Here is a 56056-nt window from a genome sequence, read left to right on the forward strand (position 1 = left end):
CTCGACCTCGGCCAGTGCGTCGCGGCGATGCGCCGGCGGCTGCCCGCCGATTCAGTCCTGTGCAACGGCGCGGGCAATTTCTCCGGCTGGTGGCATCGCTACTGGCGCTACAAGCCGGGCGCGACGCAGCTGGCGCCGACGGCGGGCGCGATGGGCTATGGCCTACCCGCAGGCGTGGCGGCGGCACTGCGCCGGCCCGATCGCCAGACGGTGGTGCTGGCGGGCGACGGCGACTTCCTGATGAACGGGCAGGAACTGGCGACCGCGATGCGCCAGCAGGCCGACATGCTGGTGATCGTCGTCGACAATGGCGGCTATGGCACGATCCGCATGCATCAGGAGAAGCGCTATCCGCGGCGCATCTCGGCAACTGAACTGGTCAATCCCGATTTCGCGGCCTTCGCGCGGGCGTTCGGCGCCTGGGCCGAGACGGTGGAGCGCACCGGGGATTTCGCGCCCGCGCTCGAGCGCGCCATGGCGGAACGGGGGGTGCGCCTGCTGCACCTGCGGACCGACATGGAGATCATTTCGGCGGGCGCGACGATCAGCGCACTGCGGGGGTAATTCTCCGTCTTGCGAGCGTCGAGGAGCGATCCCGGGCGATGTTCGGCATTCTGGATTGCTTCGCTGCGCTCGCAATGACGATATGAGGCAACGAGAAAGGGCCGCTCCGGTCGCCCGGAACGGCCCAGTTGCTCTCGGCTCTCTCCGTAAACCCGAAGGGCGGACGCCCTAGATGTCGTCGCCGAGCGCGCCCTTGACCTTGCCGATGGTCTGCTGCGCCTTGCCTCGGATTTCCTGACCCTTGCCCTCGGCCTTCAACCGCTCATTGTCAGTCGCCTTGCCGATGGCCTGCTTGGCCTTGCCGACGGCTTCGTTGGCATTGCCTTTGATCTTGTCGACCAGCTCTCCCATTCGCCTTACTCCCAACCACTTGAACTGTGAGGGAAGAACGGGTGAGCTAGGGTTCGGTTCCCTAGATCAGACCGGCAAGCGGGCTCGACGGATCGGCGTAGCGGCGCTTGCCCATGCGGCCCGCGCGATAGGCGAGACGCCCTGCCTCGACCGCCGATCGCATCGCCGACGCCATGAGGATCGGGTCCTTCGCCTCGGCGATCGCGGTGTTCATCAGCACGCCGTCGCAGCCCAGCTCCATCGCCAGCGCGGAGTCCGACGCCGTGCCCACGCCGGCATCGACGATCACCGGCACTTTCGCGCCTTCGACGATCAGGCGGATCGTCACCTGGTTCTGGATGCCGAGGCCCGAGCCGATCGGCGCGCCCAGCGGCATCACCGCGACCGCGCCCGCATCCTCCAGCCGCTTGGCGGCGATCGGATCGTCGACGCAGTAGACCATCGGCAGGAAACCCTCCTTCGCGAGGATTTCCGTAGCGCGCAGCGTTTCGACCATGTCGGGGTAAAGCGTCTTCGCTTCGCCCAGCACTTCCAGCTTGACCAGATCCCAGCCGCCCGCCTCGCGCGCCAGCCGCAGCGTGCGGATCGCATCCTCGGCATTGAAGCAGCCGGCGGTGTTGGGGAGATAGGTGATCTTCTTCGGATCGATATAGTCGGTGAGCATCGGCGCCTTGGGATCGGCGATGTTCACGCGGCGCACCGCGACCGTCACGATCTCCGCGCCCGACGCCTCGACGGCCGCCGCGTTCTGCGCGAAATCCTTATATTTGCCGGTGCCGACGATCAGGCGCGACCGGAAGGTGCGGCCGGCGACCGTCCAGCTATCCTCGTCGACCTTCGCGCCGTGATCGCCGCCGCCGACGAAATGGACAATCTCCAGCGAATCGCCGTCATCGACCGTCACATCGCCCAGCGTCGAGCGCGGAACGATCTCCAGATTGCGTTCGACGGCGACCTTTTCGGGCGCGAGACCCAGCTCCGCAGCAAGGCCCGCGATCGTCAAACCGGCCGAAACCCGGCGATGCTCGCCATTGACCGTGATGCTGATCGTGCCGTCGCTATGCATGAGATTGGCCCGCGCCTTTGCGTGTTGGAGAGAGGGGCCATATAGGAAGCAGCTTCGCACCGCCGCAACCGAAAGGCACGAAAATCGATGGCGACCCTGTTCGTGCTCAACGGACCCAATCTCAACCTGCTGGGACTGCGCGAGCCGGAGATCTATGGATCGGATACGCTCGACGACATTGCCGGCATGGTCGAGGACCGGGCCCGGGAGCTGGGATTCGAGATCGAGTTTCGCCAATCCAACCATGAAGGCCATCTGGTCGACTGGCTGCACGAGGCGAATGCCGACAAGGCCAAGGCGGTCATCCTCAACGCCGCCGCGTTCACGCACACCTCGATCGCGCTTCACGACGCGATCAAGGCGATCAGCGTGCCGGTGATCGAGATTCATCTCTCCAACCCGCACAAGCGCGAGGAATTCAGGCATCCGAGCTATGTAGGCCGGGCAGCCAAAGGCACGATCGCAGGCTTCGGCGCTTTCTCCTATCTTCTCGCGCTGGACGCGGCCGCGCGTCTCTGACAGGGAGCGCCGCAACAATGAACAAGAGGGTCGCATGACCGATAAAACTGAAAACGGGGGCCCGATGCACGTTGATACCGACCTGGTCCGCCAGCTCGCCGAACTGCTCGACGCAACCAACCTGACCGAAATCGAAGTCGAGGACGGAGACCGCAAGATCCGCGTGGCGCGCAAGATCAGCGCCGCCGCCGCGCCCGTCTATGCGCCTGCCCCCGTCGCCGCCCCAGTGGCGGCAGCCGCGCCCGCCACCCCTGCCGAAGCTGCGCCGGCCGCCGGGCCGGACCTGAGCAACGCCGTCAAATCGCCGATGGTCGGCACCGTCTATCTTTCCGCCGAGCCGGGCGCGAAGCCCTTCGTCTCGGTCGGCGACACGGTGAGCGCGGGCCAGACGCTGCTGATCGTCGAGGCGATGAAGGTGATGAACCCGATCACCGCCCCCGCCGGCGGCACGGTCAAGGCGCTGCTGGTCGACAACGGCCAGCCGGTCGAGTTCGACCAGCCGCTCGTCATCGTCGGCTGAGCGCCATGGCGATTTCAAAGATCCTGATCGCCAATCGCGGCGAGATCGCGCTGCGCATCCACCGCGCCGCGCACGAGATGGGGATCAAGACGGTCGCGGTCCATTCCACCGCCGATGCCGACGCGATGCATGTGCGCCTCGCCGATCAGGCGGTGTGCATCGGGCCGCCGCCCGCCGGCGAATCCTATCTCAACATCCCCAACATCATCTCGGCCGCCGAGATTTCGGGCGCGGACGCCATCCACCCCGGCTACGGTTTCCTGTCCGAGAATGCGCGCTTCGCCGAGATCGTCGAGCTGCACAACCTCGTCTGGATCGGGCCGAAGCCCGAGCATATCCGCACGATGGGCGACAAGGTGGAAGCCAAGCGCACCGCCGGCAAGCTGGGCCTGCCGCTCGTCCCCGGATCGGACGGACCGATCGCAGGAATCGAGAGCGCCAAGGAGCTGGCCGCGCAGATCGGCTATCCGGTGATCATCAAGGCCGCATCGGGCGGCGGCGGACGCGGCATGAAGGTGTGCCACGATCCGAGCGAGTTCGAGAGCCTGATCGGGCAGGCGCGATCCGAAGCCAAGGCGGCATTCGGCGACGCGACCGTCTATCTCGAAAAATATCTCGGCAACCCGCGTCACATCGAGTTCCAGATCTTCGGCGACGGCAATGGTAATGCCATCCATCTCGGCGAGCGCGACTGCTCGCTCCAGCGCCGTCACCAGAAGGTGCTTGAGGAAGCGCCCTCGCCCGTCATCTCCGCCGAGGAGCGCGCGCGCATGGGCGGGATCGTCGCCAAGGCGATGGCCGACATGGGCTATCGCGGCGCAGGCACGATCGAGTTCCTGTGGGAAAATGGCGAATTCTACTTCATCGAGATGAACACCCGCCTGCAGGTGGAGCATCCGGTGACCGAGGCGATCACCGGCCTCGACCTCGTCCGCGAGCAGATCCGCATCGCCGACGGGCACGGGCTGACGCTGCGGCAGGAAGACGTGCAGTTCCGCGGCCATGCGATCGAATGCCGGATCAATGCCGAGGATCCGCGCACCTTCGCGCCCTCGCCCGGCCTCGTTAAGAGCTTCCACCAGCCCGGCGGCATGCATGTGCGCGTCGATAGCGGACTCTATGCCGGCTATCGCATCCCGCCTTATTACGACAGCATGATCGCCAAGCTGATCGTCTATGGCACGACGCGGCAGGGCGCGCTCCGCCGCCTGCGCCGGGCGCTCGAGGAATTCGCGATCGAGGGGATCAAGACGACGATCCCGCTGCATCAGGCGCTGCTCGACGACCCCGAGTTCCAGGCCGGCGACTATACGATCAAGTGGCTGGAGGAATGGCTGGCCAAGCAGGACCCCGCCGCGTGAAGGCGACGATCCTCCACAATCCGCGCTGCTCCAAATCGCGCGAGGCGCTCGCCATATTGGAAGCGACGCCGGGCGTGGATGTGGAGATCGTCGACTATCTGAAGACCCCGCCCTCGCGCGCCGAACTGGCCGCGCTCTATGCGCGGGCGGGTATCACGCCGCGCCAGGGATTGCGGGCGGGCGAGCCGCTGGCGAAGGAACTGGGGCTGAAGGATGCCTCGGACGACGCGATCCTCGACGCGATGGCGGCCAACCCGATCCTGATCGAACGGCCGCTCGTCGAAACCGAAAAGGGGGTCCGCCTCGGGCGCCCGCCCGAGGCGATCCGCGAGATAGTGTAAGCGTTGGGGCGTGGATCGCCCGCCACCGCCCGTGCCGTCATTGCGAGCGTAGCGACGCAATCCAGCCGCTCGATGCCCGGCTTCCTCTGGATTGCTTCGCTATGCTCGCAATGACGAGGAGCTTCAGATCGGCTTTGCGCCCGGCGTGCCGCACTTGGCGAACTTGCCCTTGGCGTCCTTGCACTTCTGAGCCGGCTTGGGCTTTTGCGGGCACTTGATGAACTTGCCCTTCGCGTCCTTGCACGGCGCGGCGTTGACGGCGGCCGGCATCGCGCTCAGCGAAAGCAGCGAAATGGCCAGAACAGCAGCTTTAAGCATCGGTCCCTCCTACATCGTGGGTGACGCGGACGAGCTTATGCAAGAATGACCGGTGCGCCAGTGAAGTTTCGGTCATTTGTAAAATGCGCTGCGCTGCAAAAAAGATTAAGAGGCGCGCATGAAGAGCGAGTCGAGCAGCCTTGAAGAACGCCGCCGCGCCGCGATCGCGCCTGCAGTCGCGGCGGGGATCGACGAGGCTTTGATCAAACAGGTCGTCTACAGCTTCTATGACGATGTCCGGCACGACGCGCTGATCGGTCCCGTCTTCGCCGAACGGATCGAGGATTGGGACGAGCATCTTTCGACGATGTGCGATTTCTGGTCAGGCGTGCTGCTGATGTCGGCGCGCTACAAGGGCAAGCCGATGCAGAAGCATTTCGCGCTCCCCGTGGGCGGCGCGCATTTCGCGCGCTGGATCGCGCTGTTCACCGCGACCGTGAAGCGGCTGTGCACGCCCGAGGCGGCGGCGATGTTCGTCGATCGCGCCGGCCGCATCGCGGAGAGCTTCCAGCTCGGCATGGCGCATGCCCGCGGCGAATTTCCGATGCATATCGGCCTGACCGCCACGCGCTGAGGCGGCGCTTTTTCGCACGGCATTGTCCCGAAGCCGTCATCGGGCTTATCCATAGCCGGGCCATGGCGACGATCGCGGTCTATAATCTCAAAGGGGGCGTCGGGAAGACGACGCTGGCGGTCAATCTCGCCTGGGCTTCGGCTGTGCTTTCGGCGCGGCGGACGCTGTTGTGGGATCTCGATGCGCAGGGCGGCGCCAGCTTCATCCTCGGCGCCGAGAGCGAGGCGCGCGATGCGGCGCAGGCCGTCTTCTCCAAGGATGTCGATGCAGCGAAGCTGATCCGCGCGACGCGCTGGCCGGGCCTCGACCTGCTCGCCGCCGATTTCTCGCTGCGCGGGCTCGATCGCTTCTTCGCCGATCTCGGCAAGCGCAAGCGGCTGACCAAGCTGATCGAGCAGATCGACAAGAGCTATGACCGGATCATCCTCGACTGCCCGCCGGGGCTGACCGCGACCAGCGAGCAGGTGATGACCGCCGCCGACGTCATCCTCGTCCCCGTCATCCCCTCCCCGCTTTCGCGGCGTGCGCTCGATATGGTGGTGCGCTTCATCGATCGACAGCCGGGGCGGCATGCGCCGATCCTGCCGATTCACATGATGGTCGACCGCAGGCGCGCCCTCCACCGCGCGGGCATCGAGGCCGAGCCCGACTGGCCGGCGATCCCGATGGCAAGCGCGGTCGAGCAGATGGCGGTGCTGCGCGCGCCGCTAGGCGATTTCGCGCCACGGTCACCGGCGGCAGACGCGTTCACGACTCTATGGCGCGGGATCGAACGGCGGCTGGCGAAGGCGTGAGTTGGATCTCGTCGACCAAACACCGTTCAGGCTGAGTCACTCAACCGACGTCCATCACGCCCATTGCGCAGCGCCGCCGCACAAGTCATTCTGCAGGCCGTGAAGCCGATCGATCCCAACATGCTTCTCCGCGCCTATGCGATCGGCGTGTTTCCGATGGCCGATGCGCGCGACGCCGACGACGTCTATTGGGTCGAGCCCAAGATGCGCGGCGTGATGCCGCTGGACGGCTTCCACCTCTCGCGATCGCTGGCCAAGACGTTGCGGTCTGGGCGCTTCACCGTCACCGCCGATCGCGCCTTCGGGCGGGTCGTCGCGGCCTGCGCCGAGGCGACGGCGCACCGGCCGGGGACGTGGATCAATCACCAGATCGAGACGGCCTGCGCGCAGCTTCACCTCAGCGGCCACGCCCATTCGGTCGAATGCTGGAACGGCGACCGGCTGGTCGGCGGGCTATACGGGATCAGCCTGGGCGGCGCCTTTTTCGGCGAAAGCATGTTCAGCCGCGAGACCGATGCGTCGAAAGTCGCGCTCGCCCATCTCGTCGCGCGCTTGAAGATCGGCGGATTCCGCCTGCTCGACTGCCAGTTCATCACCGATCATCTCGCATCGCTGGGCGCGATCGAGATCACGCGCGATGCCTATGTGGCCTTGCTCGACGAGGCGCTGGGGGTAGGCGAAGGCTTGGTGGCCGGGGCACCCTCGGTCGATTTCGGCGCGCTCGACTCGCGCTTCGCACCGCCCGACGACAGCGATCCGACGCTGACCGTGCCGGGGCCGATATCCGGGTGCGTCATCGCGCAGCTTTTGGGCCAGACATCGTAGATCTGGTGCTCGACGACGTTGAGCGACGGCGATTCCTTGTAGAGCCAGCCCGAGAAGACGCGGCGCCACTTGCTGTCGCTGCCCTCGACATCAAGCTGAACGAACGCCCCGGTCAGCTTCTGCTGCTCCCACGGCGCCGTCGTTTCGCAGGCCCGCAGGCGGACGATGGCGTCTCCGACGCGGATCGCCTGGCCGGGCTTCATCGTCAGATCGCGCCACAGGCCGTTGCGCTTGTTGAGCAGGCCGATGACCGCGACACGCTGGTTCATCGGCGTGGTGCCGCGCGACAATTCAGGCTGAGCGCTGCGGCCGGGCGCGGCGCGCGCGGCGGGGGCATCGTCGCCGACCTCGGTCACTTCGGCGGGCGTTGGCTGGGCTTCGGGCGCGACCGGCTGATCGGCGGCAGGCGCGGCGCTGTTGCCGGACTGGAGCGCGCTTGCCCCTTGCCAGCCCGCCAGCCCGACCAGCAGAGCGACGCCGCCGGCGGCGAGCGCTCGTTTCATGCCGCGTCGGGGCTCCACGCCTCATAATCCCCGGTCGCGGCGGCGCGGTGGCCGCCCCGTTCGAGCGCGCCGGCCGGGCGATAGGCCTGCACCGTACCCGTCAGATTCTGCTCGGGTTCCTTTTCCCACGGCCGGATCGGCGGCAGCGTGGCATCGGGGAGACCCTCGATCGTATTGTGGAGCCAACCATGCCATTCGGGCGGCACGCGGCTGGCGTCGTTCGAGCCCTTGTAGATCACCCAGCGGCGCTTGAAGCCGTTCTGGGCCTTGCGCGCCTCATAATAGACGTTGCCGAGCGAATCCTCGCCCACGCGCTCGCCCTTGCGCCACGTGAACAGCGAGGTGCCGAAGGTGGCGCCGTCCCACCAGGTGAAGATGGTTTTCAAGATGCCCATGCGTGGCCGTTTAGCGCCGCAAAACGGCGCTGTCACCCGCGATCAGCAGCGACATGAAAAACGCAGCCCCGCTTTCAGGCGGGGCGTTCGACACTGACGGCGAGCGGGCCTTTCTTTCCCTCGGCTATACGGGCAACCAGCGGCTGATCGGGCTCGACCTCGATGATCCCGGCCCGGCGCAGCGTTTCCATATGGACGAAGATATCCGTCGCCCCTCCAACGCGAACGAGGAAGCCATAGCCCTTGAGCCGGTTGAACCATTTCACCGTCACGGGTTCAGGCGGTCCCGCCGAATCGAGCAGCGCGATCGGGTCTATACGGTCGCGCGGCTGGGTGAGAAGATCGTGGTCCGGCCCGGTGGCGGTGGACAGATCGAAGCTGATGATCCGGCGTGCCTGCAGCCCGCGGTCGCGCTTGGCAGCGAGGCATTCGACCTTGACGCCTTCGGGCAGACTGCGACGCGCATGATCGCGCAGCACCGAGAAATGGATCAATATGTCGCCCGATCCGTCATCGGCCACCATGAAGCCGAATCCGCGCGTGGCATCGAACCATTTGACCGTGCCGGCATAAAGTTCGAGCACTTCGCTTTCATCGAGCGAAACGCGCGATTCATGTCGCGCGGTGTCATCGACACCCGCATCGAGCAGAAAAGACGCAACTGGTCGATCGTGACTCACGCTGGCCCCCCAACGCCATAATTGTGCCAGCATAGCACGGCTTTTTGCTCAATTTGAAACATTGATTTCGGCCCCGTCCCGATCGTCCTGTTCGGGGACACAACCGGGTTCCGAATCAACAATTTGGCGGGCGATGTCGAAGCCATGCCCGGCGCGGATCATGGCCGCGAGCGCGCGTTCGCGCGCCGGGCGATCGGCCGTCTCGCGCGCAAAGGGGCCGATACGGCGGCGGCGGGCGAAATCGAGCGCCGCGCGCAGCGCGCCGGGCGCCGCCGCCGCGCGCGCCTCGGCGATGTCTGATTCGGCGAGTCCCGCCGCGCGCAGCGACGGTGCGATCCGCCGGTCGCCATAGCCGCGACGCTGGAGCGATGCGGCTCGCGCAAGCGCGAATCCGCGATCGTCGACATAGCCGAGCTCGGCGAAGCGCAGGGCGATCGCGGCGGGATCCGGCTCCCCTTCCCCCGCCCAGCCGCGCTCCGCGAGCTTGCGATCGAGATAGGCGCGCAGCCGCGCCTGCGTGGTCGCATAACGGCCGACATAGTGAAGCGCGAGGCGTTGCAACGCCTCCGTATCAAGCGCCGGCCGGGGCTTTCGGGGAGAGGTTCCGCGCACGCGCCACGATTGTGCCACAGTCGCGTCGTTATTTGAACGTCTCGTTCGCGTTAGTTTAAACTTCTGGACAAACGTCGGCGCACGTCGCACCGGTAAATCCAAGGTGCCGCGCAACGAGCAAAGAAGGGCAAGCGGTGCTGGACGCGCTTGAAGCCAAATCGACACTGGGGTCGTACCAAAAAGATATGACGATCATGTTGCCCACGCCGTCTGATGACGGCCTGCCGCGGCGTTACGCGGATTTCGACACGCTTGGCGACGCGCTTGACTATGCGGCACGGGGTGAACGCGGGTTCAACTTCCACGACGCGCGTGGGACGCTGACGCGGCCCTATCCGTTCGCCGAGCTGCGCGCCGACGCGATCCTCGACGCGCAGCGCCTTATCGCGCGTGGAATCAAGCCCGGCGACCGCATCGCGCTGATCGCCGAGACGGGCGCCGATTTCGCGGCGCTGTTCTTCGGCGCGGTCTATGCCGGCGCATGGCCGGTGCCATTGCCCCTGCCCACCTCGTTCGGCGGCGCCGCAGCCTATGTCGACCAGCTCAAGGTACAGCTCGCGAGCTGCGATCCGGTGATGCTGCTCTATCCGGCGGAGCTGGCGCAGATGGCGAGCGACGCGGCCATGCAGGCCGGGGTCGACGGCGTGTCCTACGAGGATTTCGGCGCGCTCGACGCGCCCGAGGCGGCGCTGCCCGCGCAGAATCCCGACGACATCGCCTATCTGCAATATTCGAGCGGATCGACGCGCTTCCCGCACGGCGTGGCCGTGACGCACCGCGCGCTGCTCAACAATCTCGCCGCGCATTCGCACGGCATGGCGGTGGCCGACGGCGACCGCTGCGTCTCCTGGCTGCCCTGGTATCACGATATGGGGCTGGTGGGCTGCATGCTCTCCCCCGTCGCCAATCAGGTGTCGACCGACTATCTGAAGACCGAGGATTTCGCGCGGCGCCCGCTCGCCTGGCTCGACATGATCAGTCGCAATCCGGGCACCACCCTCTCCTATTCGCCGACCTTCGGTTACGACATCTGCGCGCGGCGCATGTCGAGCCAGACGCGCGCGTCGGATCGCTTCGACCTGTCGCGCTGGCGCGTGGCGGGCAATGGCGCGGACATGATCCGCCCCGACGTGATGCAGGCCTTCGTCGATGCCTTTGCCGACGCCGGCTTCAAGGCAACTGCCTTCCTGCCGAGCTACGGGCTGGCCGAGGCGACGCTGGCCGTCTCGATCATGCCGCCGGGCGAAGGCATCGTCGTTGAGCTGGTCGAGGAAACACTGCTTTCGGGCGCCGGCGCCGACACCGATCGCCCGCAGCGCTATCGTTCGATCGTCAATTGCGGCGTCCCCGTGCGCGACATGCTCGTCGAGATCCGCGAGGAAGACGGCACGCCGCTCCCCGAAAAGGCGATCGGCAAGGTCTGGTGCAAGGGCCCGTCGGTCATGGTCGGCTATTTCCGCGACCAGGAGGCGACCGACGCCTGCCTCGTCGACGGTTGGCTCGATACCGGCGACATGGGCTATATGTCGGGCGGCTACATGTACATCGTCGGCCGCGCCAAGGACATGATCATCATCAACGGCCGCAACCACTGGCCGCAGGATATCGAATGGGCGGTCGAGCAGCTACCCGGCTTCAAGGCCGGCGACATCGCCGCCTTCGCGATCACCACGCCGGGCGGCGAGGAAACGCCGGCCGTGCTCGTCCAGTGCCGCACCTCGGACCCCGAGGAGCGCGCGCGGCTGCGCGACCAGATCCGCGACAAGGTGCGTTCGATCACCGGCATGAACTGCGTCGTCGAGCTAGTGCCGCCGCGCACGCTGCCCCGCACCAGCTCAGGCAAGCTCAGCCGGGCCAAGGCGCGCAACCTGTATCTGTCGGGCGAGATCCAGCCTTACGATCTCGCGGCCTGAGCCGCCCCGGGGCCGCCGCCGTTTGTAAACAGGCATTGAGCGCGCCGCTTACGGATCGCTAACCTCCTTCGGATAGAAGGGAGGCGTGAGTAAGCGTCCCTCAGCCAGTTCGAGCGCCCAAGGCATTGGGTGGCGGCCGATTTTCGGTTTCCCCGACCGTGGTGGAACCGACTACAGCCATGTCCGTGCGGCGCAGCTTGCCGCCGTCCAGCAATATGGCCGGACAAGATTGTTCGGCGAGATGCTGGCCGCGACTGTCCTCATCCTCGTGCTTGCCAAGCATGTGCCGCTGCCGACGCTCGGCGCCTGGTTCGCCGTGGCGACGATCGTCTCGCTGCTCGGCGCCGTAACGCGGCTGCGGCGCGACGAACTCAGCGCAAGCACCGCGACGCCGCGCGAGTTGCACGGCGAAACGCTCCACGCCCTCGCGCTCGGTGCGGTCTGGGCGGCCCCGCCCCTGCTTTTCGCAGGCCTTGGCGGGATCGAGGCGCAGCTCGGCCTGTGGACCATCGCCTTCGCGCTGATGGCGGGCACCGCGCTGCTGCTGTCACCATTGCCGCTCGGCACGATCATCTTCCTGTCGCTCGTCGGCGGGTCAAGCGCCTGGACAATGTTCAGCATGGGGATGCCGAGCATGGGCATTGCCGGGCTGGCGCTGACCTTCATGCTGATCGCCGCAACGATCGCCAATGGCCGCGCCTTCATCGCGCACCGATCGGCCGAGCGTGCGCTGGCCGAAAAGGATGAGGTCGTCAGCCTGCTGCTCCGCGAGTTCGAGGATGGCGACGCCGACTGGCTGTGGCAGATCGATGCATCAAAGAGCCTGACGCATGTCTCCCCGCGTCTCGCCTTCGCGCTGGGTGAGGAAGCGATGGCGCTCGAAGGCCGGCCGTTCCTCCAGATGCTCGCCGGCGACAGCTGGGAAACGGGCAATTTCTCCGCCCCGCTCCGCAGTTTCGCCGAGAAGCTGAAGAAGCGCGAGGCGTTCAGCGACATCATCCTGCCGGTGACGATCGGCGGCGAGACGCGCTGGTGGGAAATGTCGGCAAGCCCGCGCTACGACGATCGCGGCAGCTTCCTCGGCTTCCGCGGCGTCGGATCGGACGTGACCGCCGAGCGCCACTCGGCCGACAAGATCAACCGCATGGCGCGTTTCGATACGCTGACCGGCCTGCCCAACCGCCTGCAGGTGACCGAGGCGCTGGGATCGGCGATGGCCGACGCCGATAAATGGCGCACGCGCTGCGCCTTCATGATGATCGACCTCGATCGCTTCAAGGCGGTGAACGATACGCTTGGCCACCCCGTGGGCGACCGGCTGCTGAGCCGGGTGTCCGAACGCCTGCGCTCGCTGATGTCGGACAATGAGCTGTGCGGACGGCTGGGCGGCGACGAATTCGGCGTGGTGGTGCGCGATGCGTCTGACAGCGGCCGGCTCGAAAGGCTGGCACGGCGGATCATCGAGGAATTGTCGCGCCCCTATGAGGTCGACACGCACACGCTTTATATCGGCGCCAGCGTCGGCACCGCGATCGGCCCGCGCGACGGACGCTCGGTCGAGACGCTGATCCGCTCCGCCGACCTCGCACTCTATCGCTCGAAGGACGCCGGCGGCGGCACCTACCATGCCTATGAGCCGCAGCTTCATGTCCATGCCGAGGAACGGCGCGTGCTCGAAATCGCGCTGCGCAAGGCGCTCGAGCGCGGCGAGCTCTATCTCAACTACCAGCCCGTCGTCTCGGCCGAGGGCGGTTCTGTCGAGAGCTTCGAGGCGCTGCTGCGCTGGCACAATCCCGAACTGGGCAATGTCTCGCCCGCCAAGTTCGTGCCGGTGGCGGAGGAAGCGCGGTTGATCGCGCCGATTGGCGAATGGGTGCTGCGCACCGCCTGCCAGGAAGCGATGAGCTGGCCCTCGCAGGTGCGGATCGCGGTCAACGTCTCGGCAGACCAGCTTGCGGACCCCAATTTCGTATCCTGCGTGATTTCAGCGCTGTCGCACAGCGGCCTCCCTGCTCACCGGCTGGAGATCGAGGTGACCGAAAGCGTGTTCATGCGTGAAGGCACGGTGGCGGTTCAGGTACTCCAGCAGCTGATCGACCTTGGCGTCAGGCTGTCGCTCGACGATTTCGGCACCGGCTATTCGTCGCTCGGCTATCTGAGCCGCACCAAATTCTCGACGATCAAGGTCGATCGCAGCTTCGTGCAGGGCGCGTCGCGCAACGTGCCGGAAAATATCGCGATCATCCGCGCAGTGGTGGCGCTGGCCGACAGCCTGGGGATGGCGACGACGGCCGAGGGCGTGGAGACCGAGGAAGAGCTGACTATGATCCGCCGCCTGGGCTGCCGCAAGGTGCAGGGCTATCTGTTCGGCCGCCCGATGCCTGCCGAGGACGCGCGCGCGTTATTCAACCCCGGACGATCGGCGGTCGCCTGATTTTCGGTTAAGCGCAGAGGACGGGCCTTGCGCCTTCGCTTCGCTGCCGCTAAGTCGCCGGCTCTCCGCACCGGAGGAGTGTAGCTCAGTTGGTAGAGCATCGGTCTCCAAAACCGAGGGCCGTGGGTTCGAGTCCCTCCACTCCTGCCATGCTTCAAGCAAGATTGCGGAAAGCGACATAGGCGAAAACAGCAGCGGCCGGCTTATATCCGGCCCTTGCGCGCCTATATCTAAAGTCATATAGGGCGCGGATTCGGAAAATCGGTCTTCGTCGCACCGGTCCCAAGGAACGGACAGGGCGGCTTTGACCCCGATTTCCGGCGTTTGACGAGCAAGGACGACTGTCGTGGCTAAGGCGAACTTCATCAGCAACATCCCGCAATTCATCAATCAGGTGAAGGCGGAGACCGCGAAGGTCGTGTGGCCCACCGGCCGCGAGACGATGATGACCACCCTGATGGTGATCATCATGACGACCGTGCTGGGGCTGTTCTTCTTCGGCGTCGATCACTTCTACAGCATGATCGTGCGCTCGCTGCTGTCGCTCGCCGCCTGATCGATCGAAAGGTAGAACCGGACCCAATGTCCCGCTGGTACATCATCCACGCCTATTCGGGCTTCGAGAACAAGGTCCGCGATTCGATCGTGACCGAGGCCACGCGCCTTGGCCTCGACGCGCTGGTCGATTCGGTCGAAGTGCCCACTGAGACCGTGACCGAAGTCCGCCGCGGCAAGAAGGTGCAGTCGGAGCGGAAGTTCTTCCCCGGCTACGTCCTCGCCAAGCTCGAGATGAACGACGACGTCTATCACCTGGTGAAGAACACGCCGAAGGTGACGGGCTTCCTCGGTTCGTCGGGCAAGCCCCAGCCGATCACCGAGGCCGAGGCCGCGCGCATCCTGAACACCAAGGAAGAAGCCGCCGCCGCGCCGAAGCACAAGATCAAGGTCGATTACGAGATCGGCGATTCGGTCAAGGTGCTGGACGGCCCGTTCGCCAGTTTCAACGGCGTGGTCGAGGAACTGGATTTCGACCGCAGCCGCGTGAAGGTGTCGGTGTCGATCTTCGGTCGTGCCACCCCGGTCGAGCTGGAGTTCGAGCAGGTCGAACGTTCCAAGTAATTCCGGTTCGCAACCGGATGTCCCGCGGGAGGCAGCTTGCTGCCGTCAGAACCGCTAAACTTGAAAGAGAGTGAGTAGATGGCCAAGAAAATTACCGGCTATATCAAGCTGCAGGTGCCGGCCGGCGCCGCCAACCCGTCGCCCCCGATCGGCCCTGCCCTGGGTCAGCGCGGCGTCAACATCATGGAATTCTGCAAGGCGTTCAACGCCGCGACCGGCGACCTTGAAAAGGGTGCGCCGATCCCGACCGTGATCACCGTCTATGCGGACCGCAGCTTCTCGTTCGAGACGAAGACCCCGCCTGCCACCTTCCTCATCAAGAAGGCGATCAACCTGAAGTCGGGCTCGAAGGAGCCAGGCAAGACGGTTGCCGGCAAGATCAAGCGCTCGCAGCTCGCCGAGATCGCCCAGGTCAAGATGAAGGACCTGAACGCGAACGACATCGACGCCGCGACGAAGATCATCGAAGGCAGCGCCCGCGCGATGGGCCTCGAAGTGGTGGAGGGCTGAACCAATGGCATTCGTGAGCAAGAAGGCGAAGAAGCTCGCCACGACCATCGACCGTGAGAAGCTGCACGGCGTCGACGAGGCGATCGCGCTGGTGAAGGCCAATGCCACGTCGAAGTTCGACGAGACCGTCGAGGTCGCGCTGAACCTGGGCGTCGATCCCCGCCACGCCGACCAGATGGTCCGCGGCGTCGTCACCCTGCCCAAGGGCACCGGCAAGACCGTTCGCGTCGGCGTGTTCGCCCGCGGCGCGAAGGCCGAGGAAGCGACTGCGGCGGGCGCCGACGTCGTGGGTGCCGAGGATCTCCTGGAGATCGTCCAGGGCGGCAAGATCGAGTTCGATCGCTGCATCGCGACCCCGGACATGATGGGCCTCGTCGGCCGCCTCGGCAAGGTGCTGGGCCCCAAGGGCCTGATGCCGAACCCGAAGCTGGGCACTGTGACGATGAACGTCGCCGAGGCCGTCAAGGCCGCCAAGGGCGGTCAGGTCGAATACCGCGTCGAGAAGGCCGGCATCATCCATTCGGGCATCGGCAAGGCGTCGTTCCCGGCGGAAGACCTGCGCGCCAACTTCGACGCGCTGGTCGATGCCGTGATCAAGGCGAAGCCGACGGGCGCCAAGGGCAAATATGTCCGCAAGGTCGCCCTGAGCTCGTCGATGGGCCCGGGCATCAAGGTCGACACGGCCGAGGTCGCTGGCGCCTGATCGGCACTACGACCGCAAGGAAATGAGGGGTCGGAGCGCAAGCTCCGGCCCCTTTTTCTTGCCCCGCCAAGCCTGCATATCAATTGTATGCAATATCATTGATTGCATACATATCTTGTGCAATGGTCCGCGCCGACGTCGCTGCCGTCACGCGGGGAGTCGGAAAACAGGACGCCAAGACGCGCCAGCAAGGCCAGCCAAAGCACGGGAGAGAGAAGCCATGAAGGGGATCGTCAGTCTATGCGCCGTCGCGGCGGCGCTCAGCGCCGCCTGCCCGGCATCCGCGCAGTTTCTTGGCAAGGAAGACATGCCGGTGACCGCGCCCAAGGTCGCCGAAGAATATTGGTCGGCCAAGCCCGCCAAGCCGACGCCCTATGTCGCGCCCAACAAGGTCCACTGGAAGCTGTCCGAGATACTGGCCGCGCACCGCGGACAGAGCGACTGGGTGCAGCCGATCATCCGCAATCGCGAGCAGGACGCCGACTATATCTCGCTCGGCACCGGTAAGAAGACCAAGCCGAAATTCTACGCCGACGACCGCGTCGTATGGATCGTGCAGGACGGTGTGATGAAAGTGACGATCGAGGGCGTCGAGCCCTTCGTCGCCACCAAGGGCTTCATGGTCAGCGTTCCCTTCCGTCATGTCTATTCGATCGAGACGGTAGGCGACAAACCCTCGCTGCGCTTCGAGGTCCGCCAGGCGGGATCACCGCCACTCTTTCCTTCGACAGTGGCGCCCGATCCCTTCCCTGGCCGCACCTATGTGAAGGTCACCGGGTCGCCCGGGCCGGCCAAGGACCGCGACAGCAACCCCACCTATGTCGACTTCTTCAAGGAAGTGGCGAAGGGCGACCAGACCTATAGCGGCAAGTTCGTGTGGGACGATCATTTCACGTCCAACATCCTGCGCGGCAAGGGCGCGGCGGTGCCCCCGGCAACCAACAAGGGCCATTTCCACGTCGACTGGACCGAGTTCTGGTTCATCATGGAAGGCAAGATCGGCTACCAGATCGAGGGCTTCCCCTATTTCGTCGCCGACGCGGGCGATATCGTGACCGCGGCACAGGGCCGCTGGCACCGCGCAGGCAACGACCCAAGCGCACCGATGTCGACCCGCATCCCCTTCAACCCGCGCCCGGTGATCCTCCACAATTTCGAGCCGGCGCACTGAGTTCCCCCCGAGGAGCGGATCCAGATCCGGTTCCGCTCCTCCTCGCCCCCGAAAACTTGACTTCCCCGCGCATCCCGCTATGAGCGCCCGCTTGCCGGATGGGCTTTGTCCGCCCGGCATTCCGTCCGAGACAGCGGGTGGAGGGAATATGCCCTCCTTAATCTCCCGCCTAGACGGGGAAAGTTTCCTGAGGCGGCGGCATGACCGTGCGCCTCCTGACAGGCTGACAAGCCTCCGATCATCGGGGCCGTCGGTCGAGCCTTCCCCACGGACATAAAGTACCCCTCGGCGGATGTCCCGCCGGGGCAACGTGGAGAATGGCATGGATCGAGCTCAAAAGTCCGAGCTGGTTTCCGAGCTGAACAGCACCTTCTCCGAGGTCGGCGTGGTGGTCGTCACCCGCAACCTCGGTCTCACCGTCGCGCAGTCGACGGCACTGAGGACGAAGATGCGCGAGGCCGGTGCCAGCTACAAGGTGGCCAAGAATCGACTCGCCAAGATCGCGATTGAGGGCACGCCCTATGCCGGGATCGGTGACATGCTCACCGGCCCGACTGCCATCGCCGCGTCCACCGATCCGGTGGCCGCTGCAAAGGTGGTCGTCGAGTTCGCCAAATCGAACGACAAGTTCGAGATCGTCGGCGGCTCGATGGGGGATACCGTCCTCGACGTGAACGGCGTGAAGGCGCTCGCCTCGCTGCCGTCGCTCGACGAACTGCGCGCCAAGATTGTGGGCCTCGTTCAGGCGCCCGCAACCAAGGTCGTCCAGGTCGTGCAGGCGCCGGCTGGCCAGCTTGCACGCATCTTTGGCGCTTATGCCGCCAAGGACGCTGCCTGATTTTTATCTGACAACCCCGATTTGATCTGGAGAATTTACAATGGCTGATCTCAACAAGCTCGTCGACGAACTGTCGTCGCTGACCGTCATCGAAGCCGCCGACCTCGCCAAGCTGCTCGAAGAGAAGTGGGGCGTTTCGGCTGCTGCTGCCGTCGCCGTCGCCGCTCCGGCCGGTGGCGCGGGCGCCGGTGCCCCGGCTGCCGAAGAGAAGACCGACTTCGACGTGATCCTCACCGGCGACGGTGGCAAGAAGATCAACGTCATCAAGGAAGTCCGCGCGATCACCGGCCTGGGCCTGACCGAGGCGAAGGCCCTGGTCGAGTCGGCTCCGAAGGCGATCAAGGAAGGCGTCAACAAGGACGAGGCCGAGAAGCTCAAGAAGCAGCTCGAGGAAGCCGGCGCGACCGTCGAACTCAAGTAAGCCTCCGCTGCTTGGCCCTGCCCCGGCCTCGCCGGGACGGGACGAAAGAAAGGGCGGCTCCCGCTATGGGGGCCGCCCTTTTCCGTTTCAGGCCTCTCCCTTTCTGGCGGAGCGAGCGCCCCTGCCCGGCTCAGGCATCCTCGAGGACGCGCGGCTTCCTTGCAGGCCGACTGCGCTTAAGGTGCGCGAACAGCGGATCGTCGCTGATCGCCGGCCCTTCTCGCTTTTCGCTGAACAGCGGATCGACGGGCTTGGAAGCAACCGTGCGACGCTCGTGGAACAGCGGATCGACCGGGCGCTCGATGCTATCGGCGCGGCGGCGCTTGAACAGCGGGTCGGCCGCGCATGCCGTCGGGGCGACAATCATCGGCGGTTCGACATTTTCAGCCGTATCGCGGCGGCGACGCGCGAACAGGAAGGCGACCAGCCCCGCAAGGACAACCAGCACGGCACCCATCGCGATCGCGGTCATGCCCTGCGCATTGTTCGCGACCGGCGCGGGCGACTGAGCCGCGACAGGCGGCGCCAGCGGTTCCGCGGCCACGGCCGGCGCCGGCGCCGGCGCAACGACAGGCGGCGGCTCGAGGGCGACCGGGGCAGCCGCCGGCACGGCAGGGGCGACAGGCGCCGCCGCGCGGCGGATCGGCGTGCTGCGCGCCGTCGGCTTCGACGCGGGCCTGACATCCGTGAAGGCGATCGGCGGCGGCGCGACGCGCTCGACGCTTTCCGTCGGCGGCGCAGGCGGGGTGGCCTGCATCACCGGTTCGGCGGGCGTGGCCACTGGTGGCGCTACGACCATGGGGGCCGTGGGCGCCGCCATGACAGGCGCCGTTGCCGGCGCAGGAATATCCTGCGCAAACAAAGCGGTGGAAGGAAGCGCGGTGGCCGCAAGCAACACGGCGACGACGCGGTGGGCGGGTTTCTTGTGCTTCGTCATAACGAGACAAGAATGGCCGCCCGGCTATTTCGGGCGCAGCGAAGGCCGGATTCTGCGTCCGGCCGTTCGCCTTCATCGGCCAGTTGACGAAATCGGGGTGCCGATCAGGCCGGAACCCAGTTGCCGTGGAAGCCCGGCGGCACGCGGTGGGGGATATGGATGACTGCCTGCGGATCGCCTTCGAAATCGTCGGCATTGAGGATCTGCAGCTCGGTCGTCTCGCGGTTCATGTCGATGACGAGGCCGATCAGCCAGCCGTCATCTTCTGCCTCGCCGCCCGGGCGTTCGACGAAGACGAACTCGCCGGGATGACGGCCAGGACCGAAATCGTGGATCGCGACCTCGCCGCTTTCCACGTCGGTGCGGAGCAGCCTCGTATCGTTGATCGACAGTTCGCCGGCCACGCCATTGGGAAGCGCCATGCTGTAGAGCCAGCGATAGGGCTTGCCCGTGCGGCGCTCGTCATAGCGCGGGAATTCCTGCGGGTGATCGTGCAGCACCTTGCGATCGACGCGGCGTGCGACGGGATCGATCGTCCAGCGCTCGAGCCGCGAAGCCGGCGAGTCAGGGCCGTTGTAGCTTTCGGCGAACATCGTCTCGTGCGCGACGACGTCCATCACCACGCGGCCGTCGGGCAGATCGAAGGCATTGCCCGGGTGGAAGACATAGCAGGGATCGACATCGCACCAGACGACGTCCTCGCCACTGTCGCCGCGCCCGAGCAGGCCGACGCGCGCCCGATGCGCCTTGTTCCAGACATAGGGGAAGCGATGCCCCGCGATCACCGACTTCATCGAGAAGGTCACGGGCAGATCGAGGATGACGACACGGCTGGCGGTGAGCGCGCAGTCATGGATGCTTGGCCCGTCGGATACCGCGATCGGCTCCTGCCGGATCACGCGCGCTTCGCTGTCGACGACGACATGCCAGACGCGATCGTGCGTCATTGCGTCATAGGTTATCGCGTGCATCTCACCGGTCAGCGGGCAATGATGCGGGTGCGCCGAGAAAGGCACGTTAAGCGTGCCGTCGAAAGGATTATGCGCGACCGTATCCAGCCCGTCGGAAAGCTCGACGGGATTGCCTCCCGCCTCGACGATCGCCCAGGTGCGGCCGGCGATGCCGACGATATTGGTATTGGCATTGTCCGAGAGCTGGCTGCGCTTGCCCGGTGCGCGCGGCTCGCCCAGCGCGTCGCTGACCGCGTTCGAGCGGATCCAGCGATTGCGATACCAGAGCGCCTTGCCGCCCTGGACGCGCACGCCATGCGCCATGCCGTCGCCGGTGAACCAGTGATAGGCAGCCGGATTGGGCGGCGTCACGGGGTTGGGCCCGATGCGGAGATAGCGGCCGTCGAGCGATGCGGGGATGCTGCCCTCGACGCGGAGATCGGCGATCGTCTCCTCACTGGTCATCGGCGTATGGATGCCGGTCAGGAAGATGTTGGGCCCGTCGTCGCGCATCCGCGAGCGATTATAGTCGGCGACTTTCTCGATACCCTTGCCGACGACCGAACGGATCGCGGTTTCGATAGTGCTTGCCATCTTCCATCTCCACTTGCGCCATGACGCGACTCGATGTTTACAGTGACAACATGAGCGAAGATGATAACAGTGTCAACATTGGGCGCAGGGCCACCTATCACCACGGCGATCTGCGCGCCGCGCTGGTCGACGCCGGGCTGGCGATGCTGGATGAAAAGCCGGTCGAGGAGATCAGCCTGCGCGAGATTGCGCGCCGCGTCGGCGTGAGCGCGACGGCGGTCTACCGGCATTTCCCCGACAAGCAGGCGCTGCTTTCCGCCATGGCGCATGAGGGTATGGAGGCGCTCGGCCGCGCGCAGCGGGTGGCGCACGAGGCGGCCGGCGGCGGCGGTACGGGTTTCGCCGCGAGCGGCGCGACCTATGTCCGCTTCGCGGTCGAGAACCCGGCATTGTTCCGCCTCGTCTTCACCTCTGCCCCCACGGTATCGCTGGTCGACCTGACGCCCGACAAGATGGGTACGGCAATGCGTGGCCTGCGCGACGATATCGCCCGCCTTCTCCCCCCCGACCTTCCCGAAGCCGAACGGCGCGCCGCCGCGCTTCACGCATGGTCGCTGGTTCACGGACTAGCTATGCTGATCCTCGACGGACAGATCGCCTATGATGCAGCCGAGGTCGAACGGATCATCCATGCATTTCCGAGCTGACGAAATTTAGTGTCCCTCCCCCATTTGACACTTCACGACCCCAATCCTATATCCGGCCCATCACCACAGCCTCTCGGGACATGGGACGCCGTCGCGCAGCGGCCCGCAAGAATGGATTGGCTGGGGTTTCGAGACGCCAGGAGCTGCAGTTTTCCTTGATCGCCTGATCGGAAAGCCTGCGGCTTTTTGCGTCTTTCTGCGTGCCCGATATTCGAACCACGAGGCGAATCACACCCATGGCGACCAAGGCAGTTTCCGCCCCCCAGAGCAGCGGCACCGCGAAGCGGCGCATCCGCAAGGTCTTCGGCAACATCCACGAAGTGGTGCAGATGCCGAACCTGATCGAGGTCCAGCGCGAGAGCTATGAGCAGTTCCTGCGTTCCGACCCTGCCGTCGGCTATGTCTCCGGGCTGGAAAAGACCCTGCGTTCGGTCTTCCCGATCCGCGACTTCGCCGGCACCGCCGAGCTGGACTTCGTCCATTACGAGCTGGAATCGCCCAAGTTCGACGTCGAGGAATGCCGTCAGCGCGGCATCACCTATGCCGCCCCGATGCGCGTCACGCTGCGCCTGATCGTGTTCGAGGTGGATCCCGATACGGAAACCCGTTCGGTCCTCGATATCAAGGAGCAGGACGTCTACATGGGCGACATGCCGCTCATGACCGAGAACGGCACCTTCTTCATCAACGGCACCGAGCGCGTCATCGTCTCGCAGATGCACCGTTCGCCGGGCGTGCTGTTCGATCACGACCGCGGCAAGACCCATGCGTCGGGCAAATATCTCTTCGCCGCGCGCGTCATCCCCTATCGCGGTTCGTGGCTGGACTTCGAGTTCGACGCCAAGGACATCGTCAACGTCCGCATCGACCGCAAGCGCAAGCTGCCGGTCACGGCGCTGCTCTATGCCCTCGGCCTGAACAGCGAGGAAATCCTCAACCACTTCTACAAGACGGTCACCTGGATCCGCGGCGAAGGCGGCTGGCAGGTGCCTTACATCGCCGAGAACTGGCGCGGCCAGAAGCCGCTGTTCGACGTGGTCGACGGCAAGTCGGGCGAAGTGATCTTCCCCGCGGGCCAGAAGGTCAGCCCGCGCGCCGCCAACAAGGCGGCCAAGGACGGCCTCGAGACGCTGCTGATCCCGACCGAGGAAATCTTCGGCCGCTATTCGGCGCTCGACCTGATCAACGAGGCAACGGGCGAGATCTATATCGAGGCGGGTGACGAGGTTTCGGCCGACAATCTCGAGGCGCTCGACAAGGCGGGCATCGACCGTCTGGAGCTGCTCGACATCGACCATGTCAACACCGGCCCGTGGATCCGCAACACGCTGAAGGCCGACAAGGCCGAGGACCGCGACCATGCGCTGTCCGACATCTACCGCGTCATGCGCCCCGGCGAGCCGCCGACGCGCGAGACGGCGGAAGCGCTGTTTGCCGGCCTGTTCTTCGATCCCGAGCGCTATGACCTTTCGGCCGTCGGCCGCGTGAAGCTCAACATGCGCCTCGACCTCGACGCGCCGGATACGGTCACGACGCTGCGCACCGAGGATATCCTCGCCGTGGTCAAGACCCTCGTCGACCTGAAGGACGGCAAGGGCGAGATCGACGACATCGACAATCTCGGCAACCGCCGTGTGCGCTCGGTGGGCGAGCTGCTCGAGAACCAGTATCGCGTCGGCCTGCTCCGCATGGAACGCGCGGTGAAGGAGCGCATGAGCTCGGTCGACGTGTCGACCGTCATGCCCAACGACCTGATCAACGCGAAGCCCGCGGTCGCCGCGGTGCGCGAGTTCTTCGGCTCGTCGCAGCTATCGCAGTTCATGGACCAGACCAACCCGCTCTCCGAAGTGACGCACAAGCGTCGCGTCTCGGCGCTCGGGCCGGGCGGCCTCACCCGCGAGCGCGCGGGCTTCGAGGTCCGCGACGTCCATCCGACCCACTATGGCCGCATCTGCCCGATCGAAACGCCGGAAGGCCCGAACATCGGCCTGATCAACTCGCTGTCGACCTTCGCGCGCGTCAACAAGTACGGCTTCATCGAGACGCCGTATCGCAAGGTCATCGACGGCAAGGTGACCAACGAGGTCGTCTATCTGTCGGCGATGGAAGAGCAGAAGCATACCGTCGCGCAGGCTTCGGCCGAGACGGACGCCGAAGGCCGCTTCACCGAGGAACTGGTCTCGGCGCGTCAGGCGGGCGAGTTCCTGATGGCGCTGCCCGACCAGATCACGCTGATGGACGTCAGCCCCAAGCAGCTGGTGTCGGTCGCGGCCTCGCTCATTCCCTTCCTGGAGAATGACGACGCCAACCGCGCGCTCATGGGCTCGAACATGCAGCGCCAGGCGGTGCCGCTGGTCAAGGCCGAGGCGCCGTTCGTCGGCACCGGCATGGAAGAGACGGTTGCGCGCGATTCGGGCGCCGCCATCTCGGCCCGCCGCGCCGGCATCGTCGACCAGGTCGATGCGTCGCGCATCGTCATCCGCGCGACCGGCGAAGTCGATGCCGGCAAGTCGGGCGTCGACATCTACACGCTGATGAAGTTCCAGCGTTCCAACCAGTCGACGTGCATCAACCAGCGTCCGCTGGTGAAGGTGGGCGACGTGGTCAATGTCGGCGACGTCATCGCCGACGGCCCGTCGACCGAGCTGGGCGAACTGGCGCTGGGCCGCAACAGCCTCGTCGCGTTCATGCCCTGGAACGGCTACAACTATGAGGACTCGATCCTCATTTCCGAGCGCATCGTGAAGGACGACGTATTCACGTCGATCCATATCGACGAGTTCGAGGTGATGGCCCGCGACACCAAGCTGGGGCCGGAGGACATCACCCGCGACATCCCGAACGTCGGCGAGGAAGCGCTGCGCAACCTCGACGAGGCGGGCATCGTCTATATCGGTGCCGAGGTGGAGCCGGGCGACATCCTGGTCGGCAAGATCACCCCCAAGGGTGAATCGCCGATGACCCCGGAAGAAAAGCTGCTTCGCGCGATCTTCGGCGAAAAGGCGAGCGACGTGCGCGACACCTCGCTGCGTCTGCCCCCGGGCGTCGCCGGCACGATCGTCGACGTGCGCGTGTTCAACCGCCACGGCATCGACAAGGACGAGCGCGCGATGGCGATCGAGCGCGAGGAGATCGACCGCCTTGCCAAGGACCGCGAGGACGAGCGCGGCATCCTCAACCGCGCCACCTGGTCGCGGCTGAAGGACATGCTGATCGGCCAGGTCGCGGCATCGGCGCCGAAGGGCATCAAGAAGGGCAGTGACATCACCGAGGAGCTTCTCGGCGAAGTCGAGCGCCACGAGTGGTGGAAGTTCGCCGTCGCCGACGACGCGCGTCAGGCCGACCTTGAGGCGGTGAAGGCGCAGTATGACGAGGCGGTGAAGCTGATCAACGAGAAGTTCGAGGATCGGCGCGAGAAGCTGGAGCGCGGCGACGAGCTGCCCCCCGGCGTGCTCAAGATGGTCAAGGTATTCGTCGCGGTGAAGCGTAAGCTGCAACCGGGCGACAAGATGGCCGGCCGCCACGGCAACAAGGGCGTCATCAGCCGCATCCTGCCGGTCGAGGACATGCCTTTCCTTGAGGACGGCACCCCCGTCGACCTCGTGCTCAACCCGCTGGGCGTGCCTTCACGCATGAACGTCGGGCAGATCTTCGAGACCCATCTCGGCTGGGCCGCGCGCGGCCTGGGCAAGCAGGTCTCCGAGGCGCTCGACCAGTGGCGCGAAGCCAATCCGAACCCGACCGCGGGCGCGATGCCCGAGGCGGTGAAGGACCGGCTCAAGACGATCTACGGCGATCATTATGTCGCCGAGATCGAGGCGCGCGACGGCGAGCAGATCGTCGAGCTGGCCGAAAATCTGCGCTCGGGCATTCCGATGGGCACTCCGGTGTTCGACGGCGCGCGCGAAGCCGACGTTTCGGACATGCTGGAGCTAGCGGGTCTCGCAACCTCGGGCCAGTCGGACCTGTTCGACGGGCGCACGGGCGACAAGTTCGACCGCAAGGTGACCGTCGGCATCATCTACATGCTGAAGCTGCACCACCTGGTCGACGACAAGATCCACGCGCGTTCGATCGGCCCCTACTCGCTCGTCACCCAGCAGCCGCTGGGCGGCAAGGCGCAGTTCGGCGGCCAGCGCTTCGGCGAAATGGAGGTGTGGGCGCTCCAGGCCTATGGCGCCGCCTACACGCTGCAGGAGATGCTGACGGTGAAGTCCGACGACGTCGTCGGCCGCACCAAGGTCTACGAAGCGATCGTCAAGGGCGACGACACGTTCGAGGCGGGCATTCCGGAGAGCTTCAACGTTCTCGTCAAGGAAATGCGCTCGCTGGGCCTCAACGTCGAGCTGAAGAGCCTCGACGAGGAGGACGACGGTCTGGCCGAGGCGGCGGAATAAGGGTTCGGGCGCCGTCCTGACGGGCGGCGCTCCCCTTCCCTTCCGCGCAGAGATTTACCCTCCAGAGGGATAAAGAAATGAACGAACTGACCAACTTCGCCAATCCGGTGGCCAAGCCGGAGACCTTCGACCAGATCCAGATCGGCATCGCTTCCCCCGAGCGCATCCGGTCGTGGAGCTTCGGCGAGATCAAGAAGCCCGAGACGATCAACTACCGCACGTTCAAGCCCGAGCGTGACGGCCTGTTCTGCGCGCGCATCTTCGGTCCGATCAAGGACTATGAGTGCCTGTGCGGCAAGTATAAGCGCATGAAATACAAGGGCATCGTGTGCGAGAAGTGCGGCGTCGAGGTCACCGTCTCGAAGGTCCGCCGCGAGCGCATGGGCCATATCGAGCTGGCCGCGCCGGTCGCGCACATCTGGTTCCTGAAGTCGCTGCCCTCGCGCATCGGCCTGCTGCTCGACATGCAGCTCAAGCAGCTTGAGCGCGTCCTCTACTTCGAAGCCTATATCGTGATCGAGCCGGGCCTGACCCCGCTCGAGAAGTATCAGCTCCTCACCGAGGACGAGCTGCTCGAGGCGCAGGACGAATATGGCGAAGACGCCTTCTCCGCCGGCATCGGCGCCGAAGCCGTCCGCACCATGCTCGAGAGCCTCGATCTCGAGGGCGAGCGCAAGCAACTTCTGGAAGAGCTGGCGACGACCAAGTCGGAGCTGAAGCCCAAGAAGATCATCAAGCGCCTGAAGGTCGTCGAGAGCTTCATCGATTCGGGCAACCGTCCCGAATGGATGATCCTCGAGGTCATCCCGGTCATCCCGCCCGAGCTGCGCCCGCTGGTGCCGCTGGACGGCGGCCGCTTCGCGACCTCGGACCTCAACGACCTGTATCGCCGTGTCATCAACCGCAACAATCGTCTGAAGCGGCTGATGGAGCTGCGCGCGCCGGACATCATCGTGCGCAACGAAAAGCGCATGCTGCAGGAAGCCGTTGACGCGCTGTTCGACAATGGCCGTCGCGGCCGCACGATCACCGGCGCCAACAAGCGTCCGCTGAAGTCGCTGTCCGACATGCTCAAGGGCAAGCAGGGCCGCTTCCGCCAGAATCTGCTCGGCAAGCGCGTCGACTATTCGGGCCGTTCGGTCATCGTGACCGGCCCGGAACTCAAGCTGCACCAGTGCGGCCTGCCCAAGAAGATGGCGCTCGAGCTGTTCAAGCCGTTCATCTACGCCCGCCTCGACGCCAAGGGTCTGTCCATGACCCTGAAGCAGGCGAAGAAGTGGGTCGAGAAGGAGCGCAAGGAAGTCTGGGACATCCTCGACGAAGTCATTCGCGAGCACCCGGTCATGCTCAACCGCGCGCCGACGCTCCACCGCCTCGGCATCCAGGCGTTCGAGCCCGTGCTGATCGAAGGCAAGGCGATCCAGCTTCACCCGCTGGTCTGCTCGGCCTTCAACGCCGACTTCGACGGCGACCAGATGGCCGTGCACGTTCCCCTCTCGCTGGAAGCCCAGCTGGAAGCGCGCGTCCTGATGATGTCGACCAACAACATCCTGTCGCCCGCCAACGGCAAGCCGATCATCGTGCCTTCGCAGGACATGGTGCTGGGTATCTACTATCTGTCGATGGAGCGCGAAGGCGAGCCGGGCGAAGGCATGCTGCTGTCGGACATGCAGGAAGTCCACCAGGCGCTCAACGCCAAGGCGGTCACCCTGCACTCGAAGATCGTCAGCCGCGTTCCGCAGACCGACGAGGCTGGCAACAGCTATATGAAGCGCGTGGAGACCACGCCGGGCCGCATGCTGATCGGCGAGACGCTGCCGAAGAGCCACAAGGTGCCGTTCGAGACCGTCAACCGCCTCCTCACCAAGAAGGACGTGGGCGACGTGATCGACGAGGTCTATCGCCACACCGGCCAGAAGGAGACCGTGCTGTTCGCCGACGCCATCATGGCGCTGGGCTTCCGCCACGCGTTCCAGGCCGGCATCTCGTTCGGCAAGGACGACATGATCATCCCGGGCAGCAAGGAAAAGCTGGTCGACGAGACCCGCGCGCTCGTGAAGGATTATGAGCAGCAGTATCAGGACGGCCTGATCACCCAGCAGGAAAAGTACAACAAGGTGATCGACGCCTGGTCGCGTTGCGGCGATCAGGTCGCCAACGCGATGATGGATGAGATCAAGGCGATGCCGAAGCAGGCCGACGGCCGCCTCGCCCCGATCAACTCGATCTACATGATGGCCCACTCCGGTGCGCGTGGTTCGCAGGCGCAGATGAAGCAGCTTGCCGGCATGCGCGGCCTGATGGCCAAGCCGTCGGGCGAGATCATCGAAACGCCGATCATCTCGAACTTCAAGGAAGGCCTCACCGTTCTCGAGTATTTCAACTCGACGCACGGTGCGCGTAAGGGCCTGGCCGATACCGCGCTCAAGACGGCGAACTCGGGTTACCTGACCCGCCGTCTGGTCGACGTGTCGCAGGACTGCGTCGTGATCGAGGAAGATTGCGGCACCGAACGTGCGCTGGACATGAAGGCGATCGTCCAGGGCGGCGCCACCATCGCCAGCCTTGCCGAGCGCATCCTGGGCCGCACCACGGCCGAGGACGTCATCGACAGCAAGACGGGCGAAGTCGTGATCGCCGAGGGCACGCTCCTCGACGAGCCGATGGTCGCGCTGATCGAGGCGATCGGCACCCAGTCGGTCAAGATCCGCTCGCCGCTGATCTGCGAGAGCAAGCAGGGCGTGTGCGCCAAGTGCTACGGGCGCGACCTTGCCCGCGGTACGCCGGTGAACATCGGCGAGGCCGTCGGCGTCATCGCGGCGCAGTCGATCGGCGAGCCGGGCACCCAGCTGACCATGCGCACCTTCCACATCGGTGGCGCGGCGCAGCTCAACGAGCAGTCGAACCTCGACGCGCCGGCCGACGGCAAGGTCGAGTTCCGCGACCTGCGCGTGATCGAGGACCAGCGCGGCCGTCGCGTCGTGCTGAGCCGTTCGGGCGAGCTGGCGATCATCGACATGGACGGGCGCGAACGGGCGGTGCACCGCATCCCCTATGGCGCCTATCTGATGTTCGACGACGGCCATATCGTCTCGAAGGGCGATCGCATGGCCGAGTGGGATCCCTTCACCATGCCGGTGATCACCGAGAACCCCGGCATCGTGAAGTATCAGGACCTGATCGAAGGCAAGACGCTGGTCGAGCAGACCGATGAGGCGACCGGCATCGCGCAGCGCGTGGTGATCGAATATCGCGCCCCGTCGAAGAGCAAGGAAGACCTTCGTCCCCGCATCACCCTGCTCGACGAGGGCTCGGGCGAAACCGCGCGCTACATGCTGGCGCCCGGTGCGATGCTGTCGGTCGAGGACGGCGCCTCGGTGCAGGCCGGCGACGTGCTGGCCCGCGTCAGCCGCGAAGCCGCCAAGACCCGCGACATCACGGGCGGTCTGCCGCGCGTGGCCGAGCTGTTCGAAGCGCGCAAGCCGAAGGAAAACGCGATCATCGCGAAGGTCTCCGGCCGCGTCGAGTTCGGCAAGGACTATAAAGCCAAGCGCAAGATCGGCATCCGTCCGGACGATGGTGGCGAGCTGGTCGAATATCTCGTGCCCAAGTCGAAGGTGATCGACGTTCAGGAAGGCGACTACGTGAAGCGTGGCGACAACCTGATCGGCGGCTCGCCCGATCCGCACGACATCCTGGAAGTCCTCGGCATCGAGGCTCTGGCCGAATATCTCGTGTCGGAGATTCAGGAAGTCTATCGACTGCAGGGCGTGAAGATCAACGACAAGCACATCGAGACGATCGTTCGCCAGATGCTGCAGAAGGTCGAGATCACCGAGGCGGGCGACACCACGCTCCTCCCCGGCGAGCAGGTCGACCGCGAGGAGATGGACGAGGTCAACGCGAAGCTCGAGCCCGGCCAGCAGCCGGCGTTCGGCAAGCCGGTGCTCCTCGGCATCACCAAGGCGTCGCTACAGACCCGCAGCTTCATCTCGGCCGCGTCTTTCCAGGAGACGACCCGCGTCCTCACCGAGGCCGCCGTCCAGGGCAAGCGCGACACGCTGATGGGCCTGAAGGAGAATGTCATCGTCGGCCGCCTCATCCCGGCGGGCACCGGCGCGGGCATGAACCGTCTGCGCGTCACCGCCAGCAGCCGCGACGCCGCCCTGCGCGCTTCGCAGCGTGCCTGGCAGACCGCACTCGTCGCCCCCAACTCGGCGGCGGAAGAGCATGCGGCCGAGCTGCGTCGTCCGGTCGAGGACGATACCGGCAATGACGCGCTGGCAGCGGTGGTTGCCGAAACCAATGGCGAGGACGGCGCCGAGGAATAGGATCGGCAAGCGTCCCGACGCAAAACAAGAAGGCCCCGCCGGAGCACTCCGGCGGGGCTTTTTTTGCCGTCCCGATGTGGGGCAGCAACCACTCTTGCCGTGCGCCGCCGAAACAGTTAAATGTATCTTAATCAAGACAACCGGGTCGCTCTGGGAGTCGGCTGAACGATCGGCCGGATCACGTGATTTGCGACAGGGGTAGTCTTATGAAAATCCGTAGCTTCACTTTGCTTGCGACCGCCGCTGCGGCGATCGCTGCGGCGCCGGCCAGCGCCGACGTCATTACGCTGACATTTGAAGGCGTCGGCGATCAGGTCGCCGTCAATGATTTCTACAATGGCGGTACCGATGGTGCAGGCAATAGCGGCACCAACTATGGCATCAATTTTTCGCGAACGTCGCTCGGCATCATCGATCTGGACGCGGGCGGCTCCGGCAATTTCGCCAACGAACCATCGCCAAGCACGGTGCTTTTCTTCCTGAGCGGTGGCGCTGCGACCATGAACGTGGCCGCCGGCTTCACCACCGGCTTCTCCTTCTATTATGCCGGCAATTCGACCAATGCTGGCAGCGTGACAGTGTATGACGGGCTGAACGGCACCGGCAATGTGCTCGCGACGCTGGTCCTGACACCCAATGGCGGCCAGTGCTCGGGTGATCCCAACGGCTTCCCGTTCTGCAATTTCACCGCCTTCGGCGTCACCTTTGACGGTGTGGCCAAGTCAGTCGATTTCGGCGGTGTCGCCAACCAGATCGCTTTCGACAATGTCACGCTCGGCGCCGCGACGCCGGGTAACGGCGGCGTTCCGGAGCCGGCGACCTGGGCGATGCTGATCTCGGGCTTCGGCCTGGTTGGCGGCGCCATGCGCGTGCGCCGGCGCAGCGCAGCCTTCGCCTGATCGCCCTGTGATCGCGACAAAAGGCCCTCGCCCGCCTTGCGGCGGGCGAGGGCTTTTTCGCAACGGCGCGCGCTCCATCCTTCGGCCGCTGTTCTTTTGGTTGCGGGACGGCTAACGACGCGGCGATGGATGTGTCACAACTTCGCGTCGCGCTGTTCAGCGGCAATTACAATTATGTCCGCGACGGCGCGAACCAGGCGCTCAACCGCCTTGTCGGCTATCTTCTGAAGCAGGGCGCGGCCGTGCGTGTCTATGCGCCCGTCGTCGATCAGCCCGCCTTCCCGCCGACCGGCGACCTCGTCGGCGTGCCTGCCCTGTCGGTGCCGGGCCGCACCGAATATCGTGCGCCGATGATGATCCCGCCGCGCGTGAAGCGCGACATCGCGGCCTTCGCACCCAATATCTTCCACGTCGCCAGCCCGGAGATTCTCGGGCATCGCGCGGTCGCCCTCGCCCGCTCGCACGGCATCCCGGTCGTCGCCTCTGTGCATACCCGCTTCGAGACCTATCCCCGCTATTATGGCCTCGCCTTCATGGAGCCGGTGGTCGAGGCGATATTGCGCCGTTTCTACCGCCGTTGCGACGCGATCGTCGCGCCATCCGAATCGATGGCGCAACTGCTTCGCGAGCAACGGATGAGCTTCGACGTCGGCATCTGGAGCCGCGGCGTCGATCGCAGCATCTTCAATTCGGGCCGGCGCGACATGGGTTGGCGGCGCGGCCTGGGCATTCGCGACGACGAGGTGGCGATCGGCTATGTCGGCCGGCTGGTGATGGAAAAGGGTCTCGACGTCTTTTCGGATGCGATTGACCAACTCGTCCGGCGCGGCGTGAGGCACCGCGTCCTCATAGTCGGCGACGGGCCGGCGCGCGACTGGTTCGAGCGGCGGCTCCCGCAGGCGGTGTTCGCGGGTTTCCAGGGCGGTGAGGATCTCGGCCGCGCGGTCGCCTCGATGGACATGCTGTTCAATCCCTCGGTCACCGAGACGTTCGGCAACGTCACGCTCGAGGCGATGGCGGCTGGCCTGCCCGTAATCGCTGCGATCGCCACGGGCAGCCAGAGCCTTGTGCTCGACGGGGTCAATGGCCGGCTGATCCGCCCAGGCGCGATCGAATCCTTCGCCGACGCTCTCCAATATTATTGCGAGAAACCGCAGGCGCGCGCCTCGTCGGGCCAGGCGGGCGAGAAGATCAGCGAACGCTTCGGCTGGGATCAGGTCAACCAGACGCTGGTCGACACCTATCTCCGCATCGTCCGCCAGCGCGCGACGGGCGGCAAACCGCCCATGGCGAGCCCGGTGCCCTGAGCGGAGGCGATGCCCGGCCATCGCGGGCGTCGCCATTACAGATTTGCTGCAAATCCAGAATCTTGTCTCATGACGGGACTGGTTCGTTTCGGACGTGCTTTCGCTCTGGACCTCGCGCCGGTCGAGCCGTTACCGTCGATTAACTATATCGGGGGATAACGATGAAACTCGGCCTGTTCGCAGCTTGCAGCATCGCGGCGATGTCGTGCCCGGCCTACGCGGTCACCTATACCGGCACCGCAAGTCCGACGACCGGCACATTCACGCTGCTTCTCGACCCGCCCTTCACGCCCGGTTCGACCGATCCGACCAACTGGATCATCACGGTCGACCTCGATCAGGCCCATCTGTCGACGATCTGGTTCAATTACTTCTTCGACTATGAAGTCTACAACCGCAATACCGGCATCTGGCAGTATGGCAATTCCGCATGGATCCTGGAGCATTATCAATCCACGGCTTCGGATTATAGCGGCACTTGGACTCTTCCGGGAAATGAAGTCCGGTATAGCGACACCGAAGTCAAATATCTGTACTTCACCCGCCCGTTCTTTGAGTTCGAGCTGCAAAATTTCAGCCAGCCGATCAATTACACGATAACGGTCGATTTCGCGCCGCCCGCATCCGGCGTGCCCGAGCCGACGAGCTGGGCGATGATGATCGCGGGCTTCGGGCTGGCCGGCGCCGCGTTGCGGGCACGTCGGCGGTCGGCTGCGCCGTCGGAGAACCTTTCGCTACACTTCGGATAGGCGCGATCGACAGGACGCCTGCGTCTTGCATATGTCCGTGCGGAAGACTGGTGCCGGCTGAGGGGATCGAACCCCCGACCTTCGGTTTACAAAACCGCTGCACTACCGCTGTGCTAAGCCGGCCCGCGCCCCCAATGCGTCAGACGACGCCGAAGGTCCAGCCCTCCGTGCGGGCTATTACGTCGCTCATGCCGGGTGGGTTCCAGAGCGCCGCCCGATCGGCATTGGCGCGAAGCCAGGCGGCGGAAAGAAGCGCATCGGTGCTGTGATCGTCGCTGGGGCCGCTCGCCGGATAAGGCGCGCTGCCGATCGCGGGGCGGGTAAGCGCGAGGTTCAACGCCTCGAAGCTCGTCATCTTGGTCCGTCCGCGCGCGCGGCCGCCGGCGATCGCGGCGATGCTCGTATAGATTTCGACGACGACCGGGCCGCCCTCGGGGAGCGCGTCGAACGGCCAGACCCGCACATGCCCGTCGATGCGGTGGAGCAGGCGCATCCCCGTGAGGCTCGATTTGCCGACCTGCGCCGCGCCGACGAGGTTGAGATTGCTATAAGGGTTGAGCCCCTGCGCCTGCTGCGCAAACTCGGTCACGCGCAGCCGGCCGCGCCCGGGCTCGAACAGATCGCCGACGCGACCGCCATGGCGACGGAAATGGCGCGACGCCTCGACATGATCGGCAAAGCCGCTTGCGCCCAGATCGGGTTCGTCGGCGCACAGGCGATCGACCAGTGCCCACAGCGCGCGCGCATCCGAGGGGCTTTCGGTCCAGCCGGGGAAATAGGCGCCCCGATCGACGAAGGGCAAGGCAGGCCCAAGGTCGAAGCCAATCACCATGTCGTCGCGCTGCGCCAGCACCCAATCGCAAATCTCCGCCCGCGCCCAGCCGCGACCGTGCGGCGTGACGAGCGCGGGCGCGTCCCTCCCCTCCCCGCAGACGGCAAGCGCAATGCCCTTGTGGCGCAATCCCTTCGCGCCCGACCAGTCGATTGCCGCGAAACGCGAGAAGCGGCTCATCTCGCCTTGCGCGGCTTCACCCTGGGCCGCGCCGCGTTCCAGTCCCGGGCCTGATCGATCATCGCCAGCACGCGTTCGGGATCGGCGCTGCCGTAGCGCACGAGAATAGCGGGCCAGCCTTCATAATGCGGCGTCTGCCAATAGGTGTCGGGATCGGTTTCCTTGAGCATCTCGACCACGTCGCGGTCGATGGCGAGGCAGAAGCTGCCCGGCTCGCGCCCTGGATGGACGAAGGCGCGGCCATTGCTCGCGACCTTGACCGCGGGCGCGCCATAGCTGGTCGACAGCTCCGTATCGGGAAGCCCGAGCGCATAGGCGATCACGGCTTCCCAACTGGTCGTCACGATCCGGGTTCCAGCGTCGCCAATATATCAGCGCTGAACCTGGCGATGTCGAAGCGCGCCTTGGTGGAATCGAGGCCCATGCGGACGATGACGATCTTCCGATCAGGCACGATCATCACATATTGGCCGCGATTGCCCTGTGCGGCGAAGCTGCCTTCGGGAAGCCCCTGCTGCGGCCCGAAGACCCAGAAGCTCGCGCCATAGCCGGCACTCTCTGCGGGCTGCGGCCCCGCCGGCTTGCGGACATAATCCACCCAGCCTTCGGGCAGGATGCGCTCGCCTTCCCACATCCCGTCCTGCGCGTAGAGCAGGCCCAGCCGCGCCAGATCGCGCGCCGTGGTCCAGACCTGGCTGGAGAGAATGAAATTGCCCTGCCAGTCGGTCTCCGCCACCGTCCGCGTCATACCCAGCATCTGGAAGGTCTGGAACGGGTAGGACAGCATCCGCGCGTCGCCCAGCTTTGCGCGCAGGCCGCGCACCGCCAGCAATATGTCGTTATTGGCGTAGCGGAAGCGCGACATGGGTGCAGCCTCCAGCGGCCATCCCGGCGCCTGCTCGGTCACCGTCGTGCCGCCGAAATAGATGGCGTCGGTGCGGTTGCCGGCGCTGTCGCTGTGCAGGCCGGACGCCATGCGAAGCAGCATGTCAGTGGTGATCGCGGCGCGCGGATCGCCCGGCGCCTGCCATTCGGGGATCGGCGCGGGCGCCGCAGGGTCGAGGATGCCCTCCAGCTTGGCGCGGCCGATCAGCGTGCCCGCAATGCTCTTGCCGACCGACCAGGTGCGCTGCGCGACATATTTTCCGAAGCCGTCGCGATAGTGCTCCGCGACGATCTTGCCGCCCTGCAGGACGACCACGGCGGTGGTGGCGTTGTCCGCGCCATAGGTCGCCCTGTCGAAGGCCGTCGCGACCAGCTTGTCGAGCGCGGCCTCGTCACCCTTGGGTGGTGCGCTGGCATTCTGCTCGCCCATCGGCCAGGGGCGGAAATCGCGCGGGCCATTGTCGAGCACGATGAGCTGCGGCACGCGCCGCGCGGTCTCGGCCGTCGCGCCGATCGGCAGCGTCGAGCAGCCGACGAGCGGGCGATAGACCGCGATGCGCGGCGGCAGCTTGTCGTCGAACGCCACCGATACGGTCTTGGCGTTGCGATCGATCGATGCCTTCAGCGTCGGTATGATGGGCTCGAGCTCGGGATAGATGCCGACCAGTTCCTCGGCCTCGATCTGCTGCTCGGTCCTGCCCGCCACGAAGATGCCGCCGCACAGGAACGCCGCCTTATAGCCTGCCGCGAGCGCGCGATCATAGGGCTTCGCGTCCTGTGCGAGCGCGGGCGCCGCCGCCAGCAATGCCGCCAGAAACAGGCTATTCGCTTTTACCCCCACGCAATCCCTCCCAATAGGCCAGCCGTTCGGCGATGCGTTTCTCGAAGCCGCGATCGACCGGCGTGTAGAAGGTCTGGGCAGCCATCCCTTCGGGCCAATAGTCGCTGCCGGAGAATCCTTCCGCCAGATCATGATCATAGGCATAGCCCTTGCCATAGCCGATGTCCTTCATCAGCTTCGTCGGGGCGTTCAATATATGCGCCGGCGGCATCAGCGATCCGGTGTCGCGCGCGCTGCGCCACGCCGCCTTCTGGGCCTTGTAGGCGGCGTTGGATTTGGGTGCGGTGGCGCAATAGAGGCACGCCTGCACGATCGCCAGCTCGCCTTCGGGCGAGCCGAGAAACTCATAGGCATCCTTGGCCGCGAGGCACTGGATCAGCGCCTGCGGATCGGCGAGGCCGATATCCTCAGACGCGAAGCGCGTGATGCGGCGGAGGACGTAGAGCGGCTCCTCCCCCGCGACGAGCATGCGGGCGAGATAATAGAGCGCAGCCTGCGGCTCTGACCCGCGCAGAGATTTATGGAGCGCGGATATGAGGTTGTAATGCCCCTCGCGATCCTTGTCGTAGACGGCGACGCGGCGGTGGAGCAGCGCCGACAGTCCGGCGGGATCGAGAGGCTGGGACAAATCGACCGAGAACAGCGTCTCGACCTGGTTGAGCAGGAAGCGCCCGTCGCCGTCCGCGCTGGCGACCAGCGCATCGCGCGCGGCGGGGGTTAGCGGCAGCGCGCGACCTTCGATCGCTTCGGCGCGATCGAGCAGGGTGCCGAGCGCGCGCGCGTCGAGCCGGTGGAGGATCAGCACCTGCGCGCGACTGAGCAACGCGGCGTTGAGCTCGAACGAAGGATTCTCGGTCGTTGCCCCCACCAGCGTGACCGTGCCGTCCTCGACATAAGGCAGGAAACCATCCTGCTGCGCGCGATTGAAGCGGTGGATCTCGTCGACGAACAGCAAGGTGCGCGCGCCTGCGCGCGCATGCTCACGCGCTGCGGCGAAGACCTTCTTGAGATCGGCGACGCCCGAAAAGACCGCCGAGATCGCCTCGAAGCGCAGCCCGACCGCATCGGCGAGCAGCCGGGCGATCGTCGTCTTACCCGTGCCCGGCGGTCCCCACAGGATCATCGACGACAGCCGCCCCGCAGCGACCATGCGCCCGATCGCACCCTCTGGCCCGGTCAGATGCTCCTGGCCGATGACCTCGGAAAGAGTCGCCGGGCGCAAGCGTTCGGCAAGCGGCGCGACGCCTGCGGTTTCGAGCGGAAGAGGATCGGGAGCGAAGAGATCTGCCATGCCGCGCCAAGATAGGCGCAGGCCGGCGATTTTGCACCGATGTTCGCGCCTCCCTTGAAGACTCATATATCACGATATATCTTAGAGTCATCGAGAGGCATCTATGGAGTATTTTATGCGCTTTGGAATGGGCTATGGAGCCTGGACCGGCGGCCCGCATTTCGGCCGCAAACATGAACGCATGCGCGAGGCGATGGAACGCCATGGCCGCCGCCGCATGTTTGAGGGTGGCGAGCTTCGCCACGTGCTGCTCAAGCTGATCGGCGATCAGCCGCGCCACGGTTATGACCTGATCCGCGAGATCGAGCAGCTGACGGGCGGCGCCTATGCCCCCTCCCCCGGCGTCATCTACCCGACGCTGACCCTGCTTCAGGATATGGGCCTGATCGAGGAAGAGAAGAGCGAAGGCGCACGCAAGCTGTTCGCGATCACCGCCGAGGGCAAGACGCATCTCACCGAGCGCGAAGCCGAGATCGAGGCGCTGTTCGAGCGGCTCGCGGCGCTGGGTGCCTGGCGCGAACGGACCGACGGCGGGCCGGTGCGCCGCGCGATGGGCAATCTCAAGACCGTGCTTCAGCAGCGCCTTAGTGCGGCGGGCGCGGACGCCGACACGCAGCACGAGATCGCCGCGCTGATCGACGAACTCGCCCAGAAGATCGAGCGCCTGAAATGAGCACGATCATCGAGGCCGCAGTGCCCACCGCCAGCGCTAGCCGCTATCTGCAGCAGCTGTGCAAGCACTGGTCGCACAAGATGGACGTCAGCTTCACACCCGAGGCGGGCGACATCGCCTTCCCCAACGGCGCGCGCGCCAGCCTGAAAGCCGGCGCGGAGACGCTCGACGTCCGCCTCGACGTGCCTGAAGATCAGGACGCCGACCGCATGGCGACCGTCGTCGCCGAACATCTGGACCGTTTCGCCTTCCGCGAAGCGCCGCTGCCCTTCGACTGGCGGCGTTCGGCAGCCTGAGTTCAGCCGAATGCGCCGACCAGCAGCACGCTCGATCCCGTGGTCTTCCGGGCCTCGAGATCGGCGTGCGCGCGGGCGGCGTCTTCGAGGCGATAGCGCTGGCCGACCCGGATCTTGACCGCACCCGATCGGATCATCGTCCACACGCGCTCGATCCCCGCCGCGCGCTCCTCGGGCGTCACATAATAGTCGAACAAGGTCGGGCGCGTGACGAACAGCGAGCCATGCGCCGCTAGCGCGCCCAGCCCGATCCCCGCGACCGGGCCGCCGGCATTGCCGTAGCTGATCAGCAACCCGCGCCGCCGCGTCGCCTTCAGCGAGGCCTCCCATGTCGACATGCCGACGCCGTCGAACACCACCGGGACGCCCTCACCTTCGGTGAGCGCGCGGACATGCCCGCCAATGTCGGGATCGTGCGCCGAAACGATATGCTCGGCGCCGGCCGCATGCGCCAGCTCGGCCTTCGCGCTGTCGCCGACCGTGCCGATGACTGTCGCACCCAACGCCTTCAGCCACTGGACTAGGATCAGCCCGACGCCGCCCGCCGCCGCGTGGACGAGCACCGGCCAGCCGGCCTCGACCTTGCCGATCCGCTCGACGAGATATTCGACCGTGCACCCCTTGAGCATCGCGGCGGCCGCCGTCTCGTCGTCGATATCGTCGGGCAGGTGGAACAGGCTCGATGCCGGCACATTGCGCGCGCTGGCATAGGCGCCGCGCGCGGGGCCGAACGTGCCGATCCGGTCGCCGACCGCAAAGCCGGTCACGCCTTCGCCTACCGCGTCGATCACGCCGACGCTTTCAGATCCCAGCCCGGCGGGGAATTGCACCGGATAGACGCCGCTGCGGTGATAGGTGTCGATGAAATTGATGCCGACGACGGTCTGGCGCAGCCGAACCTCGCCGCGCGCGGGCGCGGGCAGATCGACGTCGCGCCATTCGATGACTTCGGGTCCGCCGGTCCGCTCGATCACCGCCACGCGCGCCATGTGCAATCTCCTGTGCTTGAAAGGCGGACTTAGGACGATCGGCCGGCGATGCAAGCGCTTGCCCTTGCGCGTTCGATCGCGCATCCGATGACGATGAACGGACAGACGGGCTGGGCCTTTTCGATCGATCGCGGCGGCACTTTCACCGATATCGTCGCCCGCGCGCCCGATGGCCGGATCGTCACGCGCAAGCTGCTGTCTGAAAATCCCGAACGTTATGAGGATGCGGCGCTCGCCGGCATCGCCGCAATCGTGGCGGAGGAAGGCGGCGGCGCGGTCGATGTGGTGAAGATGGGCACCACCGTCGCCACCAACGCGCTGCTCGAACGCAAGGGCGAGCCCCTCCTCCTTGCGATCACGCGCGGCTTCGGCGACGCGCTGCGCATCGGATATCAGGCGCGACCCGATATTTTCGCGCGCGACATCATATTGCCCGAGCCGCTCTACAGCCGGGTGGTCGAGATCGACGAGCGGATGAGCGCGGAGGGCGGGACGTTGCGCCCGATCGACTGCGAGGCGGCGCGCGCCGGGCTCCAGGCTGCTTATGACGATGGGCTGCGCGCCGTCGCCATCGTGCTGATGCACGGGTGGCGCTGGACCGCGCATGAGGCGGAAGTCGCGCGGATCGCACGCGAGATCGGCTTCACTCAAATCTCGGTCAGCCACGAGGTCGGACCGCTCATCAAGCTGGTCGGGCGCGGCGACACCAGCGTGGTCGATGCCTATCTGTCGCCGGTGCTGCGTCGCTATGTCGACCGCGTCGTCGCGGGTCTCGATGCCGGCACGCGCCTCTATTTCATGCAGTCGAACGGGGGGCTGACCGACGCTGCCGCCTTCCGGGGCAAGGACGCGATCCTGTCGGGTCCGGCGGGCGGGATCGTCGGCATGGTCCGCACCGCCGAGGAAGCCGGGTTCGACAGGATCATCGGCTTCGATATGGGCGGCACCTCCACCGACGTCTCGCACTATGCCGGCAGCTTCGAGCGCACCGACGAGACGGTGGTCGCGGGCGTCCGGGTCCGCGCGCCAATGCTGGAGATCCACACCGTCGCGGCGGGCGGCGGATCGATCTGCCGCTATGACGGGGCACGGCTGCGCGTCGGGCCGGAATCGGCGGGCGCGGTCCCCGGCCCCGCCTGCTACCGGCGCGGCGGGCCGCTGACGATCACCGACTGCAACGTGATGCTCGGCCGGATCAGGCCCGATCATTTCCCGCATCTGTTCGGCCCCGACGGCGACCAACCGATCGATGTCGGGATCGTCCGCCGCCGCTTCGCCGATCTGGCCGCCGAGATTGGCGGGATCGCGCCCGAAGGCGTGGCCGAGGGCTTCCTGCGCATCGCCGTCGCCAACATGGCCAACGCGATCAAGCAGATATCGATCGCGCGGGGCCATGACGTCACGCGCTACACGCTCGTCTGTTTCGGCGGCGCGGGCGGACAACATGCCTGCGCCGTCGCCGATGCTCTGGGCATGGAAAGCGTGATGATCCATCCCCTCGCGGGCGTGCTTTCGGCGCACGGCATGGGCCTCGCCGACATGGTCGAGATGCGCCAGCTGACTCTCGGACGCCCGCTGGGTGAGGATTTTGCCCAGGCGCTCGGCGCGCTCGCTGCCGAAGCAGAGGCCGCGCTCACAGCACAAGGCGTGAGCGGCATGGTCCACGTCAATCACCGCGCGGCGCTGCGCTATGAGGGCAGCGACACCGCGCTCGCGGTGACGGTCGCGGCCCCCGACGCGATGCGCATCGCTTTCGAGGATGCCCATCGCCGCCGCTTCGGCTTCGTGATGGACGGGACCGGGATCGTCGTCGAAACGCTGATCGCCGAAGCGATCGCGCCCGGAGAAGCGCTTCGCGAGGCGGCGAGCGGGGCCACCGCAGCGCCGGCCCCGCCTGCCGAGGCGCTGACCGACGTCCACGATCGCGCGACGCTGGCGGTGGGCGCCTCGCTCCCCGGCCCCACGCTCATCGTCGATCCCTCGGCCACCACCTATGTCGCCGAAGGCTGGACTGCGACGGTCGATCCGCACGCCAATCTCATCCTGCGCCGTACCGTCCCGCGCGACGCCGCGCCTGCCATCGGCACCGAAGCCGATCCGGTGATGCTGGAGATCTTCAACAGCCTGTTCATGGCGATCGCCGAGGAAATGGGCGTCGCGCTGCGCAACACGGCGACCTCGGTCAATATCAAGGAACGGCTCGATTTCTCCTGCGCGCTGTTCGATCGCGACGGTGCGCTGATCGCCAACGCCCCGCACATCCCCGTCCATCTCGGATCGATGGGCGACAGCATCCGCACGATCATCGAAAGCCGCGGGCCAACCTACGACGGCGCGCCGCGCGACGGGCGCGGGATGAAGCCCGGCGACGCCTATATGCTCAACGCCCCTTATCGCGGGGGCACCCATCTGCCCGACGTGACGGTGATCATGCCGGTGTCCGTCGCGGAAGGCGACGCCCCCGCCTGGTATGTCGCGGCACGCGGCCATCATGCCGATATCGGCGGGATCGCGCCCGGATCGATGCCGCCCGACAGCCGCAGCGTCGAGGACGAAGGCGTGCTGATCGACAATTTCCTGCTCGTCGACGCCGGTCATTTCCGCGAAGCCGAGACGCGCGCGCTGCTGGCGTCGGGCACATGGCCCGCGCGTCGCCCCGATCGCAATATCGCCGACCTGAAGGCACAGCTTGCCGCTTGCGCGCGCGGCGCGGCTGAGTTGCGCCGCATCGCCGCCGATTATGGCCGCGCGGTCGTCGACGCGTATATGACGCATGTCATGGCCAATGCCGAGGAAGCGGTACGCCAGCTGATCGAGCGCCTGCCCGAAGGCCGCTTCACCTACGAGATGGACAATGGCGCGCATGTCTCGGTCGCCTTCTCGGTCGATCGCGGGGCGCGTTCGGCCGTGATCGATTTCACGGGGACGAGCGGACAGCTTCCCGACAATTTCAACGCCCCCGCCTCGATCTGCCGCGCTGCCGCGCTTTACGCGGTTCGCACGTTGGTCGACGATGCGATCCCGATGAATGACGGTTGCCTGCGCCCGATCGAACTCCGCATCCCCGACGGATCGATGGTCCGTCCGCATTATCCGGCGGCGGTCGTCGCGGGCAATGTCGAGACCAGCCAGGTCATCACCGACGCCATCTTCGCAGCATGCGGCGCGCTTGCCCCGGCGCAGGGCACGATGAACAACTTCACCTTCGGCAACGATCGCCACCAATATTATGAGACGATCGCCGGCGGCGCAGGCGCTAGCGCAACCGCCGACGGCGCAAGCGCGGTGCAGACGCACATGACCAACAGCCGTCTGACCGATCCGGAGATTTTGGAGACGCGCTATCCGGTGATCCTCGAACGCTTCGCGATCCGGCGCGGATCGGGTGGCGCGGGCGCGCATCGCGGCGGCGACGGGGTCGAGCGTCACCTTCGCTTCCGCGAGCCGATGCACGCCGGCATCCTCTCCAACCGCCGGCGCATCGCGCCCAAGGGCATTGCAGGCGGCGGCGATGCGCTGGCCGGCGTCAATCGCGTGCTGCGCGCCGATGGAAGGATCGAAGCGCTGTCCGCGACCGCAGCGGTCGATATGGCGGCGGGCGACATGTTCCTGATCGAGACGCCGGGTGGCGGTGGCTTCGGAACCCCCGAGGGCGAGGCAAAGTCATGAGCCATTATCTGCCTCTGATCGGCATCGCGATGATCGTCATCGGCTTCATCGTCCGGCTGAACCCGCTGCTCGTCGTCGCCGCGGCAGCGCTGGCGACGGGCGTGTCGGCGGGGATCGCGCCCACCCAGGTCATCGCGGCGTTCGGCAAGGCCTATAACGACAACCGCTTCGTCACGCTGATCTATCTCGTCCTGCCGGTGATCGCGCTGCTCGACCGCTACGGGCTACAGCAGCGCGCGCGCATGCTGATCGCCTCGCTCAAGGGCGCAACGACCGGGCGGCTGCTGATCGCCTATCTGCTTTTCCGTCAGCTGACCTCGGCGCTGGGGCTGACCTCGATCGGCGGGCCGGCGCAGACCGTTCGCCCGCTCGTCGCGCCGATGGCCGAGGCCGCCGCCGGCCCGATCGATGAGGATGAGCGCGAGCTGGTGAAGGCCCATGCCGCCGCCGCCGACAATGTCGGCCTCTTCTTCGGCGAGGATATCTTCATCGCGATCGGATCGATCCTGCTCATCAAGGGCGTGCTCGACCAGAATGGCATCGAAATCGCGCCGCTCCATCTCTCGCTCTGGGCGATTCCGACCGCGATCATCGCCTTCGTCATCCATTCGGCGCGATTGCTGCTGCTCGACCGCCGGCTGGCACGTGCCAGATCGTTTGTCCCGAGCGAAGTCGAGGGACGTGTCGGCGCAGGACGTCCCTCGACTTCGCTCGGGACAAGCGGAGAGAGGATGGAAAAGGCATGATCGGCCTGCCCGCGCTCTATGCTCTCGCCGGGGCGATATTCGCCGGCTTCGCGTTGCTGTCCGCGCGCGACAGGCGCTGGGGCAATGCCGCCTTCTGGGGATTGCTCGCGCTCAGCTTCTTCGCGGGGGATAGGATCGGCGACCTCGGCAACGGAATATTGCTGCTCGCGCTCGTCGCCCTGGCGGGCACCGGCGCGCTGCGCAAGGCGGCGCCCGATCTGACGCCGATCGAGATCAAGACCGATCGCGCGCGCCTGCTCGGCAATCGCCTGTTCCTGCCTGCCCTCGTCATTCCCATCACCGCGCTGGCGGGCACGCTGCTGCTCAAGTCGAGCGGCCTCGTCGATCCCAAGCAGGTGACGCTCGTCTCGCTCGGGCTGGGCGTGCTCTTCGCACTCGCCATCTGCTATGCTTGGCTGCGTCCCGGCATCGCCGCGCCGATCGAGGATGGGCTGCGGCTGATGGACTCAGTCGGCTGGGCAGCGATCCTGCCCCAGATGCTTGCCTCGCTGGGCGCGATCTTCGCGCTGGCCGATGTCGGCAACATCGTCGGCGAGATGATGGGGGCGATCATTCCGGCGGGCAATCTCTTCGCCGCCGTCGCTGCCTATGCGATCGGCATGGCGCTGTTCACGATGGTGATGGGCAACGCCTTCGCCGCCTTCCCGGTGATGACCGCGGCGATCGGGCTGCCGATCCTGATCCACGCGCATCACGGCGACCCGGCTGTGATCGGCGCGATCGGCATGCTCGCTGGCTTCTGCGGCACGCTGATGACGCCGATGGCTGCCAATTTCAACATCGTGCCCGCCGCGCTACTCGAACTGCGCGACCGCAACGGCGTCGTAAAGGCGCAGATTGGCACCGCCCTGCCGCTGCTCCTCGCCAACCTCCTCCTCATCTATTTTCTGGCGTTCCGATGACACACAGCCTCACCCCCGAAATTGCCGCGCGCTTCGCAACGATCGCGCTGGGCCACGTCACGCGCGAATATCCGCACAAGCTCGATCAGGTGCTGAACGGCCCCGAAGAGCTCGAGCCGCCGAGCGTCCTCCACCCGATCTTCTACGGCAGCTTCGACTGGCATAGCTGCGTCCACGGGTATTGGCTGCTGCTGACGCTGCGTCGCCTTCATCCCGACATGGCCCCCGCCGCCGCGATCGAGGATCTCGCTGATCGTATGCTGACCGCCGGCAAGGTCGCGGGCGAGCTGGACTATCTCGATCGCGCCTATACCGGCGGGTTCGAGCGCCCCTATGGCTGGGCCTGGCTGCTCATGCTCCACCGCGAGGCACAGCGGCACGAGGATCGCGACTGGGCGGAGGCGCTGGCGCCGCTCGCCCGCGCCTTTGCCGATCGCTTCCTCGACTTCCTGCCGCGCCAAACCTATGCGATCCGCACGGGCACGCACTACAGCACCGCCTTCGCGATGATCCTCGCGATAGAGTGGGCTGACGCCAACGATCCGGCGCTTGCCGACCTGATCCGCGCACGCGCGCTGGATTATTATGCCGCCGATCGCGACTGCCCGGCGTGGGAGCCCGAAGGCGACACCTTCCTCTCGCCCGCGCTGGTCGAGGCGCGGTGCATGAAGCGCTGCCTGCCGCCAGAGGCGTTCGCCCCCTGGCTTGCGCAGTTCCTGCCCCGGCTAAGCGAACGGCAGCCGGCCAGCCTCTTCACCCCCGCGACCGTCTCGGACCGGTCGGACGGCAAGATCGCGCACCTCGACGGCACGAATCTCAGCCGCGCCTGGTGCTGGCGCGAACTTGCGGGATCATTGCCTGCCGAAGGCCACGCGATCGCGCTGGCGGCCGCAGACGCGCATCTCGACGCGGCGCTGCCGCATGTGGCGGGGGACTATATGGGCGAGCATTGGCTCGCCAGCTTCGCGCTGCTCGCGCTGGAAGCCCCGGCGGCATAAGCACGCCGCCGGGGATCGTTCCAATCAGCCGTTCTTGAGCTTCAGCCCGAAATAGGCCGGACGCCCCGATCCGCGCTGAACGAGGACGAGCACGCTGCCGCGCTTCGCGGCCGTGGCTTCCTTCACCGCATCGGCAAGATCCTTGGCGGTCGCGGCGGGCTTCTGATTGATCGTCAGGATCACGTCGCCGCGGCGCAGCGCCTTGGCGGCGGCGTCACTCGACGGATCGACGCTGGAAATGACCACGCCCTTCACGTCGCCCGGCACGCCGAGCGAACGCGCGATGGCCGGGGTCAGCGGCTGGACGGCGATGCCCAGCGCATCCTGAGCCGCCTGCTGTGTGCTCTGCGTGTCGTCATCGTCCTTGTCGAAGCTGTCGTCATTGCCGAGCGACGCGGCAAGCTGCTCCTCGGGAGGACGCTCGCCGACCAGCACGGTGACCGTCATCGGCTTGCCGTCGCGGACCAGATCGATCGGGATGCGCGATCCAACGGGCGTATTGCTGACGAGGTAGGACAGCGTCTCGTCCGGCGTCACCGGCTGGCCGTTGACCTTGATCACCACGTCGCCCTGCTTGATCCCGCCCTTGGCAGCGCCCTGGCCGGGCTCGACGCCGGCGATCAGCTCGCCGCGATTCTTGGGCAGGCCGAGCGACGATGCGATGTCGTCGGTGATCGGCTGGATCTGGACGCCCAGATAGCCGCGCTTGACGTTCTGGCCCTTCATCAGCGTGTCGATGACCGGCTTGGCCTGTTCGGCGGGGATCGCGAAACCGATACCGACATTGCCGCCCGAAGGCGAGAAGATGGCAGTGTTGATGCCGATGACGTTGCCGTTCAGGTCGAACATCGGGCCGCCCGAATTGCCCATGTTGATCGACGCGTCGGTCTGGATGTAGCGGTCATAGGCGCCGCCCTGCCCGGTGTTGCGATGCAGGGCCGAGACGATACCCGAGGTCACCGTGCCGCCGAGGCCGAAGGGATTGCCGATCGCGAGGATCCAGTCGCCGACGCGTGCGCGCGTCGAATCGCCGAACTTCACATAAGGCAGGTTGGTCGCGTCGATCTTGAGCACTGCGAGGTCGGAGACGACGTCACGACCGATCAGCTTCGCCTTATATTCGGTGCGATCGGGCAGCGTCACGGTGATCGAATCCACCGCCGCGCCGTTGCGCCCACCCGAAATGACGTGGTTGTTGGTGACGATATAGCCGTCGGGCGAGACGATGAAGCCCGAGCCGAGCGAGGTCGCCTCGCGCGTCACCGGCCGGCCGCCCGATCCGCCGCCATTGCCCTGATCGCCGAACAGGTTGCCGAAAGGCGTGCCCGCAAACGGGTTGTTGGACTGAACCTCGATCCGCTGCGTCGTGGAGATATTGACCACCGACGGCTGCAGACGAGCAGCCAGATCGGCGAAACTCATCGGCGCGCCGGCGCGCGGTGCGCTGGCCGCGATCGTCCCGGGCTCGTTCTGAGCCACCTGGGCGCCCGCCGGCTGCTGGGCGGTCATCGTCGCGGCGGCACCGCCAACGAGGAGGGCAGTCGTTATAGCGTAGGCGTAACGCACGTCTTCAATGTCCTCTCAAAAGACTGGGCAGGCTCGGCGCGCGATATGCGCGGTCGCAACTTTCATTCCCCGACGCTGAACGGCGATTGAATAATAGCCGAATCAGCGTTTTCCCTCAAATTCGCGGAGATAACCGTTGTTCGGTCCCATGATGATCTGCGCGGCGCCGCTCGCGGTCGTGCCGTCCACCCCGAAGGTGTGGCGGTAGGACTGCATGGCCCGGTAGAAATCATAGAAGTCCGGATCCTTGTTGAAGGCGTCGGCATAGGTCTTCGCGGCATCGGCATCGGCCTGCGCGCGGATGAGCTGGGCCTGCTTGCGGCCCTGCGCATCGATGGTCAGCGCTTCCTGCTCGCGCGCGCTGCGCATGCGGGCGAACGCAGATTCGAGCGGCGCACCATCGGGCAGGTCAGCGCGCTTGATCCTTACGTCGATGATCTCGGCGCCATATTGGCGCGCGACGCGGTTGAGCCCGGCCTGGATATTATCCATCACCGTGCCGCGCTCGGGGCTGAGCAGCGCGGCAAAGCGCCGCTTGCCCAGTTCGTTGCGCAGTTCGGAGCCGAGGATCGGGCGAAGCTGCTCCGACACGCGTTCGGCGGTGCCCGCCGTCACATACATGCGCAGCGGGTCGACGATGCGGTAGCGCGCATAGGCGTCGACGTTCAGGCGAAGCTGGTCGGTCGACAGCACTTGCTGCCGGTCCATCTCGACGTCGAGCACGCGCTTGTCGACCCAGACGATCTGGTCGACGAACGGGATGCGCGCGATCACGCCCGCGCCCGACCGGCCAAAATCCTCGCCCTGCTTGTAGCGGTTGATGATGTAGAGCGGATCGCCGAAGCGGACGACCACGCCCTGCCGCGTCTCGGGTACGACCACGAAGGTCGCGGCGGCGAAGACGAGGAGGACGAACGCGGCGATCGCGACGATCACCGGGGTACGGATGGACAGGCCGTTCATCAGCGCGTCCCCTCTTCCGGAGCGGCTTCAGCCCGCTTCTTCAGCTCGGGCAGCGGCAGATAGGGCGTCACGCCCGGCGTCTCGACGATCGTCTTGTCCACCTTTGAAAGCACGTCTTCCATCGTTTCATAATACATGCGGCGGCGGGTCACGCCGGGCGCAAGCTTATATTGTTCATAGACCTTGTCGAACGACGCGGCCTCGCCCTGCGCCTTCGCCGTCATCTGCTGGGCATAGGCGTTGGCGTTGTTGAGATAGCTGATCGCATTCTGCTGGGCCGCGGTCACCTTCTTGAAGGATTCCATCACCGCCTCGGGCGGATCGGCCTGCTTGATCGCGACACCCTGAATGCGGACGCCCGCACGATAATCGTTGAGCAGCGCCTGCATCTTCTGCTGCACATCGGCCTCGATCGCGCCGCGCCCCGATCCGATCGCGTCGTTCAGCGTCACGCCGGCGATCGCCTGGCGCATCGCGCTTTCGGCGACTTCCTTGATCGTCTCGTCGGGATCGGCGAGCTGGAACAGGTAAAGCGCGGGATCGGAAATACTCCAGCGCACCGAATAGGCCAGATCGACGATATTCTGGTCGCCCGTCAGCATCAGATTCTGCGAATCCGGCGACGGCGATCCGATATCGATCGTGCGAATCTCATCGACGTTGCGCACGATCACCTGATCGAAGGGGGCAGGCAGGCTGAGCCCGATGCCCGGCCCCATCGTGCCGGCATAGCTGCCGAGGCGCAGGATCACGCCGCGCTCCTGCGGGCCGATGCGGTGAAAGCAGGTCAGCGCCAGCCAGAGCAGCACCAGCAGGACGATGGCGTAGAGCCAGATCGGCTTGCCGCCGAAATCGGGCATCCCGCCCCCGCCGCCAAGGCGCGCACGGCCGCGACGCAGAAATTCGTCGATCGCGGCAGGTCCGTTGCCGGGGCGATTGCCACGCGGCCTGCCGCCCGACGGCGGCTGATTCCACGGATTGCGCGGGCCACCGCCCGATCCGCCGCCTCCGCCATTGCCGCCTTCGCCCCCACGGCCACCCCAGGGTCCGCCGTCATTGCCTGCATCGTTCAGCATCGCGCCAGCCGGGGCGATCCGCTCCAGAATTTTCCTCATGGCGCTTCTTATAGGGAGCGAGTCTTACGAAAAACAGTGTCATCCGTCGAACGATCGGCCTATCTGCCCCGGCCATGACCAGCGAAGACCAGATCAGGGCCGCGATCGCGGCTGTCGCGGGCGAGCGCGCAGCCCCCGCGCGCCTCGCCGACGGGCGCGTCACCGTCATCCTCGACACCACCGGACTGGCGCCGGCTAAAGGCGCCGCGCTCGAAGCCGAAGTGCGCAAGGCGGTAGAAGAACTGCCCGGCATCGGCGAAGTGCGCATCGCGCTCACCGCCGAAAAGATCGGCCGCCGGCTGATCGCGATCGGCAGCGGCAAGGGCGGCGTCGGCAAATCGACCTTCGCTGCGAATCTGGCGATCGCGCTCGCCCGTGCCGGCCATGGCGTCGGCCTGCTCGATGCAGATATCTATGGCCCGTCGCAGCCCCGGCTGATGGGCGTCGAGGGCAGTCGCGCGCAAGCGGAGGACAAGCGCCTCATTCCGGTCGACACCCCCTCGGGCGTCCCGATGCTGTCGATGGGGCAACTGGTGAAGCCCGGTCAAGCGATCGCCTGGCGCGGACCGATGGCTGCGGGCGCGCTCGGCCAGCTGCTCGACGCCGATTGGGGTGACAGGGAATTGCTGGTCGCGGATCTGCCGCCGGGCACCGGCGACGTCCAGCTCTCGATGATCCAGAAATATCGGCCCGCCGGCGCGCTCATCGTCTCGACCCCGCAGGATCTCGCGCTGATCGACGCGACGCGCGCGATCGACCTGTTCAATCAGGCCGGCGTTCCGATCATCGGCCTCGTCGAGAATATGGCGGGCTATCTGTGCCCGCACTGCGGCAAGGCCAGCGACCCGTTTGGCCATGGCGGCGCGGAGGAAGCGGCGGCGCGGCTTGGCATCCCCTTCCTGGGGCGCGTTCCGCTCGACATCGCGATCCGCCTCGCCTCCGATGCCGGCGCGCCGCCCGCCGCCACAGGCGACGGCCCGGGCGAGGCCTTCCACGCGATCGCCGCGCGCGTCGACGAGTGGTTGAAACGCAGCGCTTGAGCTAGGCTGCCGCCCCAGCAGGAGAATCGCACCATGCCCCTGACCAGCGACGAGGATATAGCAAGGCTGCTGAGCGAGACGCGGACGATCGCGCTGATCGGCGCATCGGACCGGCCCGACCGCCCGAGCTACGAAGTGATGAAGTTCATGCAAGATCACGGCTACCGCGTGATCCCGGTCAATCCGCAGATCACGGGCGAACATGTGCATGGCGAATTCGTCTGGCGCGATCTCTCGAAGATCGGCGATCCGATCGACATGGTCGAGATTTTCCGCAACAGCGCGGCCGCCGGCGAAGCCGTCGATCAGGCGATCGCTGCCGGCGCGAAGGCGGTGTGGATGCAACTCGGCGTCGTCAACGCGGAAGCGGCGGCGCGCGCCGAAGCGGCGGGACTGAAAGTCGTGATGGACCGCTGCCCGATGATGGAAATACCGCGACTGGGCCTGCCGCCCGTGGGAGACGTATAATGACCAATCTCGTCCGCCTTGCTCCGCTCGCCCTGCTCGCGCTTGCCGCGCCGGGGCACGCCCAATGGCAGTCGCTCGCCGGCAAGCCGACCATCTATCACTGCCCAGACGGGACCAAGGTCGAAGCCTCCTACATCAACACCAACGAAGCCTTCGTCACTTATATGGACCGCAGCGCGCGGATGACCGTCGCCCCCTCGGCCGATGGCGTCCGCTATATCGGCGGCGGCTGGCAATGGTGGACCAAGGGCATGACGCAGGGCATGATCGCCCCGCTCAAGCCCGGCGAGACGATTGCCTCTGCGGCGAGCCAGACCTGCGTTGTGGGCAAGAAGGGAAAGTAGGCCGGCACGCGCTCGACGATTTGCGAGGCGGCTATATAGGGCAGCTATCGTGCTGACCGATCCCCCATGCGCGTGAGCCACAATACGGCGATAGCTGCGCCGGCAATCGCCGCCGCCATGTCCTTTTGCGCATCCCAGACATCACCCTGCTGACCATTATATTTATCCGCCATCCCAGGCGCGATGAGGATCGTCAGGAGCCACTCGAATATCTCGTAAACGGCGCTCACCGCGCCAATGAACAGGAATGCAGTCCAGAGGCTCGCGCGCCATCCCATCCCCGTGCATTGCCGCATCAACTTGGCAAAGGGCAGCACCCACAGGAACCCGAAAGCGAGATGGACGAGGCGATCATATCCGTTGCGCGACAATCCGAACGCACCCGTGATCGTCTGGCCCGTCAGCAACTGCGCCCAATCATCATAAGGCACGTTGGAGTAGGTGTACCGGCCGCCGAGCGTGTGCAGCAGCCAGAACAAGAGCAGCGCCCCCACAGCTTTGTTCGACAATGGCCAGCGGATGAGAAGCAAAGGCGCTGCGAAGATCAGCAGCACAGTCGGCACATGTTGAAGAGGCGCGATTTCAGGATAAGGCTGGCGAATGTTGGCGAGTACAACAGCGAGAGCCAAAGCGAGGAGCGCCGCGAACTGCTGGCGAGGAATCGCTCGCCAGGCATTGAAGTAATCAGTCATGTCAAAGCGATGGCAGCGCCAAGTTATTCTGGGAAGCCCTTCCAAGCTCCTCCTCGTTCAGGCGTGCTGTTCCACGCGCCCTATCGAACGATCGCCACCGCCGCGCGTTCGGCCAGCCGCTCGATGGCGGCGGCGTGAATGCCCGGCGTGCTAACCAGCACGCCGAAAATCTCAGCGCGCGTCGAATTGAAGGACAGCGCGCGTCCGATCGCGTCGCTGGCTTCGGCCCCCGCCTCGCGCGCGATGAGGACGGCGGCTGCGATGTCCCATTCATGCCCCCAGCGCAGCGTCGCGACCAGATCGGCCCGACCCGCTGCGACGAGCGCGATGCGCAGCGCGATCGAGTTGGGCTTGTCGACCGCGACCAGATCGGCATCGACCTTGGGCAATCCGTCGGCGGGCACGCGCGCGCCAGGAAGCCGGTCGCGCACCGCCGCATGGATCGGCAGCCCGTTGAGCGTCGCCCCCTTCCCCACCTCGGCGCGCCAATGCTCGCCGCGCCCCGGCGCGTCGAGCAGGCCGATCACCGGCTGCCCGCCCTCGACGAGAGCCACCGAGACTGCCCAGCCGCTCCGCCCGCGCAGATAGTCGCGCGTGCCGTCGATCGGATCGACCACCCAGACGCGCGGGCCGAGCAGCCGATCGGCGCTATCCGCCGTCTCCTCGGACAGCCAGCCCGCCTCGGGATCGAGCGCGGCCAGCCGCTCGCGCAGCATCCTGTCGGCTTCGAGATCGACGTCGCACACGGGGTGGCCGGGCACTTTCTCCCAGCGTGCGAAATCCTTCTTCTGGAGCGCGAGCGCCATCGCGCCGACCTCGGCCGCCACTTCGGCGACGCGGTCGACGAAGCGCTCAGCCACAGGCGACCGTCATGCCGTCGACCCGCAGCGTTGGCACGTTCACCGCATATCGGAAGGCGAGATCGTTGGCGGGGACGATGTGGCGCAGCATGTCCTTCAGATTGCCGGCGATCGTGAGCTCGGTGACCGCAGGGCCGATTTCCCCGCCCCGGATCAGAAAACCCGACGCCCCCCGGCTATAATCGCCGGTCACGCCGTTCACGCCTTGCCCGATCAGGTGGGTGACGAGAATGCCGTCGCCCACGCCCGCAATCAGCGCCTCGCGCGAAACGTCGCCCGGCGCCATGTGCACGTTGCTTGCACCCGCGCCCGGCGCGCCGCTGGTGCCGCGCGCGGCATGGCCGGTCGGGGCGAGGCCGAGCTGACGCGCCGAAGCGCTGTCCATCAGCCAGCCGGTCAGCACGCCCGCATCGAGAATCCGCGACGCCGCCGTCGGCAGGCCCTCGCCGTCGAAGGGGCGCGAACGCAACCCGCGAATACGGTGGGGATCGTCGAGGATCGTGATGGCCGAAGCCGCGACCTCATCGCCCAGCCGATCGAGCAGGAAGCTCGTCCGCCGCGCGATCGCAGCGCCGTTGATCGCGCCGAGCAGATGGCCGACCAGGCTACCGCCGACGCGCGGATCGAAGATGACGGGCATCGCGCCGCTCGCAAACTTGACCGGATCGAGCCGCGCCACCGCGCGCTCGCCGGCACGACGGCCGATCGTCTCGGCATCCTCGAGATCACTGAGATGGCGGGCCGAATGATAGGCGCCGTCACGCTCCATCCCCGATCCCTCGCCGGCGATCACGCTGGCCGAGGCGCCATGCCCGCTCATCGCATAGGCGCCTGAAAATCCGTGGCTGGTGGCGAGCGCGAACAGGGTACGGCCGACGCTGGCGCCGCCGCCCTCGCTGTTGCTGACGCCCTTCACTGCGCGCGCCGCATCCTCGGCGGCCAGCGCGCGCGCCTTGAGCGTCATCGGATCGGGATCGGCGCCATCGTCGAGGTCGAGCGCGGGAACGCCGCCCTTCATCAGCCGGTCTTCGGGAGCGAGCCCGGCATAGCCGTCCTCGGGCGCCTCGCGCGCCATCGCCGTCGCCCGCTCGGCCAGCGCCGACAGGCTCGCTGCCGACAGATCGGACGAGGACACGCTCGCCGATCGCTTGCCGACGAAGACGCGCAGCCCGATCTCCTCGCCTTCCGAGCGCTGGACATCCTCGAGCGCGCCGAGCCGCACCGCCACCTGCGTCGACGAATCGCCCGAATAGACCGCATCGGCGGCATCGGCCCCCACGCGACGCGCGGCGGCAATCAGGTCATTCACGCGGGCGAGGGCATCGTCTGAACTCAGCATCAGCGTGACTTAATGAGACTGGGCGGCGGGAGCAATCGTCACGCCGTGCCCACGACAACGCAGGCGAGGAAAATCAGGAAGCCGGCGAAGCGGTTCGAGCGGAACTTGGCGAGCGCATCCGCACCATCGTTTTCTTTCAGCGTCGCGATCTGCCAGCCCAGCTGGATCGCGGCAGGCGCCAGCGCCACCACGGCGAGCGGATCGGGCCTGACTTGCCAGATGGCGAACGCCCAGAGCAGCAGCGCCAGCGCATAGAAGCCGCCGACGCCCGCGCGGACATGATTGCCCATGCGCAGCGCCGAGGATCGCACGCCGATCAGCGCGTCATCCTCGCGATCCTGCAGCGCATAGATTGTGTCATAGCCGATCACCCAGGCGATCGACCCGCCGTACAGCAGCAGCACGGGCAACGTGACGCTTCCCGCCACCGCCGCCCAGCCGACCAACGCCCCCCATGAAAAGACCAGTCCCAGCCACGCTTGCGGCCACCAGGTGATACGCTTCATGAAAGGATAGCCGGCGACGAGCGCGAGGCTGGCCAGAGCGATGCCCCCCGCAATCACCGGTAGGCGCAACAGCACGACCAGCCCGATCAGGCAGAGCAGCCCCAGCCACGCCCAGGCCGCCTTCAGGCTTACCGCACCGCTCGCCAGCGGCCGGCCGCGCGTGCGCGCCACCTGCGCGTCGAGATCGCGGTCGACGATGTCGTTATAGACGCACCCTGCCCCCCGCATCGCGATTGAGCCGAGCAGCATCCACAGCAGCAGGTCGAAGCGCTGATAGACACCACCCGCCAGCGCTATGCCCCAGGCGCACGGCCAGTAGAGCAGCCACCAGCCGATCGGCCGGTCGAGCCGCGCGAGCAGGATATAAGGCCGCAGCCGGCCGCCGCGCGCCAGCGCCTGATGCTCGGTATCGGGAAGTGAATCGGACATGCGCGATCCTTAAGGCCGAGCGCGCGGCGCTCCAACCCGCAGTCTTTATGCGAACCCTATGCCGATGGCCGCGCGCCCATCTCGCATCCCTATGCGGCGAGGCGCAATTTCCGTCGCGGTTGAAGCCCCGCCCCATCCGAGGCGCGGCAATGGTCAAAACCGCAATGCCCGATGATCTTCCGATATTATCGCCTAGCCGCCCAGCCCTCCGGGTCGGTCAGGACGCGCACGGCCACTGGCTTGTCCAGGATGAGGCCGGGCTGGTGGAGGGCTTCTTCACGACCCGCAAAAGCGCGATCGATTTCGCGCGGGCGGAAAGCGACTGGCTCCGCATCGGCGTCATCATGGCCGATGCTCCGCTCGCCCGGCGCAGCGCCCCCGCCCGAAGCTGAACACACCATCCCATGCTGACAATCGACCCCACGGCCGGATTTCGCGATCCGGCCCGCCCCACCGCTTTTCCCGACATCCCACTGGAGGATAAAATGGCCCAATCCGCGCTCATCCACCCCATTCCCCTGCCCCATACGCCGGCCGAGGCCGCGCGCGCCTATGACGAGGCCGGGGAGACCTATCGCGCCTATGCCGATGGCGACCGCGAACGGCCCTTTCACTTCAACGGCGCCTATGCTTTCGCCGATCGCGAAATCTGGCAGCGGCTGGACGCGACGCTCGTCCAGCTGCGCACCGCCGGCCGCCATGCGGTCAGGATATTGGACGCGGGCTGCGGCCCCGGCACATGGCTGATCCGGCTGGCGCTGCGTGCCCGCCAGCTCGGCTTCACCGCGATCGAGGGGCGCGGCTTCGACATTTCAGAACATCTGATCGATCTCGCGCGCGATCATGCCCGCACGATCAACGACGAGACGATCGGCCTCGCCTTCGACGTCGCCGACATCCGCACCGCGACCGAGCTGGAGGACGAGGAATCGTTCGATATCGTCCTGTGCCTCTACGGCGTGTTCAATCATCTCGATCAGACGTGCTGCACCGTTGCCGCCGCCGAGCTGTCGCGCGTCTGCGCCGGCGACCTGTTCGTCACCGCGCGCGCCGTCGGCAGCACGCCGA

54 protein-coding genes, 2 tRNA genes and 1 pseudogene (2 of these 57 only partly in view) are annotated in these 56056 nt (G+C 66.2%); 35 read left to right on the forward strand and 22 right to left on the reverse strand.

Annotated elements, in window-relative coordinates; translation table 11 throughout:
- Positions 1-564, forward strand: the 3' portion of a protein-coding gene (locus AC3WT0_RS03200; protein WP_492751412.1) for a thiamine pyrophosphate-dependent enzyme. It extends 1086 nt beyond the left edge of the window; the window shows 564 of its 1650 coding nt (coding positions 1087-1650); its start codon lies beyond the left edge, outside the window; it ends in the stop codon at positions 562-564.
- Positions 565-732: 168 nt separating this feature from the next.
- On the opposite strand, the gene AC3WT0_RS03205 is transcribed toward AC3WT0_RS03200, so the two are convergent.
- Together AC3WT0_RS03205 and thiS are read right to left on the reverse strand one after the other, a co-directional pair.
- A complete protein-coding gene (locus AC3WT0_RS03205; RefSeq protein ID WP_492751413.1) occupies positions 733-915 on the reverse strand; it encodes a CsbD family protein in 183 nt (60 codons plus the stop codon).
- A 61-nt stretch (positions 916-976) separates the two neighbouring features.
- Positions 977-1981, reverse strand: coding sequence for a sulfur carrier protein ThiS (gene thiS / locus AC3WT0_RS03210; RefSeq protein ID WP_492751414.1), 1005 nt, complete (start codon positions 1979-1981; stop codon positions 977-979).
- Positions 1982-2068: 87 nt separating this feature from the next.
- Between thiS and aroQ the strand changes: the two genes are divergently transcribed.
- From aroQ to arsC, 4 genes are read left to right on the forward strand one after another with little or no spacing between them, the layout of a single operon-like run.
- Complete coding sequence (aroQ, locus tag AC3WT0_RS03215) at positions 2069-2500, forward strand: type II 3-dehydroquinate dehydratase (RefSeq protein ID WP_492751415.1); 432 nt, start codon at positions 2069-2071, stop codon at positions 2498-2500.
- A gap of 34 nt (positions 2501-2534) precedes the next feature.
- A complete protein-coding gene (gene accB, locus AC3WT0_RS03220) occupies positions 2535-3020 on the forward strand; it encodes an acetyl-CoA carboxylase biotin carboxyl carrier protein (RefSeq protein WP_492751416.1) in 486 nt (161 codons plus the stop codon).
- Positions 3021-3025: 5 nt separating this feature from the next.
- A complete protein-coding gene (gene accC / locus AC3WT0_RS03225; protein WP_492751417.1) occupies positions 3026-4381 on the forward strand; it encodes an acetyl-CoA carboxylase biotin carboxylase subunit in 1356 nt (451 codons plus the stop codon).
- On the forward strand, positions 4378-4722 hold the full coding sequence (gene arsC / locus AC3WT0_RS03230) for an arsenate reductase (glutaredoxin) (RefSeq protein ID WP_492751419.1): 345 nt from the start codon (positions 4378-4380) through the stop codon (positions 4720-4722). The genes accC and arsC overlap by 4 nt, the downstream gene beginning before the upstream one ends.
- Before the next feature lie 123 nt (positions 4723-4845).
- Here arsC and AC3WT0_RS03235 read toward each other — a convergent pair whose 3' ends face one another.
- On the reverse strand, positions 4846-5040 hold the full coding sequence (locus AC3WT0_RS03235; RefSeq protein ID WP_492751421.1) for a hypothetical protein: 195 nt from the start codon (positions 5038-5040) through the stop codon (positions 4846-4848).
- Positions 5041-5158: 118 nt separating this feature from the next.
- Here AC3WT0_RS03235 and AC3WT0_RS03240 point away from each other — a divergent pair, with 118 nt between their 5' ends.
- The 3 genes from AC3WT0_RS03240 to aat all read left to right on the forward strand — a co-directional run bounded on the left by AC3WT0_RS03240 (position 5159) and on the right by aat (position 7233).
- The gene (locus AC3WT0_RS03240; protein WP_492751423.1) at positions 5159-5614 is read left to right on the forward strand and encodes a group III truncated hemoglobin; all 456 of its coding nucleotides are present in this window, start codon (positions 5159-5161) and stop codon (positions 5612-5614) included.
- A 62-nt stretch (positions 5615-5676) separates the two neighbouring features.
- Positions 5677-6408 carry a ParA family protein gene (locus AC3WT0_RS03245; RefSeq protein ID WP_492751424.1) on the forward strand — a complete coding sequence of 244 codons (732 nt, stop codon included), beginning with the start codon at positions 5677-5679 and terminating at the stop codon, positions 6406-6408.
- 99 nt (positions 6409-6507) lie between these two features.
- Complete coding sequence (aat, locus tag AC3WT0_RS03250) at positions 6508-7233, forward strand: leucyl/phenylalanyl-tRNA--protein transferase (RefSeq protein WP_492751425.1); 726 nt, start codon at positions 6508-6510, stop codon at positions 7231-7233.
- A gap of 35 nt (positions 7234-7268) precedes the next feature.
- On the opposite strand, the pseudogene AC3WT0_RS03255 reads toward aat, so the two are convergent.
- The 4 genes and pseudogenes from AC3WT0_RS03255 to AC3WT0_RS03270 form a co-directional block, all read right to left on the reverse strand.
- A pseudogene (locus AC3WT0_RS03255) lies at positions 7269-7736 on the reverse strand (DUF2155 domain-containing protein); the annotation flags it as partial.
- Positions 7733-8131 carry an NADH:ubiquinone oxidoreductase subunit NDUFA12 gene (locus tag AC3WT0_RS03260; RefSeq protein ID WP_492751427.1) on the reverse strand — a complete coding sequence of 133 codons (399 nt, stop codon included), beginning with the start codon at positions 8129-8131 and terminating at the stop codon, positions 7733-7735. The gene AC3WT0_RS03260 and the pseudogene AC3WT0_RS03255, both read right to left, overlap by 4 nt.
- Before the next feature lie 74 nt (positions 8132-8205).
- Positions 8206-8811 carry a cold-shock protein gene (locus tag AC3WT0_RS03265; RefSeq protein ID WP_492751428.1) on the reverse strand — a complete coding sequence of 202 codons (606 nt, stop codon included), beginning with the start codon at positions 8809-8811 and terminating at the stop codon, positions 8206-8208.
- A 48-nt stretch (positions 8812-8859) separates the two neighbouring features.
- Positions 8860-9372, reverse strand: a complete 513-nt coding sequence (locus AC3WT0_RS03270; RefSeq protein ID WP_492751430.1) for a regulatory protein RecX — start codon at positions 9370-9372, stop codon at positions 8860-8862.
- Between the two features lie 236 nt (positions 9373-9608).
- Here AC3WT0_RS03270 and AC3WT0_RS03275 point away from each other — a divergent pair, with 236 nt between their 5' ends.
- The 10 genes from AC3WT0_RS03275 (at position 9609) to rplL (ending at position 18532) form a co-directional block, all read left to right on the forward strand.
- Positions 9609-11336: a fatty acyl-AMP ligase gene (locus tag AC3WT0_RS03275; protein WP_492751431.1), complete on the forward strand. Its 1728-nt coding sequence runs from the start codon at positions 9609-9611 to the stop codon at positions 11334-11336.
- Between the two features lie 85 nt (positions 11337-11421).
- Positions 11422-13770, forward strand: a complete 2349-nt coding sequence (locus tag AC3WT0_RS03280) for a putative bifunctional diguanylate cyclase/phosphodiesterase (RefSeq protein WP_492751433.1) — start codon at positions 11422-11424, stop codon at positions 13768-13770.
- A gap of 74 nt (positions 13771-13844) precedes the next feature.
- A tRNA-Trp gene (locus tag AC3WT0_RS03285) sits at positions 13845-13920 on the forward strand.
- Positions 13921-14116: 196 nt separating this feature from the next.
- Positions 14117-14326, forward strand: a complete 210-nt coding sequence (secE, locus tag AC3WT0_RS03290) for a preprotein translocase subunit SecE (protein ID WP_492751435.1) — start codon at positions 14117-14119, stop codon at positions 14324-14326.
- Positions 14327-14352: 26 nt separating this feature from the next.
- Entirely contained in the window at positions 14353-14889 is a 537-nt protein-coding gene (gene nusG / locus AC3WT0_RS03295) for a transcription termination/antitermination protein NusG (RefSeq protein WP_492751437.1), read from the forward strand.
- 78 nt (positions 14890-14967) lie between these two features.
- Entirely contained in the window at positions 14968-15399 is a 432-nt protein-coding gene (rplK, locus tag AC3WT0_RS03300; RefSeq protein WP_492751439.1) for a 50S ribosomal protein L11, read from the forward strand.
- A 4-nt stretch (positions 15400-15403) separates the two neighbouring features.
- On the forward strand, positions 15404-16102 hold the full coding sequence (rplA, locus tag AC3WT0_RS03305) for a 50S ribosomal protein L1 (RefSeq protein WP_492751440.1): 699 nt from the start codon (positions 15404-15406) through the stop codon (positions 16100-16102).
- Between the two features lie 220 nt (positions 16103-16322).
- Positions 16323-17273 (forward strand): cupin domain-containing protein, encoded by a 951-nt coding sequence (locus AC3WT0_RS03310; protein ID WP_492751442.1) that lies wholly within the window; start codon positions 16323-16325, stop codon positions 17271-17273.
- A 322-nt stretch (positions 17274-17595) separates the two neighbouring features.
- Entirely contained in the window at positions 17596-18111 is a 516-nt protein-coding gene (gene rplJ / locus AC3WT0_RS03315; RefSeq protein ID WP_492751443.1) for a 50S ribosomal protein L10, read from the forward strand.
- Between the two features lie 40 nt (positions 18112-18151).
- Positions 18152-18532, forward strand: a complete 381-nt coding sequence (gene rplL, locus AC3WT0_RS03320; protein ID WP_492751445.1) for a 50S ribosomal protein L7/L12 — start codon at positions 18152-18154, stop codon at positions 18530-18532.
- Positions 18533-18662: 130 nt separating this feature from the next.
- Here the strand turns inward: rplL and AC3WT0_RS03325 are convergent, their stop codons facing one another.
- Both AC3WT0_RS03325 and AC3WT0_RS03330 read right to left on the reverse strand, forming a co-directional pair.
- Positions 18663-19352 carry a hypothetical protein gene (locus AC3WT0_RS03325; RefSeq protein ID WP_492751446.1) on the reverse strand — a complete coding sequence of 230 codons (690 nt, stop codon included), beginning with the start codon at positions 19350-19352 and terminating at the stop codon, positions 18663-18665.
- A gap of 221 nt (positions 19353-19573) precedes the next feature.
- Positions 19574-21013 (reverse strand): 8'-apo-carotenoid 13,14-cleaving dioxygenase, encoded by a 1440-nt coding sequence (locus AC3WT0_RS03330; protein ID WP_492751448.1) that lies wholly within the window; start codon positions 21011-21013, stop codon positions 19574-19576.
- A 50-nt stretch (positions 21014-21063) separates the two neighbouring features.
- On the opposite strand from AC3WT0_RS03330, the gene AC3WT0_RS03335 reads away from it, so the two are divergent.
- The 6 genes from AC3WT0_RS03335 to AC3WT0_RS03360 all read left to right on the forward strand — a co-directional run bounded on the left by AC3WT0_RS03335 (position 21064) and on the right by AC3WT0_RS03360 (position 33343).
- Positions 21064-21660 carry a TetR/AcrR family transcriptional regulator gene (locus AC3WT0_RS03335; RefSeq protein ID WP_492751449.1) on the forward strand — a complete coding sequence of 199 codons (597 nt, stop codon included), beginning with the start codon at positions 21064-21066 and terminating at the stop codon, positions 21658-21660.
- 236 nt (positions 21661-21896) lie between these two features.
- Positions 21897-26057 (forward strand): DNA-directed RNA polymerase subunit beta, encoded by a 4161-nt coding sequence (gene rpoB / locus AC3WT0_RS03340; RefSeq protein WP_492751450.1) that lies wholly within the window; start codon positions 21897-21899, stop codon positions 26055-26057.
- A 77-nt stretch (positions 26058-26134) separates the two neighbouring features.
- A complete protein-coding gene (rpoC, locus tag AC3WT0_RS03345) occupies positions 26135-30388 on the forward strand; it encodes a DNA-directed RNA polymerase subunit beta' (RefSeq protein WP_492751452.1) in 4254 nt (1417 codons plus the stop codon).
- 206 nt (positions 30389-30594) lie between these two features.
- On the forward strand, positions 30595-31287 hold the full coding sequence (locus tag AC3WT0_RS03350; RefSeq protein WP_492751453.1) for a PEPxxWA-CTERM sorting domain-containing protein: 693 nt from the start codon (positions 30595-30597) through the stop codon (positions 31285-31287).
- Between the two features lie 125 nt (positions 31288-31412).
- On the forward strand, positions 31413-32594 hold the full coding sequence (locus AC3WT0_RS03355) for a glycosyltransferase family 4 protein (RefSeq protein WP_492751454.1): 1182 nt from the start codon (positions 31413-31415) through the stop codon (positions 32592-32594).
- A gap of 161 nt (positions 32595-32755) precedes the next feature.
- Complete coding sequence (locus AC3WT0_RS03360) at positions 32756-33343, forward strand: PEPxxWA-CTERM sorting domain-containing protein (RefSeq protein ID WP_492751456.1); 588 nt, start codon at positions 32756-32758, stop codon at positions 33341-33343.
- A 48-nt stretch (positions 33344-33391) separates the two neighbouring features.
- Here AC3WT0_RS03360 and AC3WT0_RS03365 read toward each other — a convergent pair.
- The 5 genes from AC3WT0_RS03365 to AC3WT0_RS03385 all read right to left on the reverse strand — a co-directional run bounded on the left by AC3WT0_RS03365 (position 33392) and on the right by AC3WT0_RS03385 (position 37372).
- Positions 33392-33466: transfer RNA gene (locus AC3WT0_RS03365), tRNA-Thr, on the reverse strand.
- 16 nt (positions 33467-33482) lie between these two features.
- Positions 33483-34355, reverse strand: a complete 873-nt coding sequence (locus AC3WT0_RS03370; protein ID WP_492751457.1) for a hypothetical protein — start codon at positions 34353-34355, stop codon at positions 33483-33485.
- Complete coding sequence (locus AC3WT0_RS03375) at positions 34352-34699, reverse strand: MmcQ/YjbR family DNA-binding protein (RefSeq protein ID WP_492751459.1); 348 nt, start codon at positions 34697-34699, stop codon at positions 34352-34354. Before AC3WT0_RS03375 ends, AC3WT0_RS03370 begins: the two co-directional genes overlap by 4 nt.
- Positions 34696-36081 carry a serine hydrolase domain-containing protein gene (locus AC3WT0_RS03380; RefSeq protein ID WP_492751460.1) on the reverse strand — a complete coding sequence of 462 codons (1386 nt, stop codon included), beginning with the start codon at positions 36079-36081 and terminating at the stop codon, positions 34696-34698. Before AC3WT0_RS03380 ends, AC3WT0_RS03375 begins: the two co-directional genes overlap by 4 nt.
- Positions 36062-37372 carry a replication-associated recombination protein A gene (locus AC3WT0_RS03385; protein WP_492751461.1) on the reverse strand — a complete coding sequence of 437 codons (1311 nt, stop codon included), beginning with the start codon at positions 37370-37372 and terminating at the stop codon, positions 36062-36064. Before AC3WT0_RS03385 ends, AC3WT0_RS03380 begins: the two co-directional genes overlap by 20 nt.
- Positions 37373-37487: 115 nt before the next feature.
- Between AC3WT0_RS03385 and AC3WT0_RS03390 the strand changes: the two genes are divergently transcribed.
- Complete coding sequence (locus AC3WT0_RS03390; RefSeq protein WP_492751463.1) at positions 37488-38045, forward strand: PadR family transcriptional regulator; 558 nt, start codon at positions 37488-37490, stop codon at positions 38043-38045.
- Complete coding sequence (locus tag AC3WT0_RS03395; protein WP_492751464.1) at positions 38042-38341, forward strand: DUF2218 domain-containing protein; 300 nt, start codon at positions 38042-38044, stop codon at positions 38339-38341. The genes AC3WT0_RS03390 and AC3WT0_RS03395 overlap by 4 nt, the downstream gene beginning before the upstream one ends.
- Before the next feature lie 2 nt (positions 38342-38343).
- Here the strand turns inward: AC3WT0_RS03395 and AC3WT0_RS03400 are convergent, their stop codons facing one another.
- Entirely contained in the window at positions 38344-39330 is a 987-nt protein-coding gene (locus tag AC3WT0_RS03400) for a quinone oxidoreductase family protein (protein WP_492751465.1), read from the reverse strand.
- 48 nt (positions 39331-39378) lie between these two features.
- Here AC3WT0_RS03400 and AC3WT0_RS03405 point away from each other — a divergent pair, with 48 nt between their 5' ends.
- The 4 genes from AC3WT0_RS03405 to AC3WT0_RS03420 are packed head-to-tail and all read left to right on the forward strand — an operon-like array spanning position 39379 to position 45666.
- On the forward strand, positions 39379-42999 hold the full coding sequence (locus AC3WT0_RS03405; protein ID WP_492751467.1) for a hydantoinase B/oxoprolinase family protein: 3621 nt from the start codon (positions 39379-39381) through the stop codon (positions 42997-42999).
- Positions 42996-43745: a DUF969 domain-containing protein gene (locus tag AC3WT0_RS03410; protein WP_492751469.1), complete on the forward strand. Its 750-nt coding sequence runs from the start codon at positions 42996-42998 to the stop codon at positions 43743-43745. The genes AC3WT0_RS03405 and AC3WT0_RS03410 overlap by 4 nt, the downstream gene beginning before the upstream one ends.
- Complete coding sequence (locus tag AC3WT0_RS03415; RefSeq protein ID WP_492751471.1) at positions 43742-44668, forward strand: DUF979 domain-containing protein; 927 nt, start codon at positions 43742-43744, stop codon at positions 44666-44668. The genes AC3WT0_RS03410 and AC3WT0_RS03415 overlap by 4 nt, the downstream gene beginning before the upstream one ends.
- A complete protein-coding gene (locus tag AC3WT0_RS03420; protein ID WP_492751473.1) occupies positions 44665-45666 on the forward strand; it encodes a DUF2891 domain-containing protein in 1002 nt (333 codons plus the stop codon). The genes AC3WT0_RS03415 and AC3WT0_RS03420 overlap by 4 nt, the downstream gene beginning before the upstream one ends.
- 24 nt (positions 45667-45690) lie before the next feature.
- Here AC3WT0_RS03420 and AC3WT0_RS03425 read toward each other — a convergent pair whose 3' ends face one another.
- The 3 genes from AC3WT0_RS03425 to hflK form a co-directional block, all read right to left on the reverse strand.
- A complete protein-coding gene (locus tag AC3WT0_RS03425; RefSeq protein WP_492751475.1) occupies positions 45691-47232 on the reverse strand; it encodes a DegQ family serine endoprotease in 1542 nt (513 codons plus the stop codon).
- Between the two features lie 102 nt (positions 47233-47334).
- Positions 47335-48195, reverse strand: a complete 861-nt coding sequence (gene hflC, locus AC3WT0_RS03430) for a protease modulator HflC (RefSeq protein ID WP_492751476.1) — start codon at positions 48193-48195, stop codon at positions 47335-47337.
- Positions 48195-49271: an FtsH protease activity modulator HflK gene (gene hflK / locus AC3WT0_RS03435; RefSeq protein ID WP_492751852.1), complete on the reverse strand. Its 1077-nt coding sequence runs from the start codon at positions 49269-49271 to the stop codon at positions 48195-48197. Before hflK ends, hflC begins: the two co-directional genes overlap by 1 nt.
- Before the next feature lie 113 nt (positions 49272-49384).
- Here hflK and AC3WT0_RS03440 point away from each other — a divergent pair, with 113 nt between their 5' ends.
- The 3 genes from AC3WT0_RS03440 to AC3WT0_RS03450 are packed head-to-tail and all read left to right on the forward strand — an operon-like array spanning position 49385 to position 51162.
- Positions 49385-50350, forward strand: coding sequence for an Mrp/NBP35 family ATP-binding protein (locus AC3WT0_RS03440; protein WP_492751478.1), 966 nt, complete (start codon positions 49385-49387; stop codon positions 50348-50350).
- Positions 50351-50383: 33 nt separating this feature from the next.
- A complete protein-coding gene (locus tag AC3WT0_RS03445; RefSeq protein WP_492751479.1) occupies positions 50384-50818 on the forward strand; it encodes a CoA-binding protein in 435 nt (144 codons plus the stop codon).
- On the forward strand, positions 50818-51162 hold the full coding sequence (locus AC3WT0_RS03450) for an MliC family protein (RefSeq protein ID WP_492751481.1): 345 nt from the start codon (positions 50818-50820) through the stop codon (positions 51160-51162). Before AC3WT0_RS03445 ends, AC3WT0_RS03450 begins: the two co-directional genes overlap by 1 nt.
- Before the next feature lie 44 nt (positions 51163-51206).
- Here AC3WT0_RS03450 and AC3WT0_RS03455 read toward each other — a convergent pair whose 3' ends face one another.
- From AC3WT0_RS03455 to ubiA, 4 genes are all read right to left on the reverse strand, one after another.
- Positions 51207-51854 (reverse strand): DUF2238 domain-containing protein, encoded by a 648-nt coding sequence (locus tag AC3WT0_RS03455; protein WP_492751483.1) that lies wholly within the window; start codon positions 51852-51854, stop codon positions 51207-51209.
- 80 nt (positions 51855-51934) lie between these two features.
- Positions 51935-52714, reverse strand: a complete 780-nt coding sequence (locus AC3WT0_RS03460; RefSeq protein ID WP_492751484.1) for a 3'(2'),5'-bisphosphate nucleotidase CysQ — start codon at positions 52712-52714, stop codon at positions 51935-51937.
- Positions 52707-54053 carry a TldD/PmbA family protein gene (locus AC3WT0_RS03465; protein ID WP_492751486.1) on the reverse strand — a complete coding sequence of 449 codons (1347 nt, stop codon included), beginning with the start codon at positions 54051-54053 and terminating at the stop codon, positions 52707-52709. Before AC3WT0_RS03465 ends, AC3WT0_RS03460 begins: the two co-directional genes overlap by 8 nt.
- Before the next feature lie 38 nt (positions 54054-54091).
- Positions 54092-54988, reverse strand: coding sequence for a 4-hydroxybenzoate octaprenyltransferase (ubiA, locus tag AC3WT0_RS03470; RefSeq protein WP_492751487.1), 897 nt, complete (start codon positions 54986-54988; stop codon positions 54092-54094).
- Between the two features lie 149 nt (positions 54989-55137).
- Between ubiA and AC3WT0_RS03475 the strand changes: the two genes are divergently transcribed.
- Positions 55138-55380 carry a hypothetical protein gene (locus tag AC3WT0_RS03475; protein ID WP_492751489.1) on the forward strand — a complete coding sequence of 81 codons (243 nt, stop codon included), beginning with the start codon at positions 55138-55140 and terminating at the stop codon, positions 55378-55380.
- Positions 55381-55473: 93 nt separating this feature from the next.
- A protein-coding gene (locus AC3WT0_RS03480) for a class I SAM-dependent methyltransferase (protein ID WP_492751491.1) crosses the window boundary here: on the forward strand, positions 55474-56056 show its 5' portion. The gene runs 368 nt beyond the window's last position; the window shows 583 of its 951 coding nt (coding positions 1-583); it begins with the start codon at positions 55474-55476; the stop codon falls past the right edge of the window.

The sequence above is a fragment of the Sphingomonas sp. EU05-FHT14C10 genome (genome assembly GCF_058790595.1).

Bases quoted from the DNA above. Each gene is read 5' to 3' on its own strand.
- AC3WT0_RS03205 (WP_492751413.1), bottom strand. From the start codon at position 915: ATGGGAGAGCTGGTCGACAAGATCAAAGGCAATGCCAACGAAGCCGTC.
- thiS (WP_492751414.1), bottom strand. From the start codon at position 1,981: ATGCATAGCGACGGCACGATCAGCATCACGGTCAATGGCGAGCATCGC.
- aroQ (WP_492751415.1), top strand. From the start codon at position 2,069: ATGGCGACCCTGTTCGTGCTCAACGGACCCAATCTCAACCTGCTGGGA.
- accB (WP_492751416.1), top strand. From the start codon at position 2,535: ATGACCGATAAAACTGAAAACGGGGGCCCGATGCACGTTGATACCGAC.
- accC (WP_492751417.1), top strand. From the start codon at position 3,026: ATGGCGATTTCAAAGATCCTGATCGCCAATCGCGGCGAGATCGCGCTG.
- AC3WT0_RS03235 (WP_492751421.1), bottom strand. From the start codon at position 5,040: ATGCTTAAAGCTGCTGTTCTGGCCATTTCGCTGCTTTCGCTGAGCGCG.
- AC3WT0_RS03240 (WP_492751423.1), top strand. From the start codon at position 5,159: ATGAAGAGCGAGTCGAGCAGCCTTGAAGAACGCCGCCGCGCCGCGATC.
- AC3WT0_RS03245 (WP_492751424.1), top strand. From the start codon at position 5,677: ATGGCGACGATCGCGGTCTATAATCTCAAAGGGGGCGTCGGGAAGACG.
- AC3WT0_RS03260 (WP_492751427.1), bottom strand. From the start codon at position 8,131: ATGGGCATCTTGAAAACCATCTTCACCTGGTGGGACGGCGCCACCTTC.
- AC3WT0_RS03275 (WP_492751431.1), top strand. From the start codon at position 9,609: ATGACGATCATGTTGCCCACGCCGTCTGATGACGGCCTGCCGCGGCGT.
- nusG (WP_492751437.1), top strand. From the start codon at position 14,353: ATGTCCCGCTGGTACATCATCCACGCCTATTCGGGCTTCGAGAACAAG.
- rplK (WP_492751439.1), top strand. From the start codon at position 14,968: ATGGCCAAGAAAATTACCGGCTATATCAAGCTGCAGGTGCCGGCCGGC.
- rplA (WP_492751440.1), top strand. From the start codon at position 15,404: ATGGCATTCGTGAGCAAGAAGGCGAAGAAGCTCGCCACGACCATCGAC.
- AC3WT0_RS03310 (WP_492751442.1), top strand. From the start codon at position 16,323: ATGAAGGGGATCGTCAGTCTATGCGCCGTCGCGGCGGCGCTCAGCGCC.
- rplJ (WP_492751443.1), top strand. From the start codon at position 17,596: ATGGATCGAGCTCAAAAGTCCGAGCTGGTTTCCGAGCTGAACAGCACC.
- rplL (WP_492751445.1), top strand. From the start codon at position 18,152: ATGGCTGATCTCAACAAGCTCGTCGACGAACTGTCGTCGCTGACCGTC.
- AC3WT0_RS03325 (WP_492751446.1), bottom strand. From the start codon at position 19,352: ATGGCGGCGCCCACGGCCCCCATGGTCGTAGCGCCACCAGTGGCCACG.
- AC3WT0_RS03330 (WP_492751448.1), bottom strand. From the start codon at position 21,013: ATGGCAAGCACTATCGAAACCGCGATCCGTTCGGTCGTCGGCAAGGGT.
- AC3WT0_RS03335 (WP_492751449.1), top strand. From the start codon at position 21,064: ATGAGCGAAGATGATAACAGTGTCAACATTGGGCGCAGGGCCACCTAT.
- rpoB (WP_492751450.1), top strand. From the start codon at position 21,897: ATGGCGACCAAGGCAGTTTCCGCCCCCCAGAGCAGCGGCACCGCGAAG.
- rpoC (WP_492751452.1), top strand. From the start codon at position 26,135: ATGAACGAACTGACCAACTTCGCCAATCCGGTGGCCAAGCCGGAGACC.
- AC3WT0_RS03350 (WP_492751453.1), top strand. From the start codon at position 30,595: ATGAAAATCCGTAGCTTCACTTTGCTTGCGACCGCCGCTGCGGCGATC.
- AC3WT0_RS03355 (WP_492751454.1), top strand. From the start codon at position 31,413: ATGGATGTGTCACAACTTCGCGTCGCGCTGTTCAGCGGCAATTACAAT.
- AC3WT0_RS03360 (WP_492751456.1), top strand. From the start codon at position 32,756: ATGAAACTCGGCCTGTTCGCAGCTTGCAGCATCGCGGCGATGTCGTGC.
- AC3WT0_RS03370 (WP_492751457.1), bottom strand. From the start codon at position 34,355: ATGAGCCGCTTCTCGCGTTTCGCGGCAATCGACTGGTCGGGCGCGAAG.
- AC3WT0_RS03385 (WP_492751461.1), bottom strand. From the start codon at position 37,372: ATGGCAGATCTCTTCGCTCCCGATCCTCTTCCGCTCGAAACCGCAGGC.
- AC3WT0_RS03390 (WP_492751463.1), top strand. From the start codon at position 37,488: ATGCGCTTTGGAATGGGCTATGGAGCCTGGACCGGCGGCCCGCATTTC.
- AC3WT0_RS03395 (WP_492751464.1), top strand. From the start codon at position 38,042: ATGAGCACGATCATCGAGGCCGCAGTGCCCACCGCCAGCGCTAGCCGC.
- AC3WT0_RS03400 (WP_492751465.1), bottom strand. From the start codon at position 39,330: ATGGCGCGCGTGGCGGTGATCGAGCGGACCGGCGGACCCGAAGTCATC.
- AC3WT0_RS03405 (WP_492751467.1), top strand. From the start codon at position 39,379: ATGCAAGCGCTTGCCCTTGCGCGTTCGATCGCGCATCCGATGACGATG.
- AC3WT0_RS03410 (WP_492751469.1), top strand. From the start codon at position 42,996: ATGAGCCATTATCTGCCTCTGATCGGCATCGCGATGATCGTCATCGGC.
- AC3WT0_RS03415 (WP_492751471.1), top strand. From the start codon at position 43,742: ATGATCGGCCTGCCCGCGCTCTATGCTCTCGCCGGGGCGATATTCGCC.
- AC3WT0_RS03420 (WP_492751473.1), top strand. From the start codon at position 44,665: ATGACACACAGCCTCACCCCCGAAATTGCCGCGCGCTTCGCAACGATC.
- hflC (WP_492751476.1), bottom strand. From the start codon at position 48,195: ATGAACGGCCTGTCCATCCGTACCCCGGTGATCGTCGCGATCGCCGCG.
- hflK (WP_492751852.1), bottom strand. From the start codon at position 49,271: ATGCTGAACGATGCAGGCAATGACGGCGGACCCTGGGGTGGCCGTGGG.
- AC3WT0_RS03440 (WP_492751478.1), top strand. From the start codon at position 49,385: ATGACCAGCGAAGACCAGATCAGGGCCGCGATCGCGGCTGTCGCGGGC.
- AC3WT0_RS03445 (WP_492751479.1), top strand. From the start codon at position 50,384: ATGCCCCTGACCAGCGACGAGGATATAGCAAGGCTGCTGAGCGAGACG.
- AC3WT0_RS03450 (WP_492751481.1), top strand. From the start codon at position 50,818: ATGACCAATCTCGTCCGCCTTGCTCCGCTCGCCCTGCTCGCGCTTGCC.
- AC3WT0_RS03455 (WP_492751483.1), bottom strand. From the start codon at position 51,854: ATGACTGATTACTTCAATGCCTGGCGAGCGATTCCTCGCCAGCAGTTC.
- AC3WT0_RS03465 (WP_492751486.1), bottom strand. From the start codon at position 54,053: ATGCTGAGTTCAGACGATGCCCTCGCCCGCGTGAATGACCTGATTGCC.
- ubiA (WP_492751487.1), bottom strand. From the start codon at position 54,988: ATGTCCGATTCACTTCCCGATACCGAGCATCAGGCGCTGGCGCGCGGC.
- AC3WT0_RS03475 (WP_492751489.1), top strand. From the start codon at position 55,138: ATGGTCAAAACCGCAATGCCCGATGATCTTCCGATATTATCGCCTAGC.